We start from the raw sequence: 57,283 nt of genomic DNA, 5'->3' as shown, positions 1-57,283 counted from the left end.
GACGCGGGGCGGGTCATGCTCGTCATGGCGCCTGCCGCGGGCGCGGACACGCTGCCAGGATTCGATGATGGACTGCTGTGGCCGGTAATCGGCCGGATATCCGGCGGCTGCCGGGGCGTCGGCGGGCACCCGACACAGCAGCGACTCACGAATCTCGTCTGCGGAGGCGGCGCTGTCCGTGTCGATGATGCCGGTGCGCATTTCGCAAGGCTACCCCACAGGCGCTTGACGTGCGGTGATGATCGTATGCGCCTTGTCGAGGCACTCCTGCCACTCACGGTGCGGAACGGAATCGATGGTGATGCCGCCACCCACACCCAGCGACGTGCGCCCGCCGGGGTCGATCTCCACGGTTCGGATCGCCACGTTGAGATCGAGCATATGGTCGGGGCCGGCCAACCCCACCGCGCCGCAATAGACGCCCCGGGAGTCGGGTTCCCATTCGTCGAGCAGGTCAAGCGCTCGCAGTTTCGGGGTTCCGGTCACCGACGCCGGCGGCCAGGTGGCGTCGAGCAGCCGGTCATTGCCGACAGCCGGGTTCAGCTGGGCCTGAACCCTCGACACCAGATGCCACACGCCGGGCGCGGGCACCACGCGCAGTAGGTCGGCGACCCGTACGGTGCCCACCTCGGCGACGCGCCCCAGATCGTTGCGGACCAGGTCGACGATCATCACGTTCTCCGCGACGTCCTTGGTCGACGTCGACAACAGCACGGGGTCGGCGTCGGCGGCAACGGTGCCCTTGATGGGCGCCGACCACACCGTGCTGCCCGAGCGTCGCAGGAAGGTTTCGGGGGAGAAGCTCGCGACCGCGCCCCATTCACCTTGCAGGAAGGCAGATTTGGCGGGTGCGGTACCGCGGGTGAGGTCGGCGTAGTAGTCGAGTGCCGAGCCGTCGAGTGTTCCGGTGAAGCGCGTACAGACGCACGCCTGGTAGATCTCGCCGGCGCGGATGGCGTCGAGGCATTTCTCGATCGCGTCAAGGTGTGGTTCGTGTGGGGGTGCAGTCCAGTTCGCGGTCCAGCCGGTGTGCGCCTCCGGTGGCGTCGTGTCGTCGACGGCGTGCCGCACCCAGTCCGGCATCGCGGACCCGTCGAGCGCCACGTGCTCCCAGGAACCGTTGCGCAACAGAAGAATCCTGTCGGTGAGGCCGCCCGCGGTGACCGGCAGCGCCGATTCTCGACCGCGCCGGCCGCCGAAACCCAGATAGCCCAACCAGAATCGGGTGGGCAGGTCCGGCGGTGCGATGTCGCGACGGATCTCGATCGACGGTGCGATCACCGCATCGGCGTCGCACCAGTCGCCGACGAGCGCTGCGGGTCCGGGCACACCCCGGCGGCGGGCGGCCGACTCCAGACGACGCAGCGTGCGCAGGGCCACGGCGGTGGCGTCCGTGACACCGGCGGTGGCGCTGCGCGATTCGATCACGCCTCGTATCGCGGGAAAACCGGTGTGGGCTTGGGCAATTCGGTGCCCGGCACGATGCGATCGCCCACCGCGGTGAAGTTGCGGCGGTCGCCCACCGCGAGCAGATCGAGCAGCCGTGCACACGATTCCGGCATCACCGGTTGGGTGAGCAGGGCCACCACCCGCACCACTTCGGCACACACGTACAGAACGGTGCCGGTGCGTTCGAGGTCGGTCTTGGCCAGCTTCCACGGCTCCTGCGCGGAGATGTAGCGGTTGGCCTGTGCGAGCACCGACCACAGCGCCTCGAGTCCGAGGTGGATGGCCTGCTGGTCGAAATGCGCACGCACACGGGGCAACAGGGCGTCGACGGCGTCGAGCAGGGTCTGGTCGTCGGCGGTGTAAGAGCCGGGTTGCGGCACCTTTCCGCCGAAGTACCGCCCGATCATCGACAGGGTGCGTTGGGCGAGGTTGCCGAACTCGTTGGCCAGGTCGGCGTTAATGCGCGCGACGATCGCCTCCGCGGAGTACGACCCGTCCTGCCCGTAGGACACCTCCCGCAGGAAGAAGTACCGCACCGGGTCGAGGCCGAACTCGTCGATCAGGTTGTCGGGGTCCACCACGTTGCCCACCGACTTGCTCATCTTTTCGCCCTTGTTGAACAAGAAGCCATGAGCGAACACGCGTTTGGGCAGTTCGATACCGGCACTCATCAAGAAGGCAGGCCAGTACACGCAGTGGAAGCGGATGATGTCCTTGCCGATCACGTGCAGGTCGGCGGGCCAGTACCGGGCGAAAGTGTCGGGGTCGTCGGGGAATCCGGCGCCGGTGAGGTAGTTGGTGAGGGCGTCGACCCACACGTACATGACGTGGTCGGGGTGCCCGGGTACCAGTACACCCCAGTCGAAAGTGGTGCGCGACACCGACAGATCGGTGAGGCCACCCTTGACGAAGCTGATGATCTCGTTGCGTCGGACATCGGGTCCGATGAAGTCGGGGTCGCGGTCGTAGAGATCGAGGAGCTTGTCCTGATAGGTGGACAGACGGAAGAAGTAGGTCTGCTCCTCGGTCCAGGTGAGGACGTGGCCGTTGTCGGTGGCCACACGGTTACCGGCATCGTCGACGGTGGTGTCGGCCTCGGCGTAGAACAGTTCGTCGCGCACGTCGTACCAGCCGGCGTAGGTGTCGAGGTAGATGTCACCGGCGTCGGACATGCGGCGCCAGATCTCCTCCGACGCGCGCTTGTGGTCGGCGTCGGAGGTGCGGATGAACCGGTCGTAGCTCGAACCGAGCCGATCCTGCAGTCTCTGGAACCGATCGGAATTGCGTGCGGCGAGTTCGGCGGTGGGGATACCTTCGGCCTCCGCCGTCTGCTGCATCTTCTGCCCGTGCACGTCGGTGCCGGTGAGGAACCGGAGGTCGAACCCGTCGAGACGCTTGAACCGCGCCAGCGCGTCGGCCGAGATGTACTCGTAGGCGTGACCGATGTGTGGTGCGCCGTTGGGATAGGCGATCGCCGTCGTCAGGTAGTACGGACGTCCGGCCCCGTAGGAGTCGGGCACGTCGGTGCTGGTCGGGTCAGTGGGCATAGTGATGCTCAGGATACGTGGTGGGATCAGGCCGCGGCGGTGCGGCCATGTCGGACCCGCACCGGGCGCGGGCATCTGACACCAACCGATTCTGGCACCCGATTGCACCGTCGGGCGTCCGCCACGGACACCCGGGGCGGATAGGCTGGAGCCATGGTGATGGCTGATCGTCCCGGGGTGAACACGGCATCGGTGCCGGTGACGGCGCTGACGATGGTGGGGCTCGCCGACAACATGGTGAACGGGCTGGCCAGAGTGCCGTTCCGGGCGTTCTGGAAGGGGCCGAGCGGCCTGCTCGACAACGTCGGTCAGTCCGTCACACGCCAGGCCGTGCGCTCGTTCATGGGCTACATCGTCGGACTGCCGATCGAAGAGTTCCGATCCATGGAGAAGGTTCTCGACGACCTGTGCCGCGTGGTGATACCGCCGTTCATCCGGCTCACCGACGGGGTGGAGGTGACCGACGACGAGATCAACGGGGTGCCCGGCCTGTGGCTGCGTTCCCGGGCGAGTTCGGACGAGTTCGTCGCGGACCACGCGCAGAAGAAGTCGATCGACGCCACCGTGCTGTACCTGCACGGCGGCGGCTACATCGGCACCACCCCGATGATGTACTCGGCGTTCGCCGCGTCGCTGGTCAGCGGTACCGGGGCCGAGGTGTTCATCGCCGACTACCGGATGGCCCCGGAGTTCCCGTTCCCGGCCGGCGTGAACGACGCGGTCGACGCCTACCAGGGTCTGCTCGACCGCGGTGTGGACCCCGACCATCTGATCATCGCCGGCGACTCCGGGGGAGGTGGGCTGACAACGTCGGTGCTGGCGTTCCTGCACGAGCGAGGACTGCCGAAACCGGCTGCGGTGGCACTCTTTTCGCCTGAGGTTGATCTGGACCTCACCCACGACTCGGTCACCGACAACGCGCCCAAGGACATCCTGCCGTGGAACGTCCCGGTGACCCCGTATCTGCACGGCATCGAGCCCGACGACGAGCGGGTGTCCGCCGTCTACGGGGTCCCCGATCCGGAGTGGTTCCCCCCGACCTTTGTCTGCTCGGGCGAGGACGAGATGTTCCGCGATCCCATCCGCGACTTCGTGACGGGACTGCGTGAGTCGGGCGTGGAGGTGATGTCGCTCGAGGAACGGGGGATGTTCCACGTCTTCCCCATCCTGATGCCCTGGGCCGAGGCATCGCACGAGGTGTACCGCGAACTCGACGCCTTCATCAACAAGCACGTCACCCCGGACACCGACGCGGTAGCCACGCACTGACCGCCGTTCGAGCGCCCCTCGCTGGTTGAGCGCCGCCGCCCGCTGGTTGAGCGCCCCCCGCTGGTTGAGCTTGTCGAAACCACCACCCGCTGGTTGAGCGTCCCTGGCTGGTTGAGCGCCCCCCGCTGGTTGAGCTTGTCGAAACCACCCAGCCCGCTGGTTGAGCGTGCCCGGCCCGCTGGTTGAGCTTGTCGAAACCACCCAACCGGGCACGCTCGACGGGGATCTGGGCACGCTCGACGGGGATCTGGGCACGCTCGCCGCGGATCTGGGCACGCTCGCCGCGGATCTGGGCACGCTCGCCGCGGATCTGGGCACGCTCGCCGCGGATCTGGGCACGCTCGACGGGGATGTGGGCACGCTCGACGGGGATGTGGGCACGCTCGCCGCGGATCTGGGCACGCTCGACGCGGATCTGGGCACGCTCGCCGCGGATCTGGGCACGCTCGCCGCGGATCTGGGCACGCTCGACACGGCCGCCCGCTTCGCGGACTCTGCGCAGGCTAACCTTGCGCCATGGTGATGGCTGATCGAACCGAGGTGGAGACCGCTTCGGTTCCCGTGGCGGCGCTCACGATGGTGGGGCTGGGCGAAAGTTTGCTCAACGGCCTTGCGCGGGTTCCGTTCGTCAAACCGTGGCAGGGTCCCGGAGGATTGCTCGACAACGTCGGACAATCGGTCACCCGCAATACCGTGCGCGCCTTCATGGGCTATTCCATGGGTCTGCCCATCGAGGAGTTCCGCTCGATGGAGAAGGTGATCGACGACATCTGCAAAACGGTGATGCCGCCGGTCGTCGGCTACTTCGGCAAGGTCGAGTTCACCGAGGACGAGATCAACGGTGTCCCGGGCATCTGGTGCCGGGCCAAGGCGTCTTCGGACAACTTCGTCGACGACACCGACACCAAGGAGCCGATCGGCGCGACCATTCTCTACCTGCACGGTGGCGGCTACATCGGCACCTCGCCGATGATGTATTCGGCATTCGCCGCGGCGCTGGTGCGGATCACCGGATTCGAGATGTTCATCGCCGACTACCGGATGGCGCCGGAGTTCCCGTTTCCGGCAGGCGTGCACGACGCGGCCGACGTCTACCTCGGTCTCCTCGATCGCGGGATCGACCCCGACCACCTGATCGTCGCAGGAGACTCCGGTGGCGGCGGCCTGGCGGCCTCGCTGGTGACTCTGCTGCACCATCGTGAACTGCCCAAACCCGGTGGGCTGGTTCTGTTCTCGCCCGAGATCGACCTGGATCTCGATCATGAGTCGGTAACCGCGAACGCACGCTACGACATCTTGCCCTGGAGTATTCCCGTCACTCCCTACCTGCAGGGCGTGCAACCCAACGACCAGCGTGTGTCACCGATCCACGCCACGCCCGATCCGGAATGGTTTCCCCGCACTTTCGTGTGCTGGGGCGAGAACGAGATGTTCCGCGACGGCATCCGCGAGTTCATCGAACACCTCGAATCCAGTGACGTACCGGTGTTCGCGATGGAGGAACGCGGCATGTTCCATGTGTTCCCCATACTCATGCCGTGGGCGGAGTCCTCCAAGCGGGTGTTCGAGGCGCTCGGTGAACGCGCGCTACGCAACGTGACCGCAGATCCGCAGGCCCGACAGACCCATTGACGGCAGCGACGGCCTAAACCCGCTCCGTCGCGTCGCGCATCACTCCCGGTGGTACGGCTCGCATCCGACGGGGGCCTTCGGCGCCTCGCGCCGTTCGACCGGCTCGATCGGCATGGTGACCGGTCCCTCGTCGAGGGTGAACTTCTCACCGTGATGGGCCAGATCGATCGGCGGCCCCGACAGCAAGCGATACGTCGCGCTCGTCGGATCGACGGCCACCACGATCTTCGACTCGCGGATCACCATGCGGAACGACATGTAGGTCAGGCGTTGCGGCAGTTGCGGCGCGAACGTGATGTGTCCACCGAAGTCGCGCATACCACCGAATCCCGCGACGCAGTCCATCCACGCACCGGCCAGCGCGGCGATGTGCAGCCCGCTGCTCACGTTGTCGTGGAGGTCGTGCAGGTCGGTGAACACCGACTCCACCAGCAGGTCGTAGGCCAGGTCGAGGTAGCCCACCTCGGCGGCGGTCACCGATTCGCAGCACGCCGACAGCGAGGAGTCGCGGACGGTGAGCGGGTAGTAGTAGTCGAAGTTGCGGAGCTTCTGCTCCGGGGTGAATGCCTGACCGAACATGTACGTCGCGAACACGAGGTCGGCCTGCTTGACCACCTGCTTGCGGTAGAGGTCGTAGTACGGATAGTTCAGCAGCAGCGGATATCGTCCCGCGGAGGCCGCGAAATCCCACGCACCGAGCAACGTGAACGACTCGCACTGCTGATGCACGCCGAGTGCGTCGTCGTACGGGATGGTCATGTCGTCGGCGCACGACTCCCAGTGCGCCGCTTCGGCATTGGTGACACCGAACTTCTGTGCGAGGTCGGGGCGACGATGCACCGCGGCCACCGCGTCGCGGAGGTTCTGTTGCGCGGCCAGGTTGGTGAACACGTTGTTGTTGACCACCGCGGTGTACTCGTCGGGCCCGGTGACACCGTCGAGACGGAACTGTCCGTTGACGTCGTGATGTCCGAGCCCGGCGAATAGTCGGGCGGTCTCCACCAGCAACTCGACACCGCACTCGGTCTCGAATTGTTCGTCGTGGGTGGCCCGCATGTACCGGGCGGTGGCGTTGGCGATGTCGGCGCTGACGTGCACGCCGGCGGTGCCCGCGGGCCAGTAGCCCGAACACTCGTCACCGTTGATCGAGCGCCACGGGAACATCGCCCCGCGCTGGCCGAGTTCGGCGGCCCGCGATTTCGCCTTGTCCATGGTGGCGTGCCGCCATCGCAGCTCCTCGCCGGCCGCGGCGGGAACCGTGTAGGTGAGCATCGGCAGGATGAAGGTCTCGGTGTCCCAGAAGGTGTGGCCGTCGTAGCCCGGCCCGGTGAGTCCCTTCGCCGGAATGGCGCGGGACTGCCCGCGGGCACCGGCCTGCAGCACGTGGAAGAGCGCGAAACGCACCGCCTGCTGCAACTCCGGGTCACCGTCGAGTTCGATGTCGGCGTCGCGCCAGAAGTCCTCCATGAACGCGACCTGGGTGGCCTTGAGTGACTCCCATCCGGTTTCCATGGCCATCGCCAGCGCCGCGTCGACCTGGGCGCGCAACGCGGGTACCGATCGTCGCGCCGACCATCCGTAGCCGATGTACTTCGTCAGCGAAAGTTTGGTTCCCTCGGGCACATTCGCGGCGATGGTGAGTCGGGCGAGGTCGTCGTCGGCGCGGATGAACGCGTCCGCGGTGGCGGGGAAGTCGATCTCGTGATCCATGCCCGCCGCAATGTGCAGACCCGACTGGCGCGTGTGATGGACCAGGATGCCCCAGTAGTTGCGACACGTCGCAAGGTCGGACACCAGCGGCGACTCCAGCGCAGCGGCCAGGCGCGGATCGTTGCCCGGCACCGGAATCGGCTCGTTGGCCAGTAGATCCGACTGCAGCACGATCTTCATGTCGTCGCCGATCGGTTCCACCTCGTAATGGATGGCGGCGATGGTGCGTTTGGTGAACGACACGAGGCGTTCGGACTTGATGCGCACGGTGCGACCGGTCGGCGAGGTCCACAATGTGTTGCGACGCAGTGTTCCGGTGCGGAAGTCGAGAACCTGCTCGTGTTCCTCGGTGCGCCCGTACCGCAGGTCCATCGGCTCGTCCTCGACGAGCAGCCGGATGATCTTGCCGTCGGTCACGTTCACCACGGTCTGGCCCGACTCGGGGTAGCCGTAGCCGCTCTCCGCGTACGGCAGGTCGCGCAGTTCGTAGAAGCCGTTCAGGTAGGTTCCGGGATGATCGACCGGCTCACCCTCCTCGAAGCTGCCGCGCAATCCGATGTGCCCGTTGGACAGTGCGAACAGCGTCTCGATGCGTCCGAGCATGTCCATGTCGAAGCCGCGCCACCGCAGCTGCCACGGGTTGACGTCGAATCCGAAACCGTGGTCGTGCACGGGGCTCATGCGGCGAGCAATTCGTCGAGATCGGTCACCACGATGTCGGCCCCGGCCTCTTTCATGGCTGCCGCCTGGTTGCCGCCCACGCGGTCGATGCCGATGACGAACCCGAATTCTCCGGCCGCACCTGCCTGCACCCCGGAGATCGCGTCCTCGAACACCGCCGCGGCCGCCGGTTCGACACCCATCAGTTGCGCGCCCAGCAGGTACGAGTCGGGCGCGGGTTTGCCACGCAGCCCCCGTTCGGCGATGTCGAGCCCGTCGACCCGGATCTCCACGAACTTCGACAGATCCGCCGCATCCAGCACCGCTGCTCCGTTCTTCGACGAGGTCACCACCGCGATCCGCAAACCGGCCTGCTGCGCGGCCTCCAGGTAGCGCACCGAACCCGGATACGGGCTCACATGTCCGGCGTCGAGGCTGGCCAGGAACATCTCGTTCTTTCCCTCGCCGATGGCGGCCGCCGTGGCATCGGACACGTCGTCGATCCCGCGGGCATGCAAGAAGGTGCGTACCCCGTCGTCACGTGGCCTGCCGTCGACGTAGTCGAGGTAGTCCTGTTCGGTGAACGGTTCGAAGTCGTCACCGACGTGTTCGCGGAGGAAATCGTCGAATGCCGCCTTCCAGGCGTCGCGGTGCAGGACGGCGGTACTGGTGAGCACACCGTCGAGGTCGAAGAGGGCCACAGAGATGGCGTCTGGCAAACCCAACACCTACGACACGCTACCCGCCTGCGCTGTGGTCGGCGCGATTTGTGGCGAGGGTGCGTGTGCCGCGCACGTCGACGGGCAAACCGGTGGACATCGCGATTGCTCGCCGCCGAAGATGGCCTGATGAACCCCTTTCCCTCAGGTCGCCGATTCGCCCAGGTCGATGTGTTCAGCGCAGAACCGTTGCGCGGTAACCCCGTTGCGGTTGTCCTCGACGCCGACGCGATCACCGATGAGCAGATGGCCGCGTTCGCGAACTGGACGAACCTGTCGGAAACCACCTTTGTGCTTCCGCCCACCGACCCGGCCGCCGACTACCGGCTGCGCATTTTCACCCCCGACGGTGAGCTGCCCTTCGCCGGTCACCCGACGCTGGGTTCGGCGCATGCGTGGCTGCAGGCCGGGGGAGTGCCGCGTGGCGCCGAGATCGTGCAGGAATGTGGTGTGGGTTTGGTGCCGATTCGCCGCGAGAATTCGCGGCTCGCTTTCGCCGCGCCATCCCTGACACGGACGGGTCCGGTCACCGACGACATCGTCGCCGAGGTGGTCTCCGCGCTTGGCATCGATCGCGGCCACGTGCTGGCCGCCGAATGGGTGGTCAACGGTCCCGACTGGATGGCGCTGCTGCTCGACTCCGCCGAGCGTGTGCTGTCGATCACGCCGGACTGGGGTGCGCTGGGCTCGCATCAGGTGGGCCTGGTGGGGCGATATGGCAGCGGGGATGACGGGGCCGGGCACCCGGACGATCCGGCGATCGCCGTGGAGGTGCGGGCGTTCGCGCCCGGATTCGGGCTCACCGAGGACCCGGTGACCGGCAGCCTCAACGCCGGGCTCGCGGTGTGGCTACGCGGCGCCGGGGTGCTGCCGGAGACCTACGTGGCCTCGCAGGGCACCGTGCTCGGACGTGCCGGACGCGTACACGTGGTCGACGACGGCACCCGGATCTGGGTCGGCGGGCACAGCACGACGGTGATCACCGGAGTCGTCGACCTCTAGGCTGACGTGGTGACCGACGCCACCACCGACAGCGCAGCATCGTCACCCGGCGCCGCGACGGAGAGCGCCAAGGCCGCCAAGAGGCGTCGTCGTCGCGAGCCGCCCCCCGACCCCGAACCGCTGTACGGGCTGATCGACGCCCACACGCACCTCGCCGCCTGTGGGGGGCGTGACGCCGACACCGTGCGCGCCATCGTCGACCATGCCGAAGGTGTGGGGGTCGACGCGGTGGTGACAGTCGCCGACGACATGATCGACGCGCGGTGGGCGGTGGCCGCCGCCGACTGGGACGAGCGCGTGTACGCCGCCGTCGCCCTGCATCCGATGCACGCCGCAGATCTCGACGACGCCGCGCAGGCCGAACTCGAGCAGATGGCGACACATCCGAGGGTGGTCGCCGTGGGGGAGACCGGCCTCGATTACTATTGGCCCGGCCGTTCCGACGACTGCGCGTCGCCGGCGGTGCAGCACGAGGCGTTTCGCTGGCATATCCGGCTCGCGAAGGCCGTCGGCAAGCCGCTGATGATCCACAATCGCGAGGCCGACCGCGATGTGCTGGACATTCTGGCCGATGAGGGTGCCCCGCCGACCGTTATCATGCATTGCTTCTCCGGTGACCAAAACGTTGCACGCGAATGCGTCGACCGCGGCTATTTCCTCAGTTTTGCCGGCACCGTGAGCTTCGAGAACGCGACGGAACTCCGCCGCGCCGCCGTCGTGGTGCCCGACGATCAGCTCCTCGTCGAAACCGACGCTCCGTTTCTGACGCCACATCCCTTCCGGGGCAAGCCGAATCAGTCGTACTGTCTGCCCTACACCGCCAGGGCGCTTGCCGGAATCCGGGAGGCGGACCCCGCCCGGCTGGCCCGGGTCCTCGGCGACAACGCGCGACGGGCCTACCAGCTGCCTTTGCGATAATCGGACCTTCTCGTTATCGTATTGTGATCCCGCACCAGGGTGGGCGTCATTCGATCGGATGATCGGACTGACCGGAGGTCCCGACAGGGCCTGCCGACGACGTGCCGCCGCGGGGTGCCCGTGTTCCCGACCAGGATGTTTGGACCTTGTCTGTTCTCGCTAAAATCCACAACTCCGAATCGATCCGCGCCCGCATCGCCGTGGGTGCCGTGCTCGCCACCGTCGCCGCAGGCGGGGTTCTTGCGGTGTCGATGCACAAGAACGTGACCCTCGACGTCGACGGCCAGCAGATGCAGGTCTCGACGATGGCACTGTCGGTCGATTCGGTGCTGCGATCGCAGGGCTACACCCCGGTCGAGGGCGACGTCGTCACGCCGGGCCCCGATGCCGGGTTCAGCGACGGTCAGACCATCACGATGAACCGCATGAAGACCGTGACGCTCGACGTCGAAGGCAAGAAGCAGGAGATCAAGACGACGGCGGTCCACGTCGACGACCTGCTCGCGCAGCACGGCCTGTCGCACGGCGCGGACGAGACCAACTTCGCCGCCGACGGCGCCATCCCGGTCAGCGGCGCGGTGGTGGATGTGACCCTGCCCAAGCCCGTCGTCATCATCGACGGTGGCGTGCGGTTCAAGAGCGTCGTGGCGGCCGAGGACGTCGCCGACGTGCTCGCCGACACCGGCAAGCCGCTCTCGGCCACCGACAAGGTGGTGCCCGCGGCGGACACGCAGGTCACTCCCGGCATGGTCATCAACGTGACCCGCATCCGCACCGAGCAGGACACCGTGGTGGAGAACATCGCGCCGCCGGAGATCAAGCAGGACGACCCGACGCTGGTGCGCGACCGCAAGGTGGTGCTCAAGCCGGGCACCCCCGGCAAGGCCAACGTGACCTACGAGGTCACGATCGTCAACGGCAAGGTGGTCAAGCGCGACAAGGTGTCGTCGCAGCAACTCACTGCGCCGGTCGCGGCAACCGTGCGCGTCGGCACCAAACCGGGTGCACCGTTCGTTCCCGCCGGGTCGGTGTGGGACTCGCTGGCGCAGTGTGAATCCACCGGCAACTGGGCCATCAACACCGGTAACGGCTTCTACGGCGGAATCCAGTTCGACCAGAACACGTGGGATCGCTGGGGCGGGCAGGAGTACGCCGCGCGACCCGACCTCGCCACCCGCGAAGAGCAGATCGACATCGCCAGCAAGACCCTGGCGGCCCAGGGCTGGGGTGCCTGGCCCGCGTGCTCGTCTCGACTGGGCCTGCGCTGACCGACACCGGCTCGCCCGATGACGGGGCGCCCGCCGATGACGTGGCGCCGAGGCTTCTCGGGCCGGCGCAGATCCGTCAGCTCGCCGACGAGGTGGGTGTGCGACCCACCAAGACCCTCGGTCAGAACTTCGTCCACGACGCCAACACGGTGCGGCGCATCGTCGCGGCCTCGGGTGTGGACGCCGACGACGTGGTTCTCGAGGTGGGTCCCGGCCTGGGTTCACTGACCTTGGCGCTGCTCGGCGTCGCCGGTCGGGTGATCGCCGTGGAGATCGATCCCGTGCTGGCGAGCAGGCTTCCGGTCACCGTGGCGCAGTACGCGCCCGGACGGGCGGCGGCGCTCGACGTGATCACCGCCGACGCGATGTCGGTGCGGGCAGAAGACCTGCCCGCGGCGCCCACCGCGCTCGTCGCCAACCTGCCCTACAACGTCGCGGTGCCGGTGTTGCTGCATCTGCTTGCCGAATGCCCGACCATCGCGACCACCCTGGTCATGGTGCAGGCCGAGGTCGCCGATCGCCTCGCCGCCCCGCCGGGCAACCGCGTCTACGGGGTGCCCAGCGTCAAGGCCCGCTACTTCGGCGACGTGCGCCGCGCCGGCGCGGTCGGCCGCAACGTGTTCTGGCCCGAACCCAAGATCGAATCGGGCCTGGTGCGCATCGACCGCCGCGACGCCTATCCCCTCGACGCGGCCACGCGCGAGAAGGTGTTCGCCGTCATCGACGCCGCGTTCGCGCAACGCCGCAAGACGATGCGCGCCGCGCTCGCCGGCTGGGCCGGTTCGCCCGCCGAGGCCGAGCGCAGGCTTCGCGCCGCCGGTATCGACCCGCAGATCCGCGGCGAGAAACTCGACGTCGCCGACTTCGTCCGACTGGCAGGCGTCGACGCGTAATCGCCGGCCGCACCCGGTCAGCCGGCGGCTGCGCGCAGTTTGTCCAGCAGCGGCGCGGCGGCCTGCGCGAGAAACGCCTGCTGGCTCTCGCCGCCGATCTGGACGAGCGCGACGTCGGTGAAACCCGCTTCCCAGTAGGCCCGCACCGCCTCGACGATGGCGTCGAGGTCGGGACCGCAGGGGATCGACGCCGCAACGTCGGCGGGTGTCACGTACTGCGTGGCCGCGGCAAAACCCGCGGTGGTGCGCAGGTCGGCGTTGACGTCCCAGCCGCCGCCGAACCACCGGAACTGCTCATGTGCGCGAGCGGTCGCGATGTCGGGATCGGGATCCCAGCAGATCGGGATCTGACCGATTGCCCGTGCCTCGGCACCGATCCTCGGCGCGCCGTCGACGGTGTTCCACGTGTCGATGAGCGCACTGTCTGGTTCGACGGCGATCAAATGATCGGCGAGGGGAGCGAATTGCGCGATGCCGCGTTCGCCCGCCACCGCCACGCCGATGGGGACCTCGACCTCGGGCAGATCCCACAGTCGCGCGGAATCCACCTGGAAATAGTCGCCCCGGATGTCGACGAGGGCACCGTCGAACAGCGCTCGGATGATGTCGATCGCCTCGACCAGCATCGACTGCCGGTCGGTCACCGCCGGCCAGCCTTCGCCGATGACGTGTTCGTTCAGGTTCTCCCCGCTGCCCAATCCGAGGGTGAAACGTCCGTCCGCCAACAGTTGCAGGGTGGCCGCCTTCTGGGCGACCACCGCGGGGTGATAGCGCATGGTGGGGCAGGTGACGTAGGTCATCAGGTCGATGCGGTCGGTGGCCTGGGCGACCGCGCCGAGCACGGCCCACGCATACGGCGCGTGGCCCTGCGCCGAGAGCCACGGCGAATAGTGGTCGCTGGAGACCGCGAAATCGAAGCCGACGCGTTCGGCGGCGACGGCGTCGGCCACCAGTGCCTTCGGGCCGGCCTGCTCGGTCATCAAGGTGTATCCGAAACGTATTGCCATGATCTCGCTCCCGTCGACGTGCGACGACGGCCGGCCGGTGCGGACGTCGGGTGCGCGTCATGATGTGTGCGAAGGTGAAAGGGCCAGATTCTCGACCCGGAGGTGCAGCATTGGACAGCGTGCGACCACGTCGACCCGATGCCGCGGTGGACACCGTCCTCCTCGACGTCGACGGTACGCTGATCGATTCGACACATCTGCACGCGCTGGCCTGGCAACGCGCGTTCGCCGCGCGCGACCTGCGGCCCGAATGGTGGCGGATTCACCGCGCGATCGGCATGGGTGGCGATGTGCTGGTGGGTCAGTTGTGCGGTGCCGAGGTGGAGGACGCCCTCGGCGACGCGCTGCGGGCCGACTGGGCCGACCGATACCGCGAGGTGCTGCCGGAGGTGAATCCGTTTCCCCGGGCCGCCGATCTGGTGCGGTCGTTGGCTGCCGCCGGGTACCGGGTGGCCCTGGCGTCCTCGGGCGCCCGGGAATTCACCGACGCCGCGTTGCGATTGCTGGGACTGTCGGCCGACGACTTCGCCGCCGTCACCTCCTCCGACGACGCCGAGAACTCCAAACCGGCCGCCGACCTGCTGTCGGTGGCGCTCGAGCGGGCCGGTGGGCAGGCCGCGGTCCTGGTGGGTGACAGTGTGTGGGATGTGGCGTCGGCCAACCGGTTGCCGTGTCCCTGCGTGGGCGTGCGCACCGGTGGTTTCGCTGCGGCCGAACTCGTCGATGCCGGTGCGGTAACGGTGGTCGATGATGTGGCCGAACTCGTCGAGCGCCGCTGGCGACCGGCTGTCGGGCAACTCGATTAGGCTGGTTCCCTGTGTCTCCCACCTCTTTGTCGGTGATCTCCGACGCCGTCCGGGTGCAGGCGCCGGCCAAGGTCAACCTGCATCTCGGTGTCGGCCCGCTGCGGGACGACGGCTACCACGACCTGGTCACCGTGTTTCAGGCGCTGTCGATCGTCGACGACGTGTCGGTGGCGCCCGCGGCGTCGTTGCGCGTCGAGATGAGCACCGATGGTGGCCGTGGCCCGGGAGCGCGAGACATGGCCGAGGTACCACTCGACGACACGAATCTCGCTGCGCGCGCCGCGCGGGCACTCGCCGAGCACGTGGGGCGTCAGGCCAGGGTCAACATCGACATCGTCAAACGCATCCCCGTGGCCGGCGGGATGGCGGGCGGAAGTGCCGACGCCGCCGGCACATTGGTGGCATTGGCCGAACTGTGGCGGCTCGACATCGACCGCGCCGAGATGTCGGAGATCGCGGCCGGACTCGGCAGTGACGTACCGTTCTCGCTGCGTGGTGGTACTGCACTCGGGACTGGCCGCGGCGAGCAGCTCATGCCCGTTCTCGCCCGTGGTGAACTGCACTGGGTGCTCGCCTTCGCCCGTGAGGGACTCTCCACGCCGGCGGTGTACCGGGAGTTGGATCGATTGCGCGACAACAGATCCGACGAATCCAATGAGGCCGGCGGGGTCGCATTTCCCGACGAACTGACGTCTGCGTTGGCGGCCGGGCGAGTCGACGACGTCGCCGCTCATCTGCACAACGACCTGCAGCCCGCGGCGTTGAGCTTGCAGCCCACGCTTCGTCGTACCCTGCGAGCCGGCGCCGATGCCGGTGCCCTCGGCGGAATCGTATCGGGGTCGGGTCCCACGTGCGCATTCCTGTGCGCCGACGCCGAGGCGGCGGTCGCGGTGGCCGCGGAACTGTCGGGTGCGGGGGTGGCGCGTTCGGTGCGCACCGCCACCGGTCCCGTCGCCGGCGCACGGCGGGTCGACGATGAGTGAGCCCCGCCCGGTGCGGGCGGGTGAGCGGGGGGTCACGTGAGGGTTCTGGCGGGAGGCGTGGGCTTCGGTGGCGGCGCCGATGCGGATCGGCGATCGTTCTGGCGGTGCTCGCCGTGTCCGGGGCGGTGATCACCCCGACCGCTTTCGCGTCCACACCACCACCGGGAACGGTGCTCTCCCACGACGCGGTGCTCGCCGGGCAACTGCCACCCGGCGCCGCCGCGGGCGAACGTGTGGAATACCTCACCCGCGACCAGTCGGGACGGTTGGCACCGTCGACCGGGATCTTCTGGACGCCGCGAGGCACACCACCGGCCGGTGGTTGGAAGGTGGTGTCGTGGGCGCACGGCACCACCGGGATCGCCGACCGATGCGCACCGAGCCGCACCAAGACCGGCCGCGCCGTCGATTCCGCGGTGATCGCCGCACTCGAGGCCGGATACGCGGTCACCGCCACCGACTACGCGGGCCTCGGGTCACCCGAGGCAACCGAATACCTCGGCGGTAAGGCGGCCGCGCACTCGGTGATCGACATGGTGCGCGCGGCACGCAGCCGCAACAGCGACTTGAGCGTCGACTGGGTGTCGATGGGACATTCGCAGGGTGGGCATGCCGCACTGTTCGCCGGTCGTTACGCCGGGGAGTACGCGCCGGAACTGCATCTGCGCGAAGTGATCGCGCTGGCACCGGCATCGGGCATCGAGTCGGTGTTCGCGGCGTTCGCCCCGCACGTGCCGAGCCTGGGCCGGGCGAACACGGCTTCGGGGCTGTTGCTGTTTCTGCTCGCCGGACTCGATCACGCGCGACCCGATCTGAAAGTGATCGATCACCTCACCACCGACGGCACCCGCTACTTCGACCTCGCGCGCGAGAAGTGTGCGGGCGACGTGTCGGAGGCATTGCGGTCGGTGTCGCCGGGTTCACTGGTCGCACGTGCCTTCACCGACCGGGCGTTCACCGATGCGCTGCGCGATTACACCGCCGTTCCGGCGAGCGGATGGAAGGTACCGATCCGCATCGACCACGGGCTGCTCGACCCGGTGGTGCCCTATCCGCTGTCGCTGGCCCTGGTGCGGCGGTTGCGTGACGGAGGCGCCGACGTCACCCTCACCACGCACCTGCGGGCCGACCACACCGACGTGGTGGGGCAGTCGCTCGGCGCGGACATGGACTCGGTGCGCGCCGCGTTCGCGCGTGACTGATCAGCCGGTGTCAGCTGCCGAAAGCGTTGAGCGCGTTGCCGAATGCGCGTAATGATGCGATCGATCCGTTGTATCGGTTGAGGTCGACCGGGGTGGGTATGCCCGGCAACCGGCCGCTGTCGGTGAACTGCCAGAACGTCCAGGTGGTCCAACCGCCACGTGGCATCTCCGGTGCCGACTTCCCGTTGTAGGAGGCGATCCACAGCGGGTGGTCGGCGAATTCGCGGGTCGCACCCATGGCGGTGTTCCAGAAGTGCGGGTAGGTGTAGAGGATCGTCTTGCGTCCGGTGAGCGGTTCCAGGGTGGCGAAGAACTCGCGGACCCACGCCTGCAGGGCCGCCGGGGCGAGACCGCCCGAACTCTCCAGGTCCAGGGCGGGCGGCAGATCCAGGATGCCGTTCTGGCCCAGCACGATGCCGGCGTAGAACAGCGCCTGCGGTGCGGCGGGCCTGCTGGGATCGGCGAAATGATACGAACCGCGGATGAGGCCGGCGGCCCGCATCACGAGACTGTCGGGCACGAAGAACGGGTTGACGTACCAGGTGGATTCGGTGGCCTTGACGAACGCGAGTTGCTGCCCCGCCGCGCGCACCGCGAACCAGTCGATCGACGCACCGTTGGGATGCTGATGGCTCGACACGTCGGGACCCACCTGGGGCGCGGCATCGGCAGGTCCCGCGGCGAACGCCGCCGCGACGCCGAACGCGCCTGCCAGCGCAGCGGATACGAATGCCTGCCCAACCGCTGATCCGTGGCGCCACACCTCTGACACGGTATCCACGCCGCGGTGATCGTGCAGGAATGTTCACAATTCCGGTTGCAGATCATCTGACGACGGACAGGCCCGCGCGGCAGATAGGCAGTGATGTTCCGAAACATGATTTAGCATCTGAAACACCGAAATGATTGTCCGCTTTCGGGAGAAGCAGGGGGGATCAGGATGGGGAGTCGGCTCAGCGGCCCGAGTGCCGACTATCGCTCCGCGCGAGCACCTCGGAGCTCGACGGCCACCGGCACCACCGCCGCGCCACGGACGCGCTATTCCTCACGACACCAGTACTCGCTGAGCAGGGAGAGTGGTCGCACCCTGGGCGGCCACACGATAGCCGTCCCCGGCGGGCAGTCGACCACGTCGTTCCGTCACACCGGGAATCTGTGGTGCGTGCGGTACACCGGCGAATTCGTGTCGTCGACGCGCACTGCGGGCCAGGTCAAGGATGTGTTCGGAGATTCCGTATACCTGGGCATGCTGATCGAGGGCGAATACACGTGCTCCCACGTGGGTAGAACGGTCACCGTCATGCCCGGCCAGGCCGTAGCGCTTCGCAACGACCACCCGTTCGAGGTGCTCGTCCAATCTCGCTGGATCGATGCGATCACCATTGCCATCCCGATGGACCTCCTGCGCGTTTGGAACGTCGACGTGGCCGAGATCGTCGCCCGGCCATGGGATCTGTCGGGACTCGCGGTGCAGGCACGCGACTTCGTCGCCGAAGTCATCGTCGAGGATTCCGGTGACGCACTACCGGAGATCCTCCGGCTCGATGAGATCTTGGTGCGCATGGCCCTGCTCGTGATCTCCTCACGTGAGAGTTTCGAACTACCTGCGCCCGGGTTGCTGAACATCCGGCGAGCAGTGATCGACGCCATCGAGATAGGCGCTGCGAACCCGGAGCTCTCGTGCACCTCGATCGCGAACGGACTGCACACCAGCGTCCGTACCCTGCACCGCGCGTTCGAGGGAACCGGACTGAGCGTGACGGGTCTCATCATGCAGAAGCGACTCGAACGCGCCGCCATGGAATTGGCCTACGACGACAGAAGGCGCACCATCGCCGCTGTCGCGCACGCCAACGGTTTCCGTGGCGCCGATCAACTCACCCGAAACTTCAAGCGTCAGTACGGGATGACGCCAGTCGAGTTCCGTGACACCTGGGCCGGCGGGACAGACCCCACGCAGTGACGCAGTCGCCGATCGAACCTGCGAGCGGCCATCGGTGTCGGGGTTGCCGGCGACATTGATAGCCTCGACCGGTGCCGCCTGCCACCACCTCCGCGCTGATCAACGCCGACCGTGTGAGCAAGAGCTACGGCATTCGTCCGCTGTTGGATGCGGTGAGTCTGGGCGTTCACGAGGGTCAGCGCATCGGAGTGGTGGGACTCAACGGTGGCGGTAAGACCACGTTGCTCGAGATCCTGGGCGGGATCACCGAACCCGACAGCGGTCGGGTGTCGCGGGCCGGTGGCATCAAGGTGGCGGCCGTCACCCAGCGCGGCGAGTTGCCCGCGGGCGCGACCGTCGCCGACGTGGTGGTCGGCGGTCCGGGTGTGGCCGTGCACGAGTGGGCCGGTGATCCGCGGGTCCGCGGCATCCTCGCGGGCATCGGGATCGACGGGCTGCTCGATGCCCGCGTCGACGAACTCTCCGGCGGTCAGCGACGCCGTGTCGGGTTGGCCGCGGCGCTGGTCACCGACGCCGACGTGTTGATCCTCGACGAGCCCACCAACCACCTGGATGTCGAGGGGGTGCAATGGCTGGCCGAGCATCTGGTGGCCCGCCGCAGCGCACTCGTCGTCGTCACCCACGACCGCTGGTTCCTCGACACGGTGGCGATGCGCACCTGGGAGGTGCACGACGGGCGGGTCGACGAATACGAGGGTGGATACAACGACTGGATCTTCGCCCGGGCCGAACGCGCACGCATGTCCGACGCCGCCGAAGAACGACGCCGCAATCTGGCCCGCAAAGAACTCGCCTGGCTGCGACGCGGTCCGCCGGCACGGACATCCAAGCCCCGCTACCGTGTGGAGGCCGCCGAGAAGCTCATCGCCGATGTGCCGGCGCCGCGTGATTCGGTGAGCCTGTCGGCGTTTGCGCGCCGACGCCTCGGCCGGGTGGTGATCGAGCTGGAGGACGCCCACATCGAGACACCGGCGACCGAGGGGTCCGGTGCGCGTCGGGTATTGCTCGACGACCTGACCTGGCGGCTGGCGCCGGGCGAGCGGGTGGGTTTGGTGGGGGTCAACGGTTCCGGGAAGACCACGTTGCTGCGTGCGCTGGCCGGCGAGGTCGACGTGGCGCCGGGTCGGCGCATCGAAGGTGTCACCGTCGAGATCGGTTGGCTGCGACAAGAACTCGACGATCTGGACCCCGATCAGCGTGTGCTCGACGCGGTGGAGTCGGTGGCAACGCGGATCATGGTGGGCGACAAGGAAATGTCTGCCGCCCAGCTTGCCGAGCGACTCGGATTCTCCCCGGCAAGGCAGCGAGTCCCGGTGGGTGATCTCTCCGGCGGCGAACGCCGGCGACTGCAGTTGACCCGCATCCTGATGGCCGAACCGAACGTTTTGCTGCTCGACGAACCGACCAACGACCTCGACATCGACACTCTCCAGCAACTCGAGGACCTCCTCGACAACTGGGCGGGGACACTGGTGGTGATCAGTCACGACCGTTACCTGATCGAGCGCATCTGCGACAGTACGTGGGCATTGTTCGGCGACCGGAAGCTGACGAATCTGCCGGGTGGAATCGAACAGTATCTGCAGAGGCGCAAGGAGATCGAGGCACGTGATCGTGCCACCGGCAAGTCGGCGGCGAAAACGGCCGACGATGCCGAACCGCCCTCCTCCGGGTTGAGTGCCGCCGAACACCGTGAGGCGCGGAAGAATCTCAATCGCCTCGAACGCCGGATCGGTCAGCTCTCCGACCGCGAGGAGAAACTTCACGCCGAACTCGCCGACGCGGCAACCGATCCCGAGCGGCTGGTCACTCTCGGAACCGAATTACGTTCGGTGACAGAGGAAAAAGACGACGCCGAGGCGGAATGGCTCGAGGTGGCCGAACAGCTCGAATGATCGCGTCGAGCGTGCCCACATCCGCGTTGAGCGTGCCCACATCCGCGTTGAGCGTGCCCACATCCGCGTTGAGCGTGCCCACATCCGCGTTGAGCGAGCCCTCGGGTGGTGGTTTCGACAAGCTCAACCAGCGGGAACGACAAGCTCAACCAGCGGGAACGGTGACCTCAGCCAGCGGGAACGGCGACCTCAACGGGTGGTGGTTTCGACAAGCTCAACCAGCGGGAACGGCGAGCTCAACCAGCGGGAACGGCGACCTCAACGGGTGGTGGTTTCGACAAGCTCAACCAGCGGGAACGACGACCTCAACCAGCGGGAACGGCGAGCTCAACGGGTGGTGGTTTCGACAAGCTCAACCAGCGGACGGAGACAAGCTCAACCAGCGGGAACGGTGACCTCAACCAGCGAAAACGTCGACCGAGGTGGCGAAGTCGTCGAGAAGACCGGCGGTGAGGGCCGGCTGGATGAGTGGGAACAGGTGCATGGCGCGCGGTACCACCACGAGTCGGCCACGAGGCGTCGCCGACACGAACCGCCGTTCGTTCACCCGGAACTGATCCCAGGCGCCGTTGACGAACAGCGCTGGGCCGCGGAAGCGGCTCGCCGCGTCGAGGGCGTCGAAGCGACTGAGTTCGGCCACCACATCGCGGATGGAGTGCAGGGCGAGCCCGCCCGCTTCCATGTCGTCGGACACCTCACGGCCCACCGCCACCCTGGTCAGCCATCGGCTGATCTGCGACGCCTGCGCCGGGAGCAGCCCCGTCACCGCTCCGAACACCTGAAACGGTGCCGCCAGCAACGGTGACGGCTGCGCGGTGGCGCACAACACGGCGAGTCCGGCGACACCGGTGGGGTTCGACGCCGCGGTGGCCATCGCGACGTAGCCACCCATCGACATTCCCGCGAGCACCGCTGGACGACCCAACCGAGCAACCGCAGCCTCCACCGCCGACACCGCGCCGTCGAGGGTGAACGTCTCGTCGGCGCGGGTGCCGTGCCCGGGCATGTCGGGACAGACGACGTCGCGGTCCGGAATCGCAGCGGCGATCCGTCGCATCGGGGCGCCGCTGACGCGAAGTCCGTGGACCAGGACGACGGGAGTGGAGGGTCGGGTCGGGGAGCGCAGGTCGAGACCGTCGGTGCTCATCGACTGTCAGTATGCACCCGATGACCGGGAATGCCGCGGCGCCGGTCACCGCGATCGAGTCGACGAATGCGAGCGAGAATCCACCGTCGGACAAAGGACGGCGACGGTCACCCGATACCGTGGGTCCATGTCGTTCATCCGCACCCAGGTGGCCAATGGTGTCGGCGAGATCATCCTCGACCGGCCCAAAGCCCTCAACGCACTCGACCAGACCATGATCGACGACATGTACGCCAAACTTCTCGCGTGGGGCGACGACGACACCATCGACACCGTGCTGGTGACCTCGGCCGGCGAGCGGGCCTTCTGCGCGGGCGGCGACATCCGCGCCATCCGCGACCACGCCCTGGCCGGTGACGCCGACGCCGTCACCCGGTACTTCAGCTCGGAGTATCGGCTCGACCAACTCATCGCCGAGTACCCCAAGCCCTACCTCGCACTGATCGACGGTGCCGCCATGGGTGGGGGACTGGGCATCAGTGTGCACGGCGAGATCCGTGTGGTCACCGAACGCGCACTGATTGCGATGCCCGAGACGGCGATCGGCTTCTTCCCCGACATCGGCTCCAGCTACTTCTTGCCGCGATTGCCCACCGGTGTCGGCATGTGGCTGGGTCTCACCGGTGCCCGAATCCGCGGTGCCGAGGCGGTGACCGTCGGTCTGGCAACACATTTCGTGCCCTCGGCCGACCTGCCCGGGGTGGCGGGCAGGATCCGCGACGGCGCCCCGCTCGTCGACGTTCTCGGCGGCGCCGCCGCTCCCGACACCGATCTGCCGCTGCGCAAGATCGGTGAATACTTCAACGACGACAACGTGATCGGGATCGTCGGTGGTCTGCGCGGAGCGGTCGGCGACGAGTGGGCGCACGAGATGGTGACGCTGCTCGACGGCGCGTCGCCGACCAGCCTCTGGGTCACCGCAGCCATGCTCGCCGCGGGCGCGAGTTCGCCGCTCGACGAATGCTTCGACCGCGAACTGCATGCGGCGGAACGCATCACGGTGACCAACGACTTTGCCGAAGGGGTGCGCGCGGTGTTGGTGGACAAGGATCGCAACCCTGCCTTCGAGCCGGCGACCATCGACGAGGTCGACCCGGCGATGATCGCCTCCATCGTCGGCGCCTGACGGTTGCCGCGCTGACGGTTGCAGCGCTGACAGTTGCTGCGGGTCAGGGCTGCAGATCGAACCATCCGGCCAGATCGACGGCCGACACTGCCGCATCGACCTGCCCCGGACCTGCCGCCGAAGGTGGTGGTGTGGTGGATTCCTCGTCGAACGGGACGTCGTCGTCCGGGTTGAGCGGATCGGTGTCGGCGAGTGTGGCACCGGGACAGTCGAAGTGCCCCGCGGCGCGTTTCGCCGACATCGCGGTGAGGCGCAGGCGGCACGTTCCCGAACTGTGGAACGTGCCATCGGCCGACAGTCCGATGGTGGCGGCGATCGGCCCGGTGAGTGGTCCCACCGTGGGTCGGCTGACACCGATCGGCGGAAGATGTTCTCCGGTCAATTCATTCACCGGGAACTCGACCTGCGCACCGTCGCCGTCGCCGCCCTTGAACACGAACAGCAGCGAGTCGGGCGGGACGTCGGGAACCGGATCCCCCCAGCGCTCGAACCGATGACACGTGGTGGTCGGCCGCGACGTCGACGTGGTGGGCGTGGCGGGCTGCGGCGGCGCCCCCTCGGGCGGCAGCGGTGTGGCAGCCAGTGGCGCAGCGGGCGTACTCGAGATGTAGATCCGGCCGCGGGTGAAGCGAAGGTCGTAACCCGTGCGGTCGATGGCGCCGGTCGGCGGCTTCTGCGCGCAGCGTTGCGCATCGACCAGCGTCGACTCGGCGGGCATCGACGACGATGCGGCAGCCGACTGTGTGCCGGTGCTGGTGGCGTCCCCGGAACATCCGGCGACCAGCGCCACCGCGGTAAGGCAGACGAACGGCAGAAGCCGCACCCCGGTTGGGCGGCCGACGGGCACCATCATCGGCGTGGAATCAATCCGCCGTCGCCACAAGGGGTTCGAGGGTGAGGTCGGCGTGTTCCTTCTCGATGTACTGCAGCCGCCACTTGTCACTGAACAGGGCCAGCAGCGCGCCGTCGGTGCGCGTGAACACCTCCACTCCCCGCTGGCGGTCGAGTTCGGGGGCGCTGTCCGCGTCGGTGCGTCGCGCCAGCGAGTAGCCGAGCGGCTCGATCACGGTGTCGACGTTGAACTCGGTCTTCATCCGTGCGGTCACCACCTCGAACTGCATGGGCCCGACGGCGGCGAGCACCGGCGAGGCGTCGCCGCGAGTGTTGTTGCGCAGCACCTGCACAACGCCTTCGCTGTCGAGCTGATCCATCGCCTTACGGAACTGCTTGTACTTGTCGGCGGTGGTGACGCGCAGCGACGAAAAGTGTTCCGGCGCAAAGGACGGGATGGGTGGGAACTGTACCCGCGGGCCGTCGAACAAGGTGTCGCCCGGCGCCAGGGCCATCGCATTGACCAAGCCCACCACGTCGCCGGGGTAGGCGGTGTCGACGGTGGAGCGGTCGCGGCCGAACACGGTCAGCGCGTACTTGGTGGCGAACGGCTTGCCGGTCTGGGCGTGCGTCACCACCATGCCGCGGTCGAATTCGCCGGACACGATGCGCATGAACGCCAGCCGGTCGCGGTGGCTGGCGTCCATCCCGGCCTGCACCTTGAACACCACGGCGCTGAACGGATCGGTCACCTCACGGACCGTGTCGTCGATGCCGGTGCGCGGACCGGGCGCCGGCGCCAGTTCGACCAGCGCGTCAAGCAGTTCCCGCACACCGAAGTTCAGCATCGCCGAGGCGAAGATCATCGGCGAGGTCTGCCCGGCGAGAAAGAGTTCCTCGTCGTGATCCTGCCCCATCTCCGAGAGCAGTTCGCTCTCTTCGACGGCGGCGATCCACGCGTCGCCCTCCCGCTCGAGCGCGGTGTCGGGGTCGATGATCTCCTCCGGTGCGATGGTGGCGCCGCCCGCGGTGCGCGTGAAGTGGATGTACTGCCCGGTCCGCCGGTCGAGCAGCCCCCGGAAATCCCCGGCGATACCGACCGGCACGTACAGCGGTGTAGGTGTGAGGCCGATGCGTTCGCTGATCTCGTCGATGAGTTCGAGCGGGGTGCGGCCGGGCCGGTCCCACTTGTTGATGATGGTGATCACCGGGATACCGCGGTGGCGACACACCTGGAAGAGTTTGAGCGTCTGCGGCTCGAGACCCTTCGCGGCGTCGATCAGCATCACCGCGGCGTCGACCGCGGTGAGCACCCGATAGGTGTCCTCGGAGAAGTCGGCGTGACCGGGGGTATCGACGAGGTTGATCACCGCGGCGGCGTCATCGGAGCCGTCGGGGGAGTAGGTGAACTGCAGCGCAGTGGAACTCACCGAGATGCCGCGCGCCTTCTCCATCTCCATCCAGTCCGACACGGTGGACTTGCGTCCCGCCTTGCCGTGGATGGCACCGGCCTCGCTGATCATGCGTGCGTGCAGCGCCAACGCCTCGGTCATGGTGGACTTACCGGCGTCGGGGTGGGAAATGATCGCGAACGTGCGACGACGTGCGGCCTCGCGTGCCACGACGCCTGCCGCTCTGGCCCCCGTCGGATCGGTAGAACTCACCCGATGAGGTTACCGGCCGCCGTCTGGTGGGGGCAAAAGGGCGTGTAGCGGCACCGATGATTCGTGTGGTTGTTGTTCAGAAGATCGAATACACCTTCAGGATCTCCTCGTGGATGTCCCACGTCCCCGACCAGCCCTTCGGAAAGAACGCACTCGTACCCGCAGCCACCTCGAGCGGTGCGCCACCGTCCTCGGTGACCGTCATCCGGCCGGCCACCACGGTGATGAACTCGTTGGTCTCCAGCAGCCACCGCGAGGGCCCCGGTGCCGAGCGCCACACGCCGACCTCGGTGTCGCCCTCGCCGGTCCACAACGTCTTGCCGTGGGTGGCCATCGCCTCGCCGGTGGCCTCGGCCAGCGGTCCCCAATCCTCGAGTTCCACCGAGGTGGGGTCGGCCACCACGATCGCGGGGATCGACACGGGATTCTCCGAAATGGTCATATTTTGTCTCCCTTATCCTGTCGCGCCCGGCACGTCGCCGGACGTCGAGGTCTGAACGCGCACCGGATCGCCGAGCAGTGCGCCGGGACCGCGGTTGAGCAACTGCCGACCGACGATGACCCGCTGGATCTCGCTGGCGCCCTCCCAGATCCGCTCGACGCGCAGTTCGCGGAACATGCGTTCGGCGACGTTCTCGCGCATGTAGCCGCGTCCACCGAACACCTGCACGGCGCGATCTGCGACGCGGCCGGCCATCTCGGAGCAGTACAGCTTGGCCATCGACGCACGCCCGTGCAGGGTTTTGCGGTCGGCGTCGGCATCGACCGACCGCGCCACCGCGTAGAGCATCGCGCGGGCGGCGAAGAGCTCCGCCGCCGAATCTGCGAGCATCGCGGCCACGAGCTGGCGGTCGCCGAGTCGGGTACCGCCCACGACGCGGGCATCGGCGAACCCGGTCATCTCGTCGACGAGACGCGAAGCCGCGCCCACGCACCGTGCGGCCACCATGATCCGCTCGTACCGAAACCAGTCCTGGGAGAACGTCATCCCTTCACCTTCGGCGCCGATGAGCTGATCGGCGGGGATGCGAACGTCGGTGAAGGAGACGATCGGATGCTCGTCGGCGATGTGATGCGAGTAGGCCGGGGTGCGCACCACCTCGATGCCCGGCGACGGCAGATCCACTACGAACAGAACGTGATCCCCGTCGTGGGGGCCGCCGGTGAGCACAGCCTGAACGAAGCAGTAATCGGCGATGTTGTAGGACGTCACATGCCACTTAACGCCGTTGACGACGTAGTGGTCGCCGTCGCGGTGGGCCGTGGCACGCAGATCGCCGACGTCGGTGCCCGCGAACTCCTCGGTGATGGCATAGCACTCGTGCCGCTCGCCGCGCACCGCCGGAATGAGCCACCGATCACGTTGTGTGGGGGTGGCCACCTCCGCCCACCACTGCGGTGGTGTGTGCATAACCCAGCCGAGCCCGTTGGTAACGCGCCCCACCTGTTCCTGCACGAGTACCTGCGAGAGCATTGAGAGTCCGGGCCCGCCCACCTCCACCGGCATGTTGGTGGCGTACAGCCCCCGGGCGATGGCCTGTTCGTGGTGATCGCCGGTGACGTCGGAAGGCAGGTGTCCACCGGCCATTTCGGCATCGACCTCCCAGCCGATGAGGTAGTCGGCGAACTGGGCGGCCCGGTCGCGCAGAGCGAGTTCGTCGTCGGTCAATCCAAACATGCGGCAGTCCGATCCTGGTGTGATGGGGTGCGTGGCGAGATGAGGACGTCGGCGGCGACGACGCCGGCGGGGCGGGCGATCACCGGGTTGAATTCGATCGCCTCGAAGGTCCCGTCGAGTTCGATGGCGATCTGCGCTACCGCGACGATGAGTTTCCCCAAGGCCTCCCTGTCGACCCCCGGACGACCCCGATGACGGTCGAGTAGGCGTCGGATGGTCAACCGGTTCACCAGATCTCGGGCGCGGTCGGCATCGATCGGGGGTAGCGCGGTGGCCGCATCACCGATCACCTCGATCAGGACCCCGCCGGCGGCGACCACCACCATCGGTCCGAACTGATCGTCGGCGATCACCCCCACCGACAGTTCCACCCCGGGCGCGGCCATCGCGTGCAGGGAGACCAGCGGACCGAGTCGCCGCGCCATGTCGGCGTAGGTGATGGCCAGTTCGTCATGATCGTCGATTCCCACGACGACGCCGCCGACATCGGACTTGTGTGCGATCCCGGGATCGGCAGTCTTGAGTACCAGCGGCCAGCCGATGTCCTCGGCAGCGGCGCGCACCTGCGCAGCGGTGCGCGCTGTCAGTGTGGGCGGTTGCGGGATGCCGTAGTCCTCCACCAGGGCGACGGCCTCGTCGACGCCGATCGGCACTCCGGTGCCGAGCCGGCCACGCCAGCGCGCGGCTCGTGCGGGATTAACGTGCACGTCGGGGAGGATTGCGGCGCAACGGCGTTCAGGTGCATCGAGCAGGTGCCGAAGCGCGAAGAGTCCCGAGCGGGTGCCCTCGAGCACCGGGATGCCCGCCCCGCGCAGGCGGTGGGCCACGTTCGGATCGATCGCCGAGGCGAGATTGGCGAGCACGACTATCGGCTCTTCGGTGGCCGACGCCACATCGACGACGGCGTCGGCGTAGTCGGTGTCGCCGTCGTACTCGGGCACCAAGTCCACCGCCAGCGCGGTGGCGCCGACGGACGGGTCGTCACTCAGGGCGTGCAGGCAATTCCGGAACAGGGCTCGCGTGTTACGGCCGGCGCCCCAGATGTCGAGCGGGTTGGTGGGTTCGAGTCCCTCGTCGAGGTGCTCGGCCAGTACCGACCGGGTCTCAGGGGTCAAATCTGCCAGTGGCGTGCCGATTTGAGTGGCGAGATCGACAGTCATGGTGCGTTCGGCGCCCGAATCGTGTGCGGTGGCCAGTCCCCGACCACCGGCGTGCGCGGTGCGGCGCGGATTGGCCAGCAATTCGATGAGATCGGCACACTCGGCCAGGTCGGAAGCGCGCACCGCGCCCAAGTCTGCGCACAGCGCATCCCACGTGGCGAAATCGCCTGCCACCGCACCCGAGTGGGCCGCCACCATCGCCGATCCCGCCGGCGAGCCACCAGTGGCCAGTATGACCACTTCGATGTCGTGAGACCGTGCCCGGTGCAACGACTCCCGGAGTCGTCGGCCGTCGCGAACGGTCTCCAAAATCAGCGCGAGCACCCGGGTGCCGCCCTCGGTGACGATGTAGTCGACGTAGTCGGCGGTGGTGGTGACCAACTCCTGGCCGGAGGAGACAGCGAGATCGTACGACAATCGCTGACGTGTCCGTAGTACGGTCGAGAACATCGATCCCGAGTGGGTGATCAGCGATACCGGGCCTGCCCTCAGATCCGCTCGCTCGAGGTAGCCCAGGGCTCGCAGGCCGGTACGGACATTCAGAAAGCCCATACATCCGGCGCCGCACAAGGCCATTCCGGCGTCGCGAGCAGTGGTGGCTATCCGGTGGCGCAGTTCGTGACCGTGGGCCGATCCGTAGACCACCGCCGAGCGTGCGCCGATCGACGCCGCGTCGTGCATCTGCTCGGGCAGCGCGGAATCGCCCACGCCGAGCATCACCAGATCGATCTCGGCGTCGAGGTCGGTGAGGCCGGGCACGCACGGACGATCGCCGATCGTTCGGTACCGGGGATTGACGTAGTAGATCTCGCGGTTGCCGCTGGAGCGACCCACCTCGGTGACCATGCGCTCGCCGAACGATCCGGCGCGCGAACTCGCGCCGACCACCGCGATGGTGCGTGCATCGAGCATCGCCGACACCGATGCGGACGAAATCTGTGGCATGAGAGTCCTGATGAGCGGGGTACGGGACGGGTGGACGGGAGTGAGAGCGAATGCATTTGACTGACTGTTCAATCTAGTGGCGTGCTATATTGCCCGCAAGAGATCTGGTGTGACATCCATGTGAATTGACCGAAACCGCTTGGGCGAGTCCGGTTCACGAAGAGGCGATGCGGTGGTGAGAGGAGCGGGCAATGGCTGACGCGGCACCGGCGACCAAGGAGAATGCGGAACGCCGAATCGGTATCCTTTCTGCGGCAGCGGGTTTGATTTGTGAACGCGGTTTTGGTGACACCCGGATCGCCGACGTCGCCAAACGGGCCGAGGTGAGTTCGGCGTTGGTGATCTACTACTTCGGCACGCGCGATCAACTCCTCGTCGAGGCGTTGCGACACTACGAGGAAGAGTTCTACACAGGCGCCTCGGCGATGATGCGCGAGTCTCCCCGGTTCGTCGACCGGCTCGACAAGCTGATCCGCTCCTGCTGCACGCCGCGCGGCAAAGATCCCTCCCCGGGCGACTGGGGACTGTGGCTCGACGTGTGGGCCACGGCCACTCGGCATCCGGAGGTGTCCGATGTGCGTGTAGAACAGGATCGCCGCTGGCGCGAGCTCGTCGAAACAGTTCTGCGCGAAGCTGTTTCCCATGGCGAGATCGAAGTGGCCGACCCGCGCGATCTGGCTGTCAGTCTCTGTGTGCTGCTCGACGGACTGGCGATCCAATGCACGCTGGGCGACAGCGAGGTGACGCCCGACCGCGGTTACGAGATCGCCATGTCCTACGTCGAGAGCGCGTTGGGTGTGGCACTCGTGAGGCCCGACCGCGTAGAGTCCTGAGTCGCCCTCGCGGAGTTGGCCAGTACCCGGGCCGCCGCCGTGGCGAAGGTGCACTGCACCGGCGTGCCGGGTGGGATCAGCGCGCGCGCACCGCGATTGGTGACCTCGACGGAGAGCGGCTCGCCGGTCGCGGTCCGCACGCGAACCTCGGAACTGGACCCCTGATAGATCACGTCGGTGATCACGGCGTCGATGGAGTTGTCGCCGGCGGCAGGTACTGAGGTGGGCTCGGTGATCTGCACCTGTTCCGGCCGGAGCACCAAGCAGGCCGCGCCCCGGACGACGCCCGGAGCGGCCACCGTGCGGATCGTGGCACCGAAGGCGCGGCACACTGCGCGATCACCCGATACCTCGAGTACCTCGACGTCCACGAGGGTCGAACTCCCGATGAAGCCCGCGACGTAACGGGTCCGCGGTGCGGTGTACACCTCTTCGGGTGTGCCGATCTGCTCGATAGATCCACCCGCCATGATCGCAATCCGGTCGCTCATTGTGAGCGCTTCCTGCTGATCGTGCGTGACGTGGATGAACGTGATGCCCACCTCGCGTTGCAGCGTGCGCAACTCGAGTTGCAGGCGGGTTCGCAGCGCGGCGTCGAGGGCGCCCATCGGTTCGTCGAGCAGGAGCACCGAGGGCCGCAACACCAGCGCCCGGGCGAGCGCGACGCGTTGCTGCTGCCCACCCGACAACTGCGCCGGACGATGCGTGGCATGGGCGGACAGACCGACGAGGTCGAGAACGTCGGCCACGCGGCGTCGCGCGTCGTTGCCGCGTACCCGGTGGTACTTGAGCCCGAACGCCACGTTCTCGGCCACCGTCATCAGCGGGAACAATGCGTAGTTCTGGAACACGGTGTTGAGCGGTCGGCGGTGCGGTGCGACATCGGTGATGTCGGCGCCGTCGAGCACGATTCGTCCCGAGTCGGCACGTTCGAAACCGGCGATCACCCGCAGTGTGGTTGTCTTGCCGCATCCCGAAGCGCCGAGCAGAGAGCAGAATTCACCTGCCGCGATGTCGAGATCGACGCCGTCGACCGCTGTGACACCGCCGAAGGACTTACGGATTGCGCGAAGGCTCACCGCTCCTGTTGTCGACGTGCCGGTCATGCGATCACCTCTGCGGCCCGGCTCGCGAGGCGGTCGAAATTCGCGATCAACCGGTCGATGTCGGCGCTGGTGTGTTGCACCGAGATGAGCCACTGCTCGGTCTTTCCCCAGGGTGGCAGGAACACGCCACCGTTGTGCTGAATCAGCCAGTGCAACTGGCCCCATCGGCCGTCGAGGTCGAGGAAACCGCGGTAGTCGGTGACAGGCCGGGGCGAGAACACCACACATCCCTTGGCGCCGACACTCATCACGTGCCAGGGGAGTCGGTGCGCGGCGATACTCGCCGAGATACCCGTGGACGCTTGTGCGGCGAGTGCATCGAGATGGCGGTACGCGGCGTCGTCGAGCACCTCGGTGAGATTTGCCCGGGTGGCGGCCATCGCAAGGGGATTGCCGTTGAACGTACCCACCTGCTCGTAGCGTTCGTCCACGATTGCCGACATGGCCTCGGCGGTACCGCCGATCGCGGCCACCGGGAGTCCGCCGCCGAGCGCCTTGGCCAGGCACACGATGTCCGGGGCCACGCCGTAGCGGCGGGTCACACCGCCGGGCCCCGTGGTGAATCCGGTCTTCACCTCGTCGAAGGTCAGGTATGCGCCGTGTGCGTGCAGCACCTCGCGGACACCGGACAGGTAGCCGTCGGCCGGTGGGATGATCCCCGCATTCATCATGACGGGTTCCACGATCATGCCGGCGATGCGACCGGGGTTCTCGTCGAACACCCGCTGCACTGCCGCGACGTCGTTGAATGGCACGATCACGGTGAGATCGGTGATGGCGCGAGGAATTCCGTTGCCGGCCGGCACACTGACGGGATGATCGGCGGGACCCGCGTCGGCGAGATCGGGCTGCACCGACACCTGGACCGAGTCGTGGTGGCCGTGATAGCACCCCTCGACCTTGATGATGAGATCGCGGCCGGTGAGGGTGCGCATCAGGTGCACCGCGTCCATGGTGGCCTCGGTACCCGAATTTGCGAACCGCCACAGCGGTAGACCCCACCGCCGGCTGAGTTCTGCGGCCACCACGATGGCGTCTTCGGTCGGTTGCGCGAAATGGGTTCCGCGCGCGACCTGACAGGTCACGGCATCGACGATCGCGTGATGGGCGTGACCGGCGATGGCGGCTCCGTAACCTCCGTGGAGATCGACGTACTCGTTCCCGTCGATGTCCCAGATATGGCCTCCTGCACCATGATCAAGCCATACCGGCTGAGGGTCAGCGATCTGCCAACTCGACGTGGCCCCGCCGGCGAGCACGGTTCGCGCGCGTCGGCCGATGTCGGATCCGACCGGTTGGCGGTGGATGAAGATGTCGCTTTCGGCCGCTATCGCCTCGTCGAGTGTCGCTGAAGCTGACGTAGATGTAACCACCGTGAAACCTCCGAACCCAGTGGACTCATTAGATTGACTGAGTGTTCAGTCGAGTGATGTTGACGTGAGCTTAGTTGGCTACCGGCGCCGGTACAACACTCAGCGCAGAGTGAATCGGCATCGGGACATCTCGTGACCGACCGGAGGTAACACATGGCACAGCGACAGCCCTCGCGACGTGACTTCCTGCGTGCCGCAGCGATTCTGGGTATTTCGGTGCCGGCGCTGGGCACCGCACTGACCGCATGCGCGCAGCGTTCCGACTCGACGACGTCCGAACTGCGGATAGCGTCACCGCAGAATCCGGTGACGTGGCCCATCGCCAAGGACAATCAGACGATCGCCGACGGGTTGCCGCCCGAGAAGGGCACGCTGCTCGTCTACAGTTACGCCGACTACATCGCCGGCGATGTGATCAAAACCTTTGAAAGCCAGTACGGCGTGACGGTGGAGGTATCGACCTTCAACGACGCCGACGAGTCGATCGCGAAGATCCGGTCGGGGGCGGTGCCCTTCGACGTGTACATTCCCAGCTACGACCAGTTGGCCAAGCTCGTCACCGCCAATCTGATCCGGCCGCTCAATCACAGTTATCTGAGCAACATCGCCAACGTCTGGGATGTCTTCACCAACCCCTGGTACGACCAGGGCTGGCGGTACACGGTGCCTTACACCGTGTACACCACGGGGATCGCCTGGCGTACCGATCAAGTCGGCGCCGACATCGCCGCCCTGCCCAATCCGTACGATGCGCTGTGGGACCCGTCGTACAAGAACAAGGTGGGCCTGATCGACGACTGGCACACCGCAATGGCGATGGTGTTGCTGCGCAACGGGATCACCAATGTCAATACCGACTCGAAGGCCGATCTGGACAAGATCTCCGTCGGGCTCTCGAACATGAAGTCGGCCACCAATCCCAAGGTCACTGCGTCGATGTACACCGAATTGCCTGCGGGACAGCTCGGTATCACCCAGATGTGGTCCGGCGACGCGGTGAACTCTCAGTACTACCTGCCCAAAGGTCAATCCCCGGACACACTTCGCTATTGGTTTCCGCAGGACGGCAAAGGTCTGGTGGACAACGATCTGATGGTCGTCATGAAATCCGGGAAGAATCCCGTGCTCGCTCATCTGTTCCTGCAACACGTGCTCGACACCGACACGGCGCTGAAGAACTTCAGTGGCATTGGGTACCAGCCTCCGCAGAAGTCACTGAATCAGGCCACGCTGGTGCAGCAGGGCTATCTGCCGCCGTCACTCGCTCAGGCGGCGGTGCGTGAGGAGTGGTTCAACGTCGGCTACCGTTTGCTCGAACTCAGCCCCGTCAACGATGCTGCCTGGCACCAGGTGTGGCAGAACTTCAAGGCGGGCGCATGAGCCTGGCCGTCGATACGCTCCCCACGGCGCCGGAGACGCCGTCGCCACATCGGCGACGACGGGTCCGGTTGCCCGGACTCGGTGTGGCACTGGCACTTCCCGGCACATTGTGGCTGCTGTTCTTCTTCGTCTTCCCGCTGTACGTGGTGCTCGCCGTGGTGTTCGGCCGGGTGGATCCGGTGTTTCGGACCGCAGTACCCGAATGGAATCCGTTCTACTGGAATCCCTCTCAGTTCACGTACGTCCTCACCCACATCGTGGGGCCCGACGGCGTGTTCGGTCCGGCCATCTTGCGTACCGTCATCTATGTGGGACTGGCCAGTGTTCTCTGCCTGGTGATCGCGTTTCCCATCGCCTACTTTGTGTCTCGTCAGTCGGGTCGTTGGCAGGGGTTGCTGCTCGCGCTGCTGATCGCGCCCTTCTGGATCAGTTACATGATGCGGATGCTCTCGTGGGTCAACCTGCTCGCCAACGACGGACTGGTCAATCGCGTTCTGAGCCTCGGCGGCCTGCTGCCTGTGCACGTGGATTGGTTGTCCGGATCGGCGATGGTGGTGATTCTCGGCCTCGTCTACGGGTACGTGCCGTACATGATCGTGCCGCTGGTGGCCGGCCTGGGCCGCCTGCCCGACTCGGCCATCGAGGCCGCACGTGATCTCGGGGCAACCCGCACCGGGGCCTTTGTGCGCGTCACCCTGCCGATGACGCGCCCCATCATCCTCGCCAGTGTGATGCTCACGTCGCTGCCGATGCTCGGCGACTACTTCACCAACGACATGTTGTCGGGATCGCCGAACACATCGATGGTCGGCAATCTCATCAACGAGACGGTGCTGACCCCGGGGCAGACTGGACAGGCCGGTGCGTTCGTCCTGCTCGTCCTGCTCGTGTGCCTGATCCCGATGTTCTATTACGTCCGTTCGGTATCGCGATCCGACGGGTTCCTGGCGTGAGGGAGACAATCGGATGAATGCTCTGTCGAGGTGGTGGTACGACCCGTGGCGCAAGCCCCGCGTACTGGCTGCGGTGACGATCGGTTACCTGATCTGGTCGTTACTCCCCATCGCCATCGCGGTGCTGTTCTCGTTCAACGACGGCCGATCGAGGTCGGTGTGGCAGGGATTCTCCACCCAGTGGTACTTCGGTTCCGATCAATCGGTGTTCGGCAACGACACACTACATTCGGCGTTGATCCAGACGTTGTGGCTCGGCCTGCTCACCACGATCATCACCGTGCCGCTCGGCGTGGCGCTCGGAGCCGGGTTGCATCGCTGGGGAGGTCGGGTTCCCAACGGTGTCAACGGATTGATGCTCATGTCGTTCGTCATTCCGGAAACCCTTCTCGCGGTGGCGATCCTGTTCGTGGTGACCAACCTGGTACTGCCCATCACGCTGGGAACCTCCGCGCAAGTGGTTGGCCTGATCACTTTCCAGTTGTCCTATCCGGCGGTGCTGGTCAGGTCGCGGCTCGCGACGATAGGATCGTCCTACGAAGAAGCGGCGATGGATCTCGGCGCCTCGCCCTGGCAGGCGCAGATCCGGGTCATCCTGCCGATGCTGGTCCCGGCGATCGTGGCCAGTGCGGTTCTCGTATTCGCGGATGTGATCGACGATTTCGTGATCGTCCGCTATCTGTCGGGAAGTGCGGACTCCGAACCGGTGTCCGTGCTGATCTACAACTCCGCACGGTCGTCACCGACGCCGGCGCTCAATGCGCTGGCCACCATGTTGCTCGCCGCGGCCATGTTGGCCATCGCGATCGGTTTCGGCATCTACCGGTGGCTCGGGCGGCGCAGCGGAGCCGACACCGGTCTAAGCGCGTTCGCCGGCGAATGACGACCTCACAACCAGTTCCCACACATACGTCCTGAAGGAGAATGACCATGGCACGACGATCTTCGTGGCGCGGCACCAAGGCGCCACTCCCTGAGGCGGAGGTAGCGCGATCCTATGCCCCGTTCGCCGAGGCGAGGATGCTGCCGCCGGACGCCTACACCGACGACGACGTCCACGAGTGGGAGCAGGCCAACATCTTCTCCGGCTGGGTGTGTGTCGGACGCGCCGATCACCTCGATCGCGTCGGCGCCCAGAAGTCGGTGGACACCGGCGCCGGCGGCGTACTGCTGGTGCGTGGTGAGGATGAACAGATCCGGGCATTCGCGAACTTCTGCCGACACCGGGCGCATCAACTGATCCCCTGTGGCGGCACCGCACAGCGTCGATCCATCGTGTGTCCGTACCACGCTTGGTCGTTCCGGCTCGACGGTTCGTTGCGTAACGCGCCCGGCTTCCGCGACGTCGAGGGCTTCGACAAGAACGAGTTCGGCTTGGTGTCCCTGCCCGTCGTGGATTGGCACGGCTGGCTGTTCGTCGATCCTTCGCGTTCGGCAGGAGAATTCACCGACCATGTAGGGGATCTCGAGTCGATCGTGGCGCCCTACCGTCCCGACGAGCTTCGCACGGTGGCCACCCATTCCTACGAGATCGCCGCCAACTGGAAGGTGATCGTCGAGAACTATCAGGAGTGCTACCACTGTCCGTCGATCCATCCCGAACTGTGCCGGGTATCCCCGCCGGAGAGTGGTGAAAACGTCGATTCCGACGGAGAGTGGATGGGCGGGTGGATGGACCTGGAGTCCGACGCACAGACCATGTCGCTCGACGGGCGCTCCGGTGGAGTGAACATCGAGGGCCTCGATGAACTTCAGTCGCGTACCGTGATGTACGTAGTGTGTTTTCCGAACATCCTCATCAGCCTGCACCCCGATTACATCATGACCCACACGTTGCGGCCGCTGAGCGCATCGTCGACTCATGTCGAGTGTTCGTGGTCGTTCCCCGTTGCGGCTGTTGAGAAGGACGGTTTCGATCCGGCCTATGCGGTGGACTTCTGGGACCTCACCAATCGTCAGGACTGGACGGCATGCGAGTCGGTGCAGCTCGGCATCTCCTCGCAGAGCGCGTTGCCCGGTCCGATGGCGCCCGAGGAGGACGGGGTGCACCAGTTCGTCCGGCGCATCGCCCGAGCCTATGCCGGCCTCGGCCGCGACGACGCCGACCGTCCCTCGGTGGTGACCGCCGACGCTGTCGCTCCCTCTCCTGCCTCTCCCGCTGCGGTTAGCGCTCCGGGGGCAAAGGAGACCACCGACTCGCTCTGATGCCCGGGGGCGTTCGACTAGAGTCGTTGCCCATGGGTGCCCGGAGCAGCGGCCTGAGTGAGGAACGCCGACACGAGATCCTCACTGCGACGGTCGAGACGATCGCCGAACGCGGTGTGGATAACGTGCGGCTCTCCGACATCGCGCGCTCGTGCGGGCTGTCGGTAGGGGCGCTACAACATCACTTTGCCACCCGCGACCAGCTCATCGACGCCGCGTTCTATTCGTACACGCTTGGGGTGGTGCGCGAGATCCAGCAGATCGCAGACGCAGGGGGTGACCCCTGGTCGCGGATCACCCGCGCCATCCGGGCCTACCGAGGTGTCGGCGACTTCCGGCAGCGCAGCCGCCTCTGGGTGGAATTCGCCGCGTCGGCCGCCCGCAATCCCTCGCAGCGCGAGCGCATCACCGCGATTCATGCGGAATGGGCAAAACCGTTGCGCGCAGCCATCATTGACGGAATCAGCAGCGGTGACTTCACCCCGGTGATGCAGGTCGAGGAGATCGTCGACTCGATCCTGGCCACCATGGACGGCTACGACCTCAGCTACGCGGCAGGCATCATCGACCTCGCCGCACCCGGCATCGACGTGGAAGAACGACTCACTTCGATCGTCGGCGCCCAGCTGGGGGTGATCACGCAGACCGTTCGGTGACGGCGGACAATCCCGCCGCCTCGGCGAGCCAAGCCATCGCGGGCTCGCGGTAGTCGGTCATGCCCTTGTACTCGGCCATGTCGTCGGGTAGTTCGGTCACGATCGAGACCATCTGCTCGGCCCACTCGGGCACGGTGGCGATATCGGCGAGGGAGAGCATCGTGGTGCGGATGCTGAACACCAGCGCACCGCTCGACGGCAGCCGGATGAAATGTTCGGTCTCCACGCGCAGCTGTATCCGGCCCCACTCACCGGCGGCCATGAGTGCGGGCATCTCCCAGCCCCAGGTGGGCATCGACTCGAGGCTAGTGTCCAGCCGCGGCGTGCCGGTGGAGGAGAACGTCCAGTTGGTGCGGCGGTAGATGTCGTCCGGGGTCAGCCTGCGCATAAACTGTTCGGCCGCGTTCGTGTGGCCTTCGCCGGTGAATCGCGGTACCGGAGAGTGGATCTGGTGGAAGCTCATGCCCAGGTCGAAGTCGATCGACCAGTTCCCGGCGAAGGTCACCACGCCGGCGTCGAACCAGAGCTGCCCGTCGCGCTCGCTCAGCAGCAGGAGGTCCTCGGGCACTTGGGAGCCCACAAAGCCGAGCGGTCCGTTCGGCACGGTGTCGTCGTCGCCGTAGCGGAAACGGATCTCTTGGCCGAGAAGCGCATTGGACCACACATGGTGATCGCCGTCGGCGCGCAGCGACATCACGTCCGGTCGCGCATCGGCAAGCTCACGGAGGTAGAACATCACCAGATCCCAGCAGCCGGGCCGCATGTGATCCATCATCTGCAGGCGACGCGGATCCTCGGCGAGGATGTGCTCGCGGGCGCGGCAGGCGGCGACGTACTGATCGTCGTCCTCCACCTCGACCACCCAACGGCCCCATGATCCTACCGCGGTGTGCGCGAGTTCTCTTGCGCGCGAGACGTTCACCGAGTAGCGGAAGGTGGTGGACCCGCGATCGAAGGGCCACGGATAGTAGCTGGGGACGGTCATCGCAACTCCTGGGAGTAGGCGTCGGTTCCGAGGTATCCCGCCTTACGTCGGGAGACGTGCGGGTCGATGTACAGGTGGCGGCGGCAACCGGAGCAACGCACGACATCCTCAGGCGTGGCCGTGGCCACGGTGGTGGCCGAGCAGTGCACGCAGTACACAGTGAGCTCGTCGGTCGAGGTGGCGCACATGCTGAACTCGCTCTCGAGAAGTCCTGCGGTATCGAAGATCGCGGCCAACCGGAGTAACTCCGTTTCGGGTCCGATGGCACACACCCGATGTCCTACGAGCATCCGCGACACGTCGGCGATGATCTGATCGAGATCGTCATCGAGCCGAGTCATGGTTCGCACTGTGGCCGGAACACCCAGTGCAGCGGCATATTCGAGAGACAGCCGACTGCCGGTCGCGCCGACTCCGATCACCAGGTACGCCACTGCCGTGGGATCGGGTGGGGCGGGGATGTGCGGCCAGCGCGGCAGCGACAGTGGCGCGGGCGCTGGGGACAGATCTCCCTTGCGCCGGCGGTCGGTCGTCGCGTATTCGCGACCGACGGCCGTCACAGTGCCACCTCCAGGGAGTCGTCGACACCGCGCGACACGCACACGAAGAGCTGACCGTTGCCGGAGCGTTCCGCGTCGTCCTGCAGCATGTCGCGATGTACCGCGGCGCCCGCGACGATCTCGACCCGGCATTGCCCGCACACGCCCTGCCGGCACATGTTGGGCACCGCGATGCCGTTGGCCTGCAGTGCGTCGAGCAGGCTCACGCCCGACGGCACGTCGATCCGAGCGCCGGTGGAGGAAACCCGCACGGTGAAAGGATCACCCGCGTCGAGCTCGCGCCCCGCGAAGTGCTCCATCCGCAGACGGTCTCTCGGCCACCCCAGCGCGTGTGCGACTTCCTCGAGGTCGTCGAGGTAGGAGGCCGGGCCACACGCGTAGGCGTAGGTACCGATCGGCTGATCAGACATCAGATGTTCAGTGCGAGAGGTGATCTCACCTCGACCGCAGGCCAGCACGAGATCGGGGCCCGCTTCGGCGATGAGCTCTTCGAGATGTGGCGCCCGCTCGGGCGAGTAGCCGTAGAGGACAGTGACCTCTCGGTCCCAGCGGCGCGCTGCGCGCAGGTGCGACAGGATCGGGGTGACACCGATGCCCACTGCGATGAGCAGGTGTCGGCGGGCCCGGGCGACGGGCCGGAACGCGGCCACCGGACCCTGGACGTTCATCTCATCGCCGACCCGCACATTGTGATGCAGCCAGTCCGATCCGCCACCATGTCCGCATCGCAGCACCGAGATCCGGTAGGCATCGGGGGCAACCCCGTCTCCGGTGAGCGAGTAGGCGTTCACCTCGGGATTCGCCGCAGCATGATGCTCCACACCGATGTGTGAACCCGGTTCATACCAGGGGGTCTCGCCGCCGTCGAGCGGACGAAACTCGAACTCGCGGACATCGGGCGCAACATCGCGGATGCCGGTCACCGTCATGCGGCGCATCGTGTCGGTCGCCATGAACCAATCCAAGCTGGCGATAATGACGAACGTGTTACGTGCTCGTCAAAGCTCCCGACACCCGATCAACGCGGATCACTCGAACGGTACCGGCGGCATCTTCACGACCTGCGCGGCGTAGCTCAGGCCGGCACCGTAACCGAGGAGCAGCGCGGTGTCGCCCGGTTTGGCCTGCCCGGTGGACAGCAGCTCCTCCATGGCCAGTGGGATCGACGCCGCCGAGGTGTTGCCGGTGTGTTCGATGTCGTTGGCCACCACGGTGCCCTCGCGCAGATGCAGATTCTTCGCCAGCAGTTCGTTGATGCGGGAGTTGGCCTGGTGCGGCACGAACACGTCGAGCTGGTCGGCGCCGATCTTGGCCGCATCGAGGGCGCGTTGGGCCGCCTTGCCCATCTCGAATGCCGCCCACCGGAACACGGCGGTGCCCTCGAGCCGCACGTAGGGGCGTTGCACGCGGTCGCCGTCGAGGAAGGTCACCCAGTCGATGTCCTGGCGGATCGCGTCGTACTGCGAGCCGTCGCTGCCCCAGATCACCGGCCCGAGCTGCTGATCGTCGGTGGGGCCCACCACCACCGCGCCCGCGCCGTCACCGAAGATGAAGCAGTTGGTGCGGTCGGTCATGTCCAGTGTCACCGAGAGCTGCTCGGCGCCGATCACGAGCACATGGGTCGCGCTGCCACCGCGCACCATGTCCGACGCCAGTGCCATGCCGTAGCCGAATCCCGCGCACCCCACCGTCACATCGAAGGCGGGCACCCCGTTCGCGCCGAGGTCGGTGGCCACCTTGGTGGCGCCGGCCGGCGTCATCAACAGGTGCGTGTTGGTGGCCAGGATCACCGCGTCGATATCGGAGCCGGAGAGCAGGGCATTGGCGATCGCGGTGCGGCCGGCGGCGACGGCCATCTGGGTCACGTCCTCGTCGCGGCGGGCGAAACGCCGGGACTTGATGCCCGTGCGGGTGTAGATCCACTCATCGGAGGAGTCGATGTGCTCGCAGATCTCGTCGTTGGTGACCACCCGTTCCGGTCGATATGCGCCGATGCCGAGCATGCCGATGTTGTTGACGCCGGTCTGTTCTGCGAGCTCGGTCATGGTTGTCCTTCCGGTATGCGATCCGACATAGACGGTACTCACCCACCTGCACTACTCGGAAGTAGCGGTGTGTCGTCGGACTCTGACAGCAGAGGACGACGATCAAGGCGCAGCGGTCAACGTACCGCGATCAGAGGACAGTGATTGTCCCCCTGCCGATGAATCATGGATCGCAGCGGAGTCAATACGTGGGTGAGGGAACCGATGACGAACACGATGATCAAGGCCGAGGGTCTGGTCCAGACCTTCATGACCGGCCGTGGAAAGAACAAACGCGAGGTCCGCGCCGTCGACGGCGTCGATCTCGAGATCGCCGAGGGTGAGGTGGTGGGGTTTCTCGGACCCAACGGAGCGGGTAAGACCACGACACTGCGGATGCTGACCACGCTGCTACGACCCACCGCGGGAACCGCCACGGTCAACGGTTACGACGTCATCCGAGAATCCGTGATGGTGCGACGCAGCATCGGATACGTCTCGCAGGCCGGCGGAACGTTCAGCCAGGCGCAGGCCGGCGACGAGGTGGTCGACCACGGGATGCTGTACGGGCTGTCGCGGGCCGACGCCACCCGTCGCGGCAAGGCACTGTTCGACCAACTGCAGCTCGACGGCCTGTGGAACCGGATGCCCAAGAACATGTCGGGCGGGCAGAAACGCCGCCTCGACATCGCGATGGGGCTGGTCCACGACCCCACCCTGGTGTTCCTCGACGAACCCACCACGGGCCTCGACCCGCAGGCGCGCGCCAACCTGTGGGACCACATCCGGAGGCTGCGCACCGACCGTGGCGCCACGGTGTTCCTCACCACCCACTACCTCGACGAAGCCGACGAACTGTCGGACCGCATCATCATCATCGACAACGGCAGGATCGTCGCCGCCGACACCTCCGACAACCTCAAGGAGCACGTGTCCGGTGACCTCGTCGACCTGCAGGTCGACGACCACGCCCAGGTCGGGGTGGCGGCGCAGAAGCTCTCGGCGGTGGCCGAATCCGTCGACTCCGACGGGCGCCACGTCCGCGGTCGCGTCCGACGGGCGGGCCGGGTGATGCCCGGACTGCTCCGCGAACTCGATGCGTCGGGTGTCGCGCTCGAATCGATCGAGGTCATCCGGCCCACGCTCGACGACGTCTTTCTCACCATGACCGGGCGGTCGCTGCGCGACGCCGAGTCGGCGACCGAGCATCCGGCCGTCACCGAACTCGAGAACGAGGGAGTGATCCGATGAGTTTCGCGCGCGAATCGACCATCGTGTTCCGGCGTCAGATCCGGATGAACCTGCGCAACCCGGCGTGGGTGCTCATCGGCATCATGCAGCCGGTGCTCTACCTGCTGTTGTTCGGACCGCTGCTCGAGCCGATCGTCGGCCAGTTTCCCGGCGGCGCCGACAACGCGTACACCTTTCTCGTTCCGGGCCTGCTGGTGCAACTCGGCATGTTCGGTGCGTTCTTCGCCGGGTTCGGGCTGATCGGGGAGTGGCGCGAAGGGGTTGTCGAGGCCGAGCGCGTCACCCCGGCCAGCCGCACCGCACTGCTCATGGGCAGATTGTTGCGCGACGTGCTGCAACTGTTTGTGCAGTCGGTGATCCTGGTGCTGCTCGGCTACGTGATGGGTATGCGTGGGTCGGTGCTCGGGGTGATCGTCGGAATCGCGATCACCCTGCTGGTCGGTGGTGCCTGTGCCGCGGCGTCCAACGCGCTCGCGCTGACCACCAAGAGCGAGGACGTGATGGCCCCGGTCATCAACATGGTGATGATGCCGGTGCTGTTGTTGTCGGGGATTCTGCTGCCGATGACGCTGGGTCCGCAATGGTTGCAGTCGCTGAGCGATTTCATGCCGTTCAAGTGGGTCGTCAACGCGGTGCGCGGATCGTTCGTCGGCGACATCATGACGTCGACGGTGGCGTGGGGTCTGTTCGCCGCGGTGATTCTCGCGGCGCTGGGCACGTGGTGGGGAACGGCGGTGTTCCGCAAGGAGAACGCCTAGGTGGGCCGTTCGCGCGTGACGATTTCCTTCCCGCGCATGGGATCCCGTGCGCGGGAAGGAAATCGCGCAGCGGGATCGTTGTCGCCGGGGTGTGTCAGGCCGCGAGGAGCCCGAGCGAGCTCAGCCGTGACCGCAGCCTGGGAATCACCACGTCGCGTTCGAGTTCGGTCCACGTCCAGCGCATCACCCGTGGACCGGTGTCCCTGATCTCGTCCTCACGACACTTCTCGCGGACCACCGCGTCGGCGACGGATTCCCCCGGACGTCGGTGGCGGCCGTACTTGACCAAGCCGTCGAACTCTCCGACGAGAGTCCACTCCCAGTCGAAGTCGGTGACATACGCACGCCCGGAGGCCGCACGAATTCGGTGTTGCTGGCGTGGGAGCGGGATTCCGGCCTCGATCATCTGCGCGTAGCTCCACGACTCGCCGACACTGTCGGAGCGCCCGGTCGCCCACCGCAGCGCATCCTCGGCGACCTTTCCACCGCGTCGGCGACCCCGCGCGAGCATCTCCTCGACGAGGGCTCGGTCTGCGCCGAGTCGCAATGCCTGGTCGAACACGGCGAACGCTTGGGCGAAGTCGCCCATGGTCGCCACGTCGACCGCAGTCCGTTCGAGTGTGGTGACCTCGATCCCGTCGACCCGCACCAGTTCGTCAGGTCCGATCGTCGCCGCATGAACGTGCCGGAGTCCGCGCACCGAGCCTCCGTTCGACGAGCCGGCGATCACGTGTACTCGCTCGACGTCGGGTTTGAGCAGGGGTAACCCGTGCATGGCCGCCGCGGACGTGTGACTGAGTGGGAGTGGTCGGTCTGTCGTCCCGTTCGACGTCGCGGCGGCGATCGACCTGAGCCGATGCAGCTTCTGGGCGCCCTCGTGACCGTCGAACTCGTCGCGGGTTTCGACGTCGACACCGGGGGCGAGCCGGATGAGCCGACCCTCGGCGACGTCCTTGGCGCGCTGGTTGTCGCTGATACCGCGGCGAAGTGCCGCTTCTCGGCGAATGAGGCCGAAACGGTCGTGAGGATATGCGGTCATGAAGCGTTGGACGGAGCCGCCCGACGAGCGGTTCGATGCGTGTCCACAGCCACTCTCCCGCGTCGCCATTTCCTTCCCGCGCATGGGATTACCGACGCGGGAAGGAAATGGCGCAGCGGGAGGCGACGGGGCAGGCTCCAGTCGCGCCGGACGAGCCGCGGGAGGCGCTACGCGTTGTCGAGGTCGTCGAAGCTGGTGATCTCCGGCGCCGGCGGCAGGGTGACCACCGCACCGGCGTAGGAGAGTCCCGCGCCGAAGCCGAGAAGCAGCGCGGTCTGGCCGCCCTTGGCCTTGCCGGTGGCCAGCATCTCCTCCATGGCCAGCGGGATCGACGCCGCCGACGTGTTGCCGGTGTTCTCGATGTCGTTGGCCATCGGGATGTCGTCGGGCAGACCGAGGTTCTTGCGCATCAATTCGTTGATGCGGGCGTTGGCCTGGTGCGGGACGAACACCTCGATGTCGTCGACGCGCACGCCGGAGGTCTCGAGCACCGTCGAGAGCGCCTTGGGCAAAGTGATCGCGGCCCAACGGAACACGCGCGGCCCCTGCATGGTGATCACCATGCGGCCCACCGGATCGGTCTCGGGGTCCTTGTGCTGGTATTCCTGGGCGCGGTCCATGTACTCGGGGATGTCGTAGTTCTGCCCGATGGCCTCGGCGTTCTCGCCGTCGCTGCCCCACACGGTGGGCGAGATCCCGTTCTCCTCGCTCGGACCCACCACCACCGCGCCCGCGCCGTCACCGAAGATGAAGGCGGTGTTGCGGTCGGTGGGCTCGAGGACCACCGACAGTGTCTCCACGCCGACCACCAGCACGTACTCGGCCGAACCGGCGCGTACCGTGTCGGCGGCGACGCCGAGCGCGTATCCGAACCCACCGCAGCCGGCCGCGATGTCGTAGGCGGGGATTCCGTTGAGGCCGATGTCGTAGGCGACGATCGGTCCGCCGTGGGGGATCTTGGTCTTCCAGCTGTTGGTGGCCAGGACCAGTGCGCCGATCTTCTCCTTCGGAATCCCCGAGTTGGCGATGGCGCGTTCGGCGGCGACGGCGGCCAGCGACCGCGCGGTCTCCTCACCACTGATCCAACGGCGATTGCGCACGCCGCTGCGGTCATAGATCCACTCGTCGGAGCTGTCGAGCACCTCGCACACCTCGTCGTTGCTGACGAGGCGTTTCGGCCGGCACGCGCCGATGCCGAGCATCGCGACATTGGGGTGTCCGGCGTTGACTGCGAGGTGTGTCATGGAGCTCCTTTGAGGGTTTTGCGCACTACATTCTAGGTCCCCCAACCCTTCGATGAGTCTAGGCGCGAGCGCAATCGGTCCGGCAAGGGCCGCAAGTCCGTACTCCCGGCCGTCGGGACGACGATCCCGCTGCGCGGTTTCCTTCCCGCGTATGCGATTGCATGCGCGGGAAGGAAATCGTCACGCGCGAACGGCCAGGCGTGCGGTGCCGGTGCAACGATCGACCGGTGCTCAACCGGACAGCGGCCAGAAGACCGGGATCAGGAGCACGGCGATCAGCAGCCAGCAGACCATCAGAACCGCGCCGAGTCTCCAGTAGTCACCGAAACGGTAGCCGCCCGGATTCATCACGATCATGTTCGCCGGCGTGGCGATGGGGGTGAGCAGTGACGCCCCACCGGCCACGCACACCAGCATCAGGATCGGTTGCGCGGCGACACCCACGTCGGCGGCCGCGACCAGTGCGATCGGGATGACGATGAGCACCGTCGCGGCGTTGCTGATGAACTGTCCCAAGGTGGCGGTGAGCACGAACAGGGCGATCAACAGCACATATGGGCTCTGACCTTGCACCAGGTCGACGATCGGCCGGGCAATGAGGTCGGCGCCGCCGCTGGAGGTGATCGCATCCGACATCGGGATGAGCCCCGCGATCAGCACCAGGGTGGGCCACGGGATCGCGCGGTAGGTCTGCTCCACGGTCACCACCTTGAACAGCACCATCGCGCAGGCGGCGAGAAGACCGGCCACCACCGCCGGCACCGCGCCGGTGGACAGCAGCACGATCATGGCGACCAGGATGATCGCGGCGCGCGGAGCGGTGTGACCCAACGGCACGGTCTGCCGGCGAACCTGTTCGGTGGAGGCCACCTTGAGCACCCCCTGGCTGCCCGACAGTGCGTCGACCGCCTGCCAGGTGCCGTGCATGAGCAGGGTGTCGCCCTCCTGCAGATCCACCGCGTGGGCGCCCACGTCACTGTTGCGCCGGTGGATCGAGAGGACGAGCAGTCCGTCGTCGCCGCGCACCATCCCCGGGAACGCCTTGGTCCCGACCCACTGCGAACGCGGCGCGATCACCACCTCGCTGACCCCGCTGTCGCGGTCGATCAACTGTCGGCGCTGCGATTTGCTCTCACGTCGCCCGACGACATCTTCGACGGTCAGGTCGTGTGTGCGCGCGTAGCCCTCCACGGCGGCCGACGTGCCCGACACCACCACGACGTCGCCCTCCTGGAGCTGGTGTCCCGAGTCCACCACCTGGCCAGTGGTTCCCGACTGACTGCCGACGACGGTCACCGCGTCGTCGGGTGTGAGGGCCTTGCGGAGCACACGGCCGACGAGGTCGGAGCCCGGTTCGACGTGCAGCCGGAAGATCCTCGTATCGGTGTCGGCGAGTCCCGACAGCTGATAGTGGTCGAGGACGTCGGCGAGGTAGTCGCTGAAATCGGCGGGCAACGACAGCGACTCGCGTTGGGGGACGAGCCGGTCGCCGAGGGCCGCGACGACCGCGAGGGTCACCAGCACCAACGGCACGCCGATCAGCGCGAACCCGAAATAGCCGAAACCCGAACCGGATTCGCGGGCGGCCTCGTCGACGATCACGTTGACCGGGCTTCCGCTCAAGGTCAGCAGCGACCCGGCGCTGGCCGCGTACGCCAACGGCATCAGCACCCTCGACGGCAACAGACCCGCCTGCCGCGCCACCGACACGGCCACCGGGACGAGCGCCGCCGCGGCACCGTTGATCGTGATCAACGCGCTCAGGATCGCCGCGAGCACACAGATCGTGAGCACCACCCGCAGCGCACTGGTACCGGCCATCCGGCCCAGCAGCTTGCCGATCCAGGCGGTGATGCCGGATGCCTCCAGGCCTTCGCTGACCACGAAGAGTGCGGCGATGAAGGCGATGACGTTCTGGCCGAGTCCGGTGGTGATGCCGGCGACGTCGATGAGGCCCAGGAAGTAGAGCGCCAGGGCGGACCCGACGGCCACCAGTCCTACCGGCAGCCGGTTCCACACGAACAGCGCAACGGTCACACCGAGCACCGTGAGGCTCAGCGCGGCGTCCGACACCCGATCAGTCTCGCACCGAGATCACCTCGGCGCAGCGAGACGACGACCTCCATAAGGAGCACAGCCCGTCGCGGTCACCACGTGTGCACCACGTTCTGGGCGGCCTCGAGTCCCGACGAGACGAGCAGGTCCACCGCGTCGGCGCCGCGCCCGATGAGAAGTTCGACCTCGGTTCTCGCCGACGCCGGGAACGGTTTGAGCACGTAGTCGGCGGGGTCCTGCCGTCCCGGGGGGCGGCCGATACCGAGCCGTACCCGCAGGTAGTCGCGGGTGCCGATGGCCTGACTGAGTGAGCGCAGTCCGTTGTGGCCGCCCTCGCCGCCCCCGGACTTGAGCCGCACGAGCCCGAAGTCGATGTCGAGTTCGTCGTGCAGGACGATCATGTCGTCGGGCCCGATGGAGTAGAACTTGGCCAGCGGGCCGATCTGGCGGCCGGTGTCGTTCATGTACGTGCGCGCCCGGGCCACCAGCGCCGAACGGCCGGCGACGGTGATCGGTGCCACCTCAGCGCCGGAGCGCTTGTGTACCTTCCACCGTTCGCCGGCCGCACTGACGAGATGATCGGCGACCATCGCGCCGATGTTGTGGCGGGTCCGCTCGTATTTCGGTCCGGGATTACCCAGTCCGACGATGAGTTTCACTGACTGTCACCACGGGGTATGTGGTGGTGGTGATTACTCGGACTCCTCGGACGCCTCCGACGGCACCTCGGCGCCTGCCTCGACGGCCTCCTCCTCGAGGTCGGCGGCACTCGGCGCCTCGTTGACCGCGACGATCAGCACCTCGGGGTCGGTGACGAGTTCGACACCCTCGGGCAGGACGAGGTCGGACGCGTGGATGGAGGTGTTGGCCTCCTTGCCCTCCACGTCGACGACGATCTGCTCGGGGATCGACAGCGCGTCGGCCTCGATCTCGACGGTGTTGGCGTCCTGCATCACCAGGGTGCCCGGGGCGGCGTCGCCCTCGATCACGATGGTGACCTCGACGGTCACCTTCTCGCCGCGCTTGATGACGAGCAGATCGACGTGCTCGATGTAGTTGCGGATCGGGTGCACGTCGACCTGCTTGGTCAGGGCGAGCTGGCTGGTGCCCTCGATGTCGAGGTCGATGACGGAGTTCACGCCGCTGTTGCGCAGGATGGCGGCCAGTTCACGGGCCGGCAGGTTGAGGTGCTGCGGATCGGTGCCGTGGCCGTAGAGCACGGCGGGCACCTTGCCCTCGCGGCGGGCGCGGCGCGCAGCGCCCTTGCCCTTTTCGGTGCGGGTGGTGACGGCCAGGGTGGCGGTCTCGGTGGCCATGAAGGTCTCCTTCTGGTGCGGCCCGGTGCGACGGGCCGGATGGTCGGTGTTCGATGTGCGCGACGAGCCGCGCACACATCCACCACCACCTGCGGGGATGAGACACCCGCGAGGAGAAGTGCGATGGTCGCGCCGATCACGGTGATTGCTCACCCTCGCCGAGACAACCCGGCCATGATAGCCGATGGTCTGCGGCGAAGTCACATCGCCGCCGGACCGGACGGGCATACTGGCGCCATGACCTCGCGCACCCCTGACCGGATCGTCACCGGATTCCTCGACGCCCTCGCTCGCGGCGATTCGGCCGCCGCGATGGTCGATGTCGCCGACGACCTCGTCTACACCAACGTCGGGTTCCCGACCATTCGCGGCAAACGTCGAGTCGCGGGCCTGTTCGGGCGGATGGATTCGTCGCCGATCGGTTTCAACTACCGCATGGTCAACATCGCCGTCGACGACTCGGTGGTGCTTACCGAACGCATTGACGAGATCCGTTGGGGCCGTTTCATTCTGCAGTTCTGGGTGTGCGGACGGTTCGAGGTGGCCGACGCTCGGATCACGGTGTGGCGCGACTACTTCGACTTCTTCGACTGCGCCAAGGCGGCCGTGCGCGCCGTCGTCGGTGTGGTGCTCCCGGTGGTGCAACCGTTGCCGGAGCGCATCACCCTGGCTTGATCGGCATCACAGTCCGACCCGTATCACGCCTGATCGGCATCACAGGATCTCGTCGATTTTCTCGATGGGACGGGCCAGCCGTGTGCCCTTCTCGGTCACCACGAACGGACGCTCGACGAGGATCGGATGCGCCACCATCTCGGCGAGCAGCTTGTCCTCGGGCAGTGAGTCGAGGTCGAGTTCCTTGTAGAGCGCCTCACGCTTGCGGGCCGCCTGGCGGATGGTGAGTCCGGCGTCGGCGATGAGCCGTTCGAGTTGGGGGCGGGTGTAGGGGACGTCGAGGTACTTGACCACCGTCGGCTCGATCCCGGCGTCGCGGATCCGATGCAAGGCGTTGCGGGAGGTGGAGCATCGGGGATTGTGGTAGATCGTCACCTGCATGCCGGGAACACTACCCCGATGCCGGTGGTACCAGAGCCGACTCGTCGGGGGGCTGGGACCGTGCGGGCAGCGTGAGCGCCACGGCGAGTGCGGCCACCGCGCACACGGCCCCCACCACCGCCGGGGCCACCGGTCCTGCGCGTTCGATGGCCACGGCGCCCACGAGTGCGCCGACACCGATCGACAGGTTGAAGGTCGTCGAGTACAGGGTTGTCGCCGACTCCCGGAAGGCCGGTGCCACCCGGAACACGGAGGTCTGCAGTCCGATGGGGATCGCGGCATATCCCACCGCCCAGATGACCAGCGCCACCAGCGCCGCGGGGAGCCAGTGGAGTGTGGCGAGTGTCAGCAGCAGTGCGCCGGCGATCAACGCGACCAGCGCAGACAGCGACCGACGCACCGACGGGGTCCGGGCGAGAAAGGCGCCCGAGCCGAAGTTTCCGGCCACCCCGGCTGCGCCCATCACCAGCAGCACCACGCTCACCAGGTGGGGGTCGACGCCGATCACCTCCACGACCAGCGGCGTCACGTAGGTGTAGGCGGCGTAGGCGCCGGTGATGACGAGTGCGGTGACCACCAGGGTGATCCGCAGGTCGCGCATTCGCAGGAGTCCCGGAAGGCCACGCAGGCCGATGGTGCCGGTGTCGGCGGGCACCGGGCGCAGGAACACGGCCAGGGCCGTCAGCGTGACCGCGCTGAGCGCGGCCAGCGCCCAGTACGACGCGCGCCACCCCAGCAACTGTCCCACCAGGGTGCCCACCGGAAGGCCCAGCACCGATGCCAGCGAGACGCCGGAGAACGCGATCGTCGTGGCCCGGACGGCGGATGCCGGCGGCACCAGACGCACCGCGGTGGCGGCGACGATCGCCCACATCAGGCCGAGTGCCACCCCGATCACCATGCGCACCACCACCAGCATCGGATAGCCGACGGTCAGTGCGGTGAGGGCGTTGCCGATCACGAATGAGGCCATCACGGCCAGCAGGACCGGCCGCCGGTCGAGCCGTCGTGTCGCCGAGGCGAGGGTGGGCGCGCTGATCGCGGCCACGAACGCGAAGAAGGTGACCGTCAATCCGATCAGGCCCTCGGACACGCCCAGGTCGGTGGCCATGGGCCGCAACAGCCCGATCGGCATGATCTCGGTGGTGGTGAGGGTGAACACACCGAGGCCCAGCGAGATCACCGCCGCCCAGTCGCGCCGGCCGGCGGTGGCCGGCATCGTCTCTCCCGGCGGTTACGCGATGCCGTCGAAAAGGCTTGTCACCGAGCCGTTTTCGAAAACCTCGCGGATGGTCTGGGCGAGCAGCGGGGCGATCGACAGCACGGTGAGCTTGTCGAAACGCTTCTCCTCGGGGATCGGCAGCGTGTCGGTGACGATCACCTCGTCGGCCTCCGAGTTCGCCAGGCGTTCGGCGGCCGGGTCGGAGAACACGGCGTGGGTGGTGGCGATGATGACGTCTCCGGCGCCGGCTTCCTTGAGCTTGCTCACTGCGCCGACGATGGTGCCGCCGGTGTCGATCATGTCGTCGATCACCACGCAGGTCTTGCCCACCACCTCGCCGACCACGCGGTGCGCGACGATCTGGTTGGCGACCATCGGGTCGCGGGTCTTGTGGATGAACGCGACCGGTGCGCCACCGAGGGCATCCGACCACTTCTCCGCCACACGCACCCGGCCGGAATCTGGGGAGACAACCACCAGGTTGTCGATGCCGTACTTGCCGCGCACGTACTCCGAGAGCTGCCCCTGGGCGTGCATGTGGTCGACGGGGCCGTCGAAGAATCCCTGGATCTGGTCGGTGTGCAGGTCGACCGAGATGATGCGGTCGGCGCCGGCGGCCTTCATCAGATCGGCGATGAGGCGGGCCGAGATGGGCTCACGGCCGCGGGCCTTCTTGTCCTGGCGTGCATACGGGTAGAAGGGGAGCACCACGCTGATGCGTTTCGCCGAACCGCGCTTGAGGGCGTCGATCATGATGAGCGACTCCATGACCCACTTGTTCAGCGGCTTCGGGCAGCTCTGGATCACGAATGCGTCCGACCCGCGCACCGACTCCTCGTAGCGGACGAAGATCTCGCCGTTGGCGAAGTCGCGGGCGGTCTGCGGCGTCACCTTGACACCGAGCTCGTCGGCGACGGCCTGCGCGAGGTCGGGGTGTGCGCGCCCCGAGAACAGCATCAGGTTCTTCTGGTTGTCGGTCGTCCAGGTCATTGGAACTCTTCTACTCGATCGGGCCGGGGAGGGCGTCGTGAGACGCCGGGCTGGTCAGACGCCGGGCTGCGTGGGTCGGGGCTCGTCGGCGCCGGCAGCAACCGCCGCGCGCGCCGCCGCGGTGTCCGGACGCTTTCGGACCACCCAACCCTCGATATTCCGTTGTGTTCCCGCCGACACCGCGAGGGCGCCGGGCGGGATGTCTTCCCGCACGACCGTACCTGCCCCGGTATACGCGCCGTCACCGACCTGTACCGGAGCGACGAACATGTTGTCCGATCCGGTCCGGCAGTGCGATCCGATCACCGTTTGGTGTTTGTTCACCCCGTCGTAATTCACGAACACGCTCGACGCGCCGATGTTGGATTCCTCGCCGATCACCGCGTCCCCGACGTAGGTCAGGTGCGGCACCTTGCTGTGATCGCCGATCATCGCGTTCTTGGTTTCCACGAAGGTGCCGATCTTGCCGTGCGCGCCCAGGCGGGTGCCCGGGCGTAGGTAGGCGAAGGGGCCGACGGTGGCGTCGGGGCCGATCACTGCGTCGGAGCCGTGGGTGCGGATCACCGTGGCGCCGCGTCGCACCACCACGTCGGTCAGCGTGGTGTCGGGGCCGATCACCGCGTCCGCACCGATGTGGGTGTGCCCGTGCAGCTGGGTACCCGGGTCGATGTGCACGTCCGCCTCGATCTCGACGTCCACGTCGATCCAGGTGCTCGACGGGTCGACGACGGTGACGCCGGCGAGCTGGTGGCGGCGGATGATGCGGCGGTTGAGTTCGGCGCCGAGGTCGGCGAGCTGGACGCGGTCGTTGCAGCCGGCCACCAGCATCGGGTCGTCGACGGTGAAGGCGCGAACGGCGTGGCCCGCGTCGCGGGCGATCTCGACGACGTCGGTCAGATAGAACTCGCCCTGCGCGTTGTCCGTGGAGAGTTTGTCGAGTGCGGTCCGCAGGGCGGCGGCGTCGAAGGCGTAGACACCCGCGTTGACCTCGGTGATCGGACGCTGGGCCGGGGTCGCGTCCTTCTCTTCGACGATCGCCTGCACCGATCCGTCGTTGGTGCGGATGATCCGGCCGTAGCCGGTCGGTTCGTCGGCGATGAAACTGGTCAGGGTGACCGCGGCACCGCCGTCGGCGATGTGCGTGTCGACGAGTCCGCGCAGCACGGTGACGTCGAGTAGTGGCACGTCGGCGGCGGTCACGATCACGGTGCCGTCGAACGTTGCCGGCAGCGCCGCCAATCCGACCCTGGCGGCGTCGCCGGTGCCGCGCGGGGTGTCCTGCCAGGCGACGGTGTAGGGCAGCTCGAGCACCGACGCCACCTCGTCGATCGCGTCGGAGACCCGCTCACCCTCGTGGCTCACCACGGCGACCACCTCCGACGGCCCGAAGCTCGCGGCGCCGTGCAGTACGTGACCGACGAGCGAACGGCCGGCGATGCGGTGCAGCACTTTCGGCGTCTTGGATTTCATTCGGGTGCCCGCCCCGGCGGCAAGCACGATCACCGCGGTGACCTGATCGGACTGTGTGGCCATGTGCTCTCCCGGTATCTGCGGTGGTATCCGGTTCGTCGGGTGGTGATGCCTCGTAACCTGCGCGGCAATGCGCCCGATCCTACGCAGTGGCCGCCGTCACCGGCCGCGCTGCCCTCCGCGATGGGCACCTGATAGAAACCAAGGTGACTGCCACACATCAGGACGCACCAACGAAGGAAGTTCGATGAGCACCCAGAAGACAGCAATCGTCACCGGATCGGGCCGCGGCATCGGCGCGGCCATCGCCAAGCGGCTCGCCGACGACGGACTGGCCGTGGCCGTCCTCGACATCACCGAAGAGGCTGCCGCCGACACCGCGAAGGCAATCCACGAGTCCGGTGGCAAGGCCATCGCGGTGGGGGCCGACGTGTCCGACGAGGCGTCGGTGAACGCCGCGGTCGACAAGGTCGCCGCGGAACTGGGTGCGCCGACTGTGCTCGTGAACAACGCGGGCATCCTGCGCGACAACCTGCTGTTCAAGATGTCGGTGGACGACTGGAACGCGGTGATGGGAGTGCACCTGCGGGGTGCGTTCCTGATGAGCCGCGCCTGCCAGAAGCACATGGTGGACGCCGGGTGGGGGCGCATCGTGAACCTGTCGTCGACGTCGGCGCTGGGCAACCGGGGGCAGGCGAACTACTCGGCGGCCAAGGCCGGCATGCAGGGCTTCACCAAGACCCTGGCCATCGAACTCGGCAGGTTCGGGGTCACCGCCAATGCGATCGCCCCTGGTTTCATCGAGACCGACATGACCGCGGCCACCGCCGCCCGGGTGGGCGTGCCGTTCGAGGACTTCAAGAAGGCCGCCGCGTCGCAGATCCCGGTGAACCGGACCGGCAGGCCCGAGGACATCGCGCACACCGCGTCGTTCTTCATCAGCGAGGGCGCCGGGTTCGTGTCGGGTCAGGTGGTCTACGTGGCCGGCGGTCCGAAGGACTGAGGTCGGCCTGACTGGCCGTAAACGCGGGTCGAGTTGGTAGACGCGGCGGCTCTACCACCCGCGTTTACCGATTCGACCCGCGTTTACCGTCGGACATCGCTGCGGTCGCCACCCCGGTGCGGTCCGGCCGCCCTGTGGCACAATCGTCTCCGCAGTAGTCCCCCATGGTGTAATCGGCAACACTTCTGATTTTGGTTCAGGCATTCCAGGTTCGAGTCCTGGTGGGGGAGCAACGAGTATGGCCAGCTCAGGGCTGGTTTCGCTTCAGCTCCGCAACCCTCATGTCGATATTTTGTCGACATCGCACGCGAGGACCCCTCGAAACGAACGACCCCGACCAGGTGTTGGAGCACCTGCCGGGGTCTGGCGAGGGGATCGTCGCATGATCCTCCATCGCGTTGACTAGCACTCTACCGCTCGCGGTACGGCTGGTCTAGCGTCGCCGCCGGTAGGCGGTTGTCCCTTCGCCACGAGCCGAAGGGGTCTTTTCATGTCCTACGAGCTGACCGCGTGGGCGGTCGCCGTCGAGCGCCCGGCTGAAGCCGGCGCCGACTGGACCACAATCAAACTCACCCTCGTCACCATGGCGCGTTCCCCGACGCACACGGCCGCGAGTGCTTTGCCAGCGTCGCGACGATCGCGGGCCGGATGGGTGTCTCACCTGCGACGGTCAAACGAGCCATCGGAACGCTCAAGCAACTTGGGCTGGTCGTTGCGTCGGAGCAGCCTGGACGCCCGACGCGATTCCATTTTGTCGACGGCGTCCGCGAGGCCGAACCTAGGTCACGCGTGACCCAGGTCAACGATGACCCGGGTCACGCGCGAGCTGGGTCAACGATGACCAAGGGGGTGGCTCACGCACGACCCGGGGGGTGGATCACCGATGAGCCACAAACAAGGTCTTTAACAAGAGAACTAACAGGGGGCGCGCGCCGAGACGTCGACCGTCCGCGATTGGCGGTGGTCGCCGAACCCCCACCCAGGACATGCGAACGCCACCCCGACGGGACCGACATGCCCTGTGCCGCTTGCGGAGACGCCCGTCGCCGACACGAGGAATTCGAACAACGACGACGACTGTCCGCACTCGAAGCCCAGCGCGCAGAACGGGAGCAAGCCGTTGCGGCCGAGCGAGTAGCGATTCAAGCGTGCAGCATGTGCGACGACCGGGGATATCGCGGGAGCATGCCTTGCCGCCACGATCCCGACGGTGATGCGCGGCACGCGCGTGGGATGGCCCAGGTCCGGGCGGTCCTGGCTAGGGGGAGTGCTTCGTGATGGATTCTCCAGCGCAAGTGGATGATACGAGCCGATTGTGTGATCTGTGCGGCTCGCATGAACTGATTGTCAGCCACGGGCTGAGTGTTGATGGACGGCATCTCTCGACCCGGTACCTGCCGACTGCCCGAGTGCTCGGCAGCCCCGGCTGGTTCCACACGCCGTGCCTGCTCAAACCTCCTTGATCGTCTCGTCTGCAGCGAAAATGGTTTAGCAGTAGAGTATTTGGCTCGTTCTACGTATACAGCTGAACAGCCATATGCCTACTTACGCATTTAGCTAAACACCTAAGAATCCAAGTGTCTATTTATCTATCTGGCTGAACCGGAAGGACTTTCAGTGCTTTGTATCGCTGTTGTCAATCTCAAAGGTGGGTCGACGAAGACCACGTCGGCTGCCTACCTGCTCCACGCTCTGGCCGAATCTGGCTTGTCGGTGCTGGGTGTGGATGCCGACCCCGAAAACTGTTCATTCGTCCGATGGTCCGACCTCGCAGAATGGGTGACACCCGTCGTGGGGATGCCGGTCAAGGACTTGCATCGACGGTTGGACGCCGTGTCGGAAGGTTTCGACGCCGTCGTCATCGATACGCCGCCAATGGAGTCTGGCCGTGGAATCGTGACCTCGGCCGTGCGTGTGGCCACTCACATCGTGATCCCGATGTCGCCGACGCCCATGGACTTCGACCGGTTGGGCGCTGTCCTTGAGCTGATCGACGACGTCGGCCCCTTGCGTGCAGCTCCACCGGTCGTTGCCGCGCTCCTGACGCGAGTCGTGACCAACTCGGCGTCGGCAGAGGTTTACCGCACCGCGGCAAGCGACCTGGTGCCCGTCCTGCCTGCACGCGTTGCGCGGTTGGAGCGATTCGCACAGGCCTTCGGCTGCCAGATTGACGATGCCCTCAACACCGCATATGGCGACGCGCTAACTCAGTTGCTCGACATGGAGGTCGCGCGGGAGATATTGTCAAGATCTGTGGATGAGGTTGTTTCAGGCAGCCTCCTGCTGGTCGGGTGAGGCGGTGCCGGGTTCGACGAGTTCGCCGTTTTTGA

Annotated in this window: 54 protein-coding genes and 1 tRNA gene (1 of these 55 cut by a window edge); 27 read left to right on the top strand and 28 right to left on the bottom strand. The window is 66.8% G+C overall.

What is annotated here, in order from left to right:
- The 3 genes in view from ACWDTD_RS02775 to metG are tightly spaced (at most 9 nt apart) and all read right to left on the bottom strand, a layout consistent with a single transcriptional unit that may run on beyond the window.
- A protein-coding gene (locus ACWDTD_RS02775) for a GAF domain-containing protein (protein WP_449745539.1) crosses the window boundary here: on the bottom strand, positions 1–201 show its 5' portion. It extends 993 nt beyond the left edge of the window; only the first 201 of its 1,194 coding nucleotides appear in the window; the start codon lies at positions 199–201; the stop codon falls past the left edge of the window.
- Between the two features lie 9 nt (positions 202–210).
- Positions 211–1,428, bottom strand: a complete 1,218-nt coding sequence (locus ACWDTD_RS02770) for an aminodeoxychorismate synthase component I (protein WP_449745538.1) — start codon at positions 1,426–1,428, stop codon at positions 211–213.
- Positions 1,425–2,996 carry a methionine--tRNA ligase gene (gene metG / locus ACWDTD_RS02765; protein WP_449745537.1) on the bottom strand — a complete coding sequence of 524 codons (1,572 nt, stop codon included), beginning with the start codon at positions 2,994–2,996 and terminating at the stop codon, positions 1,425–1,427. Before metG ends, ACWDTD_RS02770 begins: the two co-directional genes overlap by 4 nt.
- A gap of 153 nt (positions 2,997–3,149) precedes the next feature.
- On the opposite strand from metG, the gene ACWDTD_RS02760 reads away from it, so the two are divergent.
- The 3 genes from ACWDTD_RS02760 (at position 3,150) to ACWDTD_RS02750 (ending at position 5,897) form a co-directional block, all read left to right on the top strand.
- Entirely contained in the window at positions 3,150–4,265 is a 1,116-nt protein-coding gene (locus ACWDTD_RS02760; protein ID WP_449745536.1) for an alpha/beta hydrolase, read from the top strand.
- A gap of 166 nt (positions 4,266–4,431) precedes the next feature.
- The gene (locus ACWDTD_RS02755; protein WP_449745535.1) at positions 4,432–4,788 is read left to right on the top strand and encodes a hypothetical protein; all 357 of its coding nucleotides are present in this window, start codon (positions 4,432–4,434) and stop codon (positions 4,786–4,788) included.
- A complete protein-coding gene (locus ACWDTD_RS02750; protein WP_449745534.1) occupies positions 4,782–5,897 on the top strand; it encodes an alpha/beta hydrolase in 1,116 nt (371 codons plus the stop codon). The genes ACWDTD_RS02755 and ACWDTD_RS02750 overlap by 7 nt, the downstream gene beginning before the upstream one ends.
- 39 nt (positions 5,898–5,936) lie before the next feature.
- Here ACWDTD_RS02750 and ACWDTD_RS02745 read toward each other — a convergent pair whose 3' ends face one another.
- Positions 5,937–8,288 carry a glycoside hydrolase family 65 protein gene (locus ACWDTD_RS02745; RefSeq protein ID WP_449745533.1) on the bottom strand — a complete coding sequence of 784 codons (2,352 nt, stop codon included), beginning with the start codon at positions 8,286–8,288 and terminating at the stop codon, positions 5,937–5,939.
- Positions 8,285–8,995: an HAD family hydrolase gene (locus ACWDTD_RS02740; protein ID WP_449745532.1), complete on the bottom strand. Its 711-nt coding sequence runs from the start codon at positions 8,993–8,995 to the stop codon at positions 8,285–8,287. The genes ACWDTD_RS02745 and ACWDTD_RS02740 overlap by 4 nt, the downstream gene beginning before the upstream one ends.
- A gap of 120 nt (positions 8,996–9,115) precedes the next feature.
- Between ACWDTD_RS02740 and ACWDTD_RS02735 the strand changes: the two genes are divergently transcribed.
- The 4 genes from ACWDTD_RS02735 to rsmA all read left to right on the top strand — a co-directional run bounded on the left by ACWDTD_RS02735 (position 9,116) and on the right by rsmA (position 13,067).
- A complete protein-coding gene (locus tag ACWDTD_RS02735) occupies positions 9,116–9,988 on the top strand; it encodes a PhzF family phenazine biosynthesis protein (RefSeq protein WP_449745531.1) in 873 nt (290 codons plus the stop codon).
- Between the two features lie 9 nt (positions 9,989–9,997).
- Positions 9,998–10,906 (top strand): TatD family hydrolase, encoded by a 909-nt coding sequence (locus ACWDTD_RS02730; RefSeq protein ID WP_449745530.1) that lies wholly within the window; start codon positions 9,998–10,000, stop codon positions 10,904–10,906.
- Positions 10,907–11,052: 146 nt separating this feature from the next.
- Positions 11,053–12,174, top strand: coding sequence for a transglycosylase family protein (locus tag ACWDTD_RS02725; protein ID WP_449745529.1), 1,122 nt, complete (start codon positions 11,053–11,055; stop codon positions 12,172–12,174).
- Positions 12,138–13,067 (top strand): 16S rRNA (adenine(1518)-N(6)/adenine(1519)-N(6))-dimethyltransferase RsmA, encoded by a 930-nt coding sequence (rsmA, locus tag ACWDTD_RS02720; protein ID WP_449745917.1) that lies wholly within the window; start codon positions 12,138–12,140, stop codon positions 13,065–13,067. The genes ACWDTD_RS02725 and rsmA overlap by 37 nt, the downstream gene beginning before the upstream one ends.
- Positions 13,068–13,084: 17 nt before the next feature.
- Here the strand turns inward: rsmA and ACWDTD_RS02715 are convergent, their stop codons facing one another.
- Complete coding sequence (locus ACWDTD_RS02715) at positions 13,085–14,074, bottom strand: TIGR03557 family F420-dependent LLM class oxidoreductase (RefSeq protein ID WP_449745528.1); 990 nt, start codon at positions 14,072–14,074, stop codon at positions 13,085–13,087.
- Positions 14,075–14,193: 119 nt separating this feature from the next.
- Between ACWDTD_RS02715 and ACWDTD_RS02710 the strand changes: the two genes are divergently transcribed.
- The 3 genes from ACWDTD_RS02710 to ACWDTD_RS02700 all read left to right on the top strand — a co-directional run bounded on the left by ACWDTD_RS02710 (position 14,194) and on the right by ACWDTD_RS02700 (position 17,065).
- A complete protein-coding gene (locus tag ACWDTD_RS02710; protein WP_449745527.1) occupies positions 14,194–14,880 on the top strand; it encodes an HAD family hydrolase in 687 nt (228 codons plus the stop codon).
- 11 nt (positions 14,881–14,891) lie between these two features.
- Positions 14,892–15,863, top strand: coding sequence for a 4-(cytidine 5'-diphospho)-2-C-methyl-D-erythritol kinase (locus ACWDTD_RS02705; protein WP_449745526.1), 972 nt, complete (start codon positions 14,892–14,894; stop codon positions 15,861–15,863).
- A gap of 104 nt (positions 15,864–15,967) precedes the next feature.
- The gene (locus tag ACWDTD_RS02700) at positions 15,968–17,065 is read left to right on the top strand and encodes a lipase family protein (RefSeq protein WP_449745525.1); all 1,098 of its coding nucleotides are present in this window, start codon (positions 15,968–15,970) and stop codon (positions 17,063–17,065) included.
- A 10-nt stretch (positions 17,066–17,075) separates the two neighbouring features.
- On the opposite strand, the gene ACWDTD_RS02695 is transcribed toward ACWDTD_RS02700, so the two are convergent.
- Positions 17,076–17,780, bottom strand: coding sequence for a glycoside hydrolase family 25 protein (locus ACWDTD_RS02695; protein WP_449745916.1), 705 nt, complete (start codon positions 17,778–17,780; stop codon positions 17,076–17,078).
- 447 nt (positions 17,781–18,227) lie between these two features.
- On the opposite strand from ACWDTD_RS02695, the gene ACWDTD_RS02690 reads away from it, so the two are divergent.
- Together ACWDTD_RS02690 and ACWDTD_RS02685 are read left to right on the top strand one after the other, a co-directional pair.
- Positions 18,228–19,028 carry a helix-turn-helix transcriptional regulator gene (locus ACWDTD_RS02690; RefSeq protein ID WP_449745524.1) on the top strand — a complete coding sequence of 267 codons (801 nt, stop codon included), beginning with the start codon at positions 18,228–18,230 and terminating at the stop codon, positions 19,026–19,028.
- Between the two features lie 71 nt (positions 19,029–19,099).
- Positions 19,100–20,923 carry an ABC-F family ATP-binding cassette domain-containing protein gene (locus ACWDTD_RS02685; RefSeq protein ID WP_449745523.1) on the top strand — a complete coding sequence of 608 codons (1,824 nt, stop codon included), beginning with the start codon at positions 19,100–19,102 and terminating at the stop codon, positions 20,921–20,923.
- Between the two features lie 397 nt (positions 20,924–21,320).
- On the opposite strand, the gene ACWDTD_RS02680 is transcribed toward ACWDTD_RS02685, so the two are convergent.
- Positions 21,321–22,070 carry an alpha/beta fold hydrolase gene (locus tag ACWDTD_RS02680; RefSeq protein WP_449745522.1) on the bottom strand — a complete coding sequence of 250 codons (750 nt, stop codon included), beginning with the start codon at positions 22,068–22,070 and terminating at the stop codon, positions 21,321–21,323.
- A gap of 127 nt (positions 22,071–22,197) precedes the next feature.
- Between ACWDTD_RS02680 and ACWDTD_RS02675 the strand changes: the two genes are divergently transcribed.
- A complete protein-coding gene (locus ACWDTD_RS02675) occupies positions 22,198–23,196 on the top strand; it encodes an enoyl-CoA hydratase/isomerase family protein (protein WP_449745521.1) in 999 nt (332 codons plus the stop codon).
- A 43-nt stretch (positions 23,197–23,239) separates the two neighbouring features.
- Here the strand turns inward: ACWDTD_RS02675 and ACWDTD_RS02670 are convergent, their stop codons facing one another.
- The 5 genes from ACWDTD_RS02670 to ACWDTD_RS02650 form a co-directional block, all read right to left on the bottom strand.
- On the bottom strand, positions 23,240–24,049 hold the full coding sequence (locus ACWDTD_RS02670) for a hypothetical protein (RefSeq protein WP_449745520.1): 810 nt from the start codon (positions 24,047–24,049) through the stop codon (positions 23,240–23,242).
- A gap of 10 nt (positions 24,050–24,059) precedes the next feature.
- Entirely contained in the window at positions 24,060–25,691 is a 1,632-nt protein-coding gene (locus tag ACWDTD_RS02665; RefSeq protein WP_449745519.1) for a peptide chain release factor 3, read from the bottom strand.
- 76 nt (positions 25,692–25,767) lie between these two features.
- Positions 25,768–26,133 (bottom strand): cupin domain-containing protein, encoded by a 366-nt coding sequence (locus ACWDTD_RS02660; RefSeq protein ID WP_449745518.1) that lies wholly within the window; start codon positions 26,131–26,133, stop codon positions 25,768–25,770.
- Positions 26,134–26,145: 12 nt separating this feature from the next.
- Positions 26,146–27,369 (bottom strand): acyl-CoA dehydrogenase family protein, encoded by a 1,224-nt coding sequence (locus tag ACWDTD_RS02655; RefSeq protein ID WP_449745517.1) that lies wholly within the window; start codon positions 27,367–27,369, stop codon positions 26,146–26,148.
- Entirely contained in the window at positions 27,357–29,474 is a 2,118-nt protein-coding gene (locus ACWDTD_RS02650) for an acetate--CoA ligase family protein (protein ID WP_449745516.1), read from the bottom strand. The genes ACWDTD_RS02655 and ACWDTD_RS02650 overlap by 13 nt, the downstream gene beginning before the upstream one ends.
- A 191-nt stretch (positions 29,475–29,665) precedes the next feature.
- On the opposite strand from ACWDTD_RS02650, the gene ACWDTD_RS02645 reads away from it, so the two are divergent.
- A complete protein-coding gene (locus ACWDTD_RS02645; protein WP_449745515.1) occupies positions 29,666–30,307 on the top strand; it encodes a TetR/AcrR family transcriptional regulator in 642 nt (213 codons plus the stop codon).
- Here the strand turns inward: ACWDTD_RS02645 and ACWDTD_RS02640 are convergent.
- Positions 30,250–31,413 (bottom strand): ABC transporter ATP-binding protein, encoded by a 1,164-nt coding sequence (locus ACWDTD_RS02640; protein WP_449745514.1) that lies wholly within the window; start codon positions 31,411–31,413, stop codon positions 30,250–30,252. The two genes, ACWDTD_RS02645 and ACWDTD_RS02640, sit on opposite strands and share 58 nt — an antisense overlap.
- Positions 31,410–32,582 carry an aspartate aminotransferase family protein gene (locus tag ACWDTD_RS02635; RefSeq protein WP_449745915.1) on the bottom strand — a complete coding sequence of 391 codons (1,173 nt, stop codon included), beginning with the start codon at positions 32,580–32,582 and terminating at the stop codon, positions 31,410–31,412. The genes ACWDTD_RS02640 and ACWDTD_RS02635 overlap by 4 nt, the downstream gene beginning before the upstream one ends.
- On the opposite strand from ACWDTD_RS02635, the gene ACWDTD_RS02630 reads away from it, so the two are divergent.
- From ACWDTD_RS02630 to ACWDTD_RS02605, 6 genes are all read left to right on the top strand, one after another.
- On the top strand, positions 32,469–32,765 hold the full coding sequence (locus ACWDTD_RS02630; RefSeq protein WP_449745943.1) for a hypothetical protein: 297 nt from the start codon (positions 32,469–32,471) through the stop codon (positions 32,763–32,765). The two genes, ACWDTD_RS02635 and ACWDTD_RS02630, sit on opposite strands and share 114 nt — an antisense overlap.
- 174 nt (positions 32,766–32,939) lie before the next feature.
- The gene (locus tag ACWDTD_RS02625) at positions 32,940–34,166 is read left to right on the top strand and encodes an extracellular solute-binding protein (protein ID WP_449745513.1); all 1,227 of its coding nucleotides are present in this window, start codon (positions 32,940–32,942) and stop codon (positions 34,164–34,166) included.
- Complete coding sequence (locus tag ACWDTD_RS02620) at positions 34,163–35,119, top strand: ABC transporter permease (RefSeq protein WP_449745512.1); 957 nt, start codon at positions 34,163–34,165, stop codon at positions 35,117–35,119. Before ACWDTD_RS02625 ends, ACWDTD_RS02620 begins: the two co-directional genes overlap by 4 nt.
- Before the next feature lie 13 nt (positions 35,120–35,132).
- Positions 35,133–36,002: an ABC transporter permease gene (locus ACWDTD_RS02615; protein ID WP_449745511.1), complete on the top strand. Its 870-nt coding sequence runs from the start codon at positions 35,133–35,135 to the stop codon at positions 36,000–36,002.
- 47 nt (positions 36,003–36,049) lie between these two features.
- Complete coding sequence (locus tag ACWDTD_RS02610; RefSeq protein WP_449745510.1) at positions 36,050–37,324, top strand: aromatic ring-hydroxylating oxygenase subunit alpha; 1,275 nt, start codon at positions 36,050–36,052, stop codon at positions 37,322–37,324.
- Positions 37,325–37,356: 32 nt separating this feature from the next.
- Positions 37,357–37,980, top strand: a complete 624-nt coding sequence (locus tag ACWDTD_RS02605; protein WP_449745509.1) for a TetR/AcrR family transcriptional regulator — start codon at positions 37,357–37,359, stop codon at positions 37,978–37,980.
- Here ACWDTD_RS02605 and ACWDTD_RS02600 read toward each other — a convergent pair.
- From ACWDTD_RS02600 to ACWDTD_RS02585, 4 genes are all read right to left on the bottom strand, one after another.
- The gene (locus ACWDTD_RS02600) at positions 37,961–38,965 is read right to left on the bottom strand and encodes a heme-dependent oxidative N-demethylase family protein (RefSeq protein WP_449745508.1); all 1,005 of its coding nucleotides are present in this window, start codon (positions 38,963–38,965) and stop codon (positions 37,961–37,963) included. The two genes, ACWDTD_RS02605 and ACWDTD_RS02600, sit on opposite strands and share 20 nt — an antisense overlap.
- The gene (locus tag ACWDTD_RS02595) at positions 38,962–39,306 is read right to left on the bottom strand and encodes a dimethylamine monooxygenase subunit DmmA family protein (protein WP_449745507.1); all 345 of its coding nucleotides are present in this window, start codon (positions 39,304–39,306) and stop codon (positions 38,962–38,964) included. Before ACWDTD_RS02595 ends, ACWDTD_RS02600 begins: the two co-directional genes overlap by 4 nt.
- Before the next feature lie 215 nt (positions 39,307–39,521).
- Positions 39,522–40,478: a PDR/VanB family oxidoreductase gene (locus tag ACWDTD_RS02590; protein WP_449745506.1), complete on the bottom strand. Its 957-nt coding sequence runs from the start codon at positions 40,476–40,478 to the stop codon at positions 39,522–39,524.
- 75 nt (positions 40,479–40,553) lie between these two features.
- Positions 40,554–41,570, bottom strand: a complete 1,017-nt coding sequence (locus ACWDTD_RS02585; protein ID WP_449745505.1) for a beta-ketoacyl-ACP synthase III — start codon at positions 41,568–41,570, stop codon at positions 40,554–40,556.
- Positions 41,571–41,786: 216 nt separating this feature from the next.
- Here ACWDTD_RS02585 and ACWDTD_RS02580 point away from each other — a divergent pair, with 216 nt between their 5' ends.
- Together ACWDTD_RS02580 and ACWDTD_RS02575 are read left to right on the top strand one after the other, a co-directional pair.
- A complete protein-coding gene (locus ACWDTD_RS02580; protein WP_449745914.1) occupies positions 41,787–42,800 on the top strand; it encodes an ATP-binding cassette domain-containing protein in 1,014 nt (337 codons plus the stop codon).
- On the top strand, positions 42,797–43,558 hold the full coding sequence (locus ACWDTD_RS02575) for an ABC transporter permease (protein ID WP_449745504.1): 762 nt from the start codon (positions 42,797–42,799) through the stop codon (positions 43,556–43,558). The genes ACWDTD_RS02580 and ACWDTD_RS02575 overlap by 4 nt, the downstream gene beginning before the upstream one ends.
- A gap of 94 nt (positions 43,559–43,652) precedes the next feature.
- On the opposite strand, the gene ACWDTD_RS02570 is transcribed toward ACWDTD_RS02575, so the two are convergent.
- From ACWDTD_RS02570 to ACWDTD_RS02550, 5 genes are all read right to left on the bottom strand, one after another.
- Positions 43,653–44,597: a hypothetical protein gene (locus tag ACWDTD_RS02570; RefSeq protein ID WP_449745503.1), complete on the bottom strand. Its 945-nt coding sequence runs from the start codon at positions 44,595–44,597 to the stop codon at positions 43,653–43,655.
- A 167-nt stretch (positions 44,598–44,764) separates the two neighbouring features.
- Positions 44,765–45,841: a beta-ketoacyl-ACP synthase 3 gene (locus tag ACWDTD_RS02565; RefSeq protein ID WP_449745502.1), complete on the bottom strand. Its 1,077-nt coding sequence runs from the start codon at positions 45,839–45,841 to the stop codon at positions 44,765–44,767.
- Positions 45,842–46,072: 231 nt separating this feature from the next.
- Positions 46,073–47,914 carry an SLC13 family permease gene (locus tag ACWDTD_RS02560; RefSeq protein WP_449745501.1) on the bottom strand — a complete coding sequence of 614 codons (1,842 nt, stop codon included), beginning with the start codon at positions 47,912–47,914 and terminating at the stop codon, positions 46,073–46,075.
- Positions 47,915–47,988: 74 nt separating this feature from the next.
- Positions 47,989–48,555, bottom strand: a complete 567-nt coding sequence (gene pth, locus ACWDTD_RS02555; RefSeq protein WP_449745500.1) for an aminoacyl-tRNA hydrolase — start codon at positions 48,553–48,555, stop codon at positions 47,989–47,991.
- Positions 48,556–48,588: 33 nt separating this feature from the next.
- Positions 48,589–49,212, bottom strand: coding sequence for a 50S ribosomal protein L25/general stress protein Ctc (locus ACWDTD_RS02550; RefSeq protein ID WP_449745499.1), 624 nt, complete (start codon positions 49,210–49,212; stop codon positions 48,589–48,591).
- Positions 49,213–49,449: 237 nt separating this feature from the next.
- Between ACWDTD_RS02550 and ACWDTD_RS02545 the strand changes: the two genes are divergently transcribed.
- Positions 49,450–49,887 (top strand): limonene-1,2-epoxide hydrolase family protein, encoded by a 438-nt coding sequence (locus ACWDTD_RS02545; protein ID WP_449745498.1) that lies wholly within the window; start codon positions 49,450–49,452, stop codon positions 49,885–49,887.
- 39 nt (positions 49,888–49,926) lie between these two features.
- Here ACWDTD_RS02545 and arsC read toward each other — a convergent pair whose 3' ends face one another.
- The 4 genes from arsC to glmU are packed head-to-tail and all read right to left on the bottom strand — an operon-like array spanning position 49,927 to position 54,013.
- Complete coding sequence (arsC, locus tag ACWDTD_RS02540) at positions 49,927–50,268, bottom strand: arsenate reductase (glutaredoxin) (protein ID WP_449745497.1); 342 nt, start codon at positions 50,266–50,268, stop codon at positions 49,927–49,929.
- Between the two features lie 10 nt (positions 50,269–50,278).
- Positions 50,279–51,487, bottom strand: coding sequence for an MFS transporter (locus tag ACWDTD_RS02535; protein WP_449745496.1), 1,209 nt, complete (start codon positions 51,485–51,487; stop codon positions 50,279–50,281).
- A 15-nt stretch (positions 51,488–51,502) separates the two neighbouring features.
- Entirely contained in the window at positions 51,503–52,480 is a 978-nt protein-coding gene (locus ACWDTD_RS02530; RefSeq protein WP_449745495.1) for a ribose-phosphate diphosphokinase, read from the bottom strand.
- Between the two features lie 54 nt (positions 52,481–52,534).
- A complete protein-coding gene (gene glmU / locus ACWDTD_RS02525; protein WP_449745494.1) occupies positions 52,535–54,013 on the bottom strand; it encodes a bifunctional UDP-N-acetylglucosamine diphosphorylase/glucosamine-1-phosphate N-acetyltransferase GlmU in 1,479 nt (492 codons plus the stop codon).
- 184 nt (positions 54,014–54,197) lie between these two features.
- Here glmU and fabG point away from each other — a divergent pair, with 184 nt between their 5' ends.
- The 4 genes from fabG to ACWDTD_RS02505 all read left to right on the top strand — a co-directional run bounded on the left by fabG (position 54,198) and on the right by ACWDTD_RS02505 (position 57,248).
- Positions 54,198–54,953, top strand: a complete 756-nt coding sequence (gene fabG, locus ACWDTD_RS02520; RefSeq protein ID WP_449745493.1) for a 3-oxoacyl-ACP reductase FabG — start codon at positions 54,198–54,200, stop codon at positions 54,951–54,953.
- 158 nt (positions 54,954–55,111) lie between these two features.
- A tRNA-Gln gene (locus tag ACWDTD_RS02515) sits at positions 55,112–55,183 on the top strand.
- 322 nt (positions 55,184–55,505) lie between these two features.
- Positions 55,506–56,231 (top strand): helix-turn-helix domain-containing protein, encoded by a 726-nt coding sequence (locus ACWDTD_RS02510; RefSeq protein ID WP_449745913.1) that lies wholly within the window; start codon positions 55,506–55,508, stop codon positions 56,229–56,231.
- A 339-nt stretch (positions 56,232–56,570) separates the two neighbouring features.
- A complete protein-coding gene (locus tag ACWDTD_RS02505; RefSeq protein ID WP_449745492.1) occupies positions 56,571–57,248 on the top strand; it encodes an AAA family ATPase in 678 nt (225 codons plus the stop codon).
- Positions 57,249–57,283: the final 35 nt, after the last annotated feature.

This window comes from Gordonia sp. NPDC003425 (genome assembly GCF_053588635.1).
The sequence above is the reverse complement of the archived record's forward strand: the minus strand, read 5'-3'. Positions and strand labels throughout refer to the sequence as shown.

Coding starts and splice junctions, on each gene's coding strand:
- ACWDTD_RS02610 (WP_449745510.1), top strand. CDS start 36,050: ATGGCACGACGATCTTCGTGGCGCGGCACCAAGGCGCCACTCCCTGAG.
- ACWDTD_RS02530 (WP_449745495.1), bottom strand. CDS start 52,480: ATGACCTGGACGACCGACAACCAGAAGAACCTGATGCTGTTCTCGGGG.
- ACWDTD_RS02660 (WP_449745518.1), bottom strand. CDS start 26,133: ATGACCATTTCGGAGAATCCCGTGTCGATCCCCGCGATCGTGGTGGCC.
- ACWDTD_RS02715 (WP_449745528.1), bottom strand. CDS start 14,074: ATGGCAATACGTTTCGGATACACCTTGATGACCGAGCAGGCCGGCCCG.
- ACWDTD_RS02760 (WP_449745536.1), top strand. CDS start 3,150: ATGGTGATGGCTGATCGTCCCGGGGTGAACACGGCATCGGTGCCGGTG.
- ACWDTD_RS02625 (WP_449745513.1), top strand. CDS start 32,940: ATGGCACAGCGACAGCCCTCGCGACGTGACTTCCTGCGTGCCGCAGCG.
- metG (WP_449745537.1), bottom strand. CDS start 2,996: ATGCCCACTGACCCGACCAGCACCGACGTGCCCGACTCCTACGGGGCC.
- arsC (WP_449745497.1), bottom strand. CDS start 50,268: ATGCAGGTGACGATCTACCACAATCCCCGATGCTCCACCTCCCGCAAC.
- ACWDTD_RS02645 (WP_449745515.1), top strand. CDS start 29,666: ATGGCTGACGCGGCACCGGCGACCAAGGAGAATGCGGAACGCCGAATC.
- ACWDTD_RS02620 (WP_449745512.1), top strand. CDS start 34,163: ATGAGCCTGGCCGTCGATACGCTCCCCACGGCGCCGGAGACGCCGTCG.
- ACWDTD_RS02630 (WP_449745943.1), top strand. CDS start 32,469: ATGGGTTCCGCGCGCGACCTGACAGGTCACGGCATCGACGATCGCGTG.
- ACWDTD_RS02735 (WP_449745531.1), top strand. CDS start 9,116: ATGAACCCCTTTCCCTCAGGTCGCCGATTCGCCCAGGTCGATGTGTTC.
- fabG (WP_449745493.1), top strand. CDS start 54,198: ATGAGCACCCAGAAGACAGCAATCGTCACCGGATCGGGCCGCGGCATC.
- ACWDTD_RS02570 (WP_449745503.1), bottom strand. CDS start 44,597: ATGACCGCATATCCTCACGACCGTTTCGGCCTCATTCGCCGAGAAGCG.
- ACWDTD_RS02675 (WP_449745521.1), top strand. CDS start 22,198: ATGTCGTTCATCCGCACCCAGGTGGCCAATGGTGTCGGCGAGATCATC.
- ACWDTD_RS02600 (WP_449745508.1), bottom strand. CDS start 38,965: ATGACCGTCCCCAGCTACTATCCGTGGCCCTTCGATCGCGGGTCCACC.
- ACWDTD_RS02680 (WP_449745522.1), bottom strand. CDS start 22,070: ATGAGCACCGACGGTCTCGACCTGCGCTCCCCGACCCGACCCTCCACT.
- ACWDTD_RS02575 (WP_449745504.1), top strand. CDS start 42,797: ATGAGTTTCGCGCGCGAATCGACCATCGTGTTCCGGCGTCAGATCCGG.
- ACWDTD_RS02605 (WP_449745509.1), top strand. CDS start 37,357: ATGGGTGCCCGGAGCAGCGGCCTGAGTGAGGAACGCCGACACGAGATC.
- ACWDTD_RS02580 (WP_449745914.1), top strand. CDS start 41,787: ATGATCAAGGCCGAGGGTCTGGTCCAGACCTTCATGACCGGCCGTGGA.
- ACWDTD_RS02745 (WP_449745533.1), bottom strand. CDS start 8,288: ATGAGCCCCGTGCACGACCACGGTTTCGGATTCGACGTCAACCCGTGG.
- ACWDTD_RS02750 (WP_449745534.1), top strand. CDS start 4,782: ATGGTGATGGCTGATCGAACCGAGGTGGAGACCGCTTCGGTTCCCGTG.
- ACWDTD_RS02640 (WP_449745514.1), bottom strand. CDS start 31,413: ATGACCGGCACGTCGACAACAGGAGCGGTGAGCCTTCGCGCAATCCGT.
- ACWDTD_RS02535 (WP_449745496.1), bottom strand. CDS start 51,487: ATGCCGGCCACCGCCGGCCGGCGCGACTGGGCGGCGGTGATCTCGCTG.
- ACWDTD_RS02670 (WP_449745520.1), bottom strand. CDS start 24,049: ATGATGGTGCCCGTCGGCCGCCCAACCGGGGTGCGGCTTCTGCCGTTC.
- ACWDTD_RS02655 (WP_449745517.1), bottom strand. CDS start 27,369: ATGTTTGGATTGACCGACGACGAACTCGCTCTGCGCGACCGGGCCGCC.
- ACWDTD_RS02545 (WP_449745498.1), top strand. CDS start 49,450: ATGACCTCGCGCACCCCTGACCGGATCGTCACCGGATTCCTCGACGCC.
- glmU (WP_449745494.1), bottom strand. CDS start 54,013: ATGGCCACACAGTCCGATCAGGTCACCGCGGTGATCGTGCTTGCCGCC.
- ACWDTD_RS02585 (WP_449745505.1), bottom strand. CDS start 41,570: ATGACCGAGCTCGCAGAACAGACCGGCGTCAACAACATCGGCATGCTC.
- ACWDTD_RS02595 (WP_449745507.1), bottom strand. CDS start 39,306: ATGACTCGGCTCGATGACGATCTCGATCAGATCATCGCCGACGTGTCG.
- ACWDTD_RS02565 (WP_449745502.1), bottom strand. CDS start 45,841: ATGACACACCTCGCAGTCAACGCCGGACACCCCAATGTCGCGATGCTC.
- ACWDTD_RS02650 (WP_449745516.1), bottom strand. CDS start 29,474: ATGCCACAGATTTCGTCCGCATCGGTGTCGGCGATGCTCGATGCACGC.
- ACWDTD_RS02590 (WP_449745506.1), bottom strand. CDS start 40,478: ATGGCGACCGACACGATGCGCCGCATGACGGTGACCGGCATCCGCGAT.
- ACWDTD_RS02550 (WP_449745499.1), bottom strand. CDS start 49,212: ATGGCCACCGAGACCGCCACCCTGGCCGTCACCACCCGCACCGAAAAG.
- ACWDTD_RS02615 (WP_449745511.1), top strand. CDS start 35,133: ATGAATGCTCTGTCGAGGTGGTGGTACGACCCGTGGCGCAAGCCCCGC.